Below are 51091 nucleotides of genomic sequence, written 5' to 3'. Positions count from 1 at the left end.
TTATATTTGTCTTTCTTATTGTTTGGGTGCACCTTGAAGATAATTATTTTTGAGGACAAACAATGAAAAAACCCCGCCTTTTTTAGACGGGGTTTTTGTTTTTTAGGCTTTTTAGACAGCCTCTTTTTATTCCCTTTCGTTTAACTAAGAAAAATACCTTATTTTTGCTCTGAATTTTATAGTTAATACAATACATATGAAAGCATACGTTTTCCCTGGTCAAGGTGCTCAATTCACTGGAATGGGTAAAGATTTATATGAAAGTTCAGCAGTTGCAAAAGAACTATTCGACAAAGCAAATAATATTCTTGGCTTCCCTATTACAGACATTATGTTTGAAGGAACGGCAGAGCAATTAAAAGAAACAAAAGTTACTCAACCTGCAGTATTTCTTCACTCTGTTATTTTAGCAAAAACAATTGAGAACTTCCATCCTGAAATGGTTGCTGGTCACTCACTAGGTGAATTCTCGGCTTTGGTTGCGAATGGCACCTTAGCTTTTGAAGACGCTTTAAAACTAGTATACCAAAGAGCAATGGCCATGCAAAAAGCTTGTGAAATCACCCCTTCTACTATGGCTGCTGTATTAGGTTTAGAAGACGCTATTGTTGAGCAAGTATGTAATGAAATTGATGGAGTTGTTGTAGCAGCCAACTATAACTGTCCAGGCCAACTGGTGATCTCTGGTGAAACAACTGCAGTAGAAAAAGCATGTGAAAAATTAAAAGAAGCTGGAGCCAAAAGAGCTTTACTACTTCCTGTAGGGGGCGGTTTTCACTCCCCTATGATGGAACCAGCCAGAACAGAATTGGCGGCTGCTATTGAAGCTACGACCTTCAATCCACCAACTTGTCCAGTATACCAAAACGTAACTGCAAGCGCAGTAAGCAATCCTGAAATCATCAAGAAAAACTTAATTGTACAATTAACAGCCCCAGTAAAATGGACACAATCCGTACAACAAATGGTTGCAGACGGCGCAACTTCTTTCACAGAAGTGGGGCCAGGAAAAGTCTTAACCGGACTAATCAAAAAAATTGATAAAGACGCAGAAACGTTTAATATCTAAAAATTTCAAACAATTATATATCCAAAAATCCTTGATTTCAAAAACATCAAGGATTTTCTATTTCATCTAAAACTGTGGAAAAATTATCACTTCAAGAGTGGGTATTAATCTTCACTTTAGCCAGCTTGACCGCCTTAGGTCCGTTAGCTATTGATATGTATTTACCCGCTTTTCCAAAAATAGCATCCGATTTACACACGGATGTTAGCTATGTCCAGGTTTCCCTCTCTACCTTTTTAGGAGGTTTAGCCGTAGGACAACTCTTTTGGGGACCAATATCTGATAAATACGGAGCAAAAAAACCCATCATATTCTCCTTGAGTATTTTTATCCTTACCTCCTTTGCGTGTATGTATGTGTCCGACATCAAAATGATGTGGGCCTATCGCTTCTTACAAGCTTTTGGTAGTAGTGGAGGATTGGTTATTGCGCGTTCTATTGTAAACAAGCGCTTTGATAAAGATAAAACCTTAAAAATATTTAGTATCCTAGCCCTTGTTGGAGGAGTTGCCCCTATTGTTGCTCCTATTCTAGGGAATGCCGTACTTAAATACTTCGATTGGCCTCATATTTTTACAGCCATGGGACTCTTTGCTATTTTTAGTATCGCCATGACATTTACCTTTTTAAAGGAGGATTTTTCCAATCGTTTACCTACATTGGAAGTAAAATCAATCTTACAAAATTACGTCAGGCTCTTTGAAAACAAGACCTTCATCACCTACACGTTCATTGGGAGTATTGCCTTCAGTTGTTTGATGCTGTATATTTCTAACTCACCTGTCTTAGTAATGGAAGTAGGAGGATTGAGCAGTACGGCTTTTAGCGTTGTTTTTATGGTCAATTCCTGTGGTTTAATGCTAGGATCTTTCCTTACCTCTTCTTTTTTGAGAAAACGCTTAGAACCAAAGAAAATCATTACCCTAGGAACCAGCATTCAGTTATTGTCTGCGCTTTGTTTATTTGGTTTGATTATCTTAGAAGCTTCTATATATTACCAATTGGTTCCCCTATTCTTTTTTGTACTGCCATTAGGGATGCTATTCCCTACATCAACAACCTTGGCTTTGTCGCCATTCAAAGCAGAATCAGGCATTGCCTCAGCGTTATTTGGCGCCTCTCAATTGGCCTTTACCTTTTTGACTTCTGTGTTATTAAATACACTAAACGACGGTTCCATGTATATTGTAGCCCTTTCATTAGCAGCTTGCGCCTTGTGTTCATTACTCATTAACACCTTGACTCAAAAAGCATAAAAATAAAAAAGCCTCGATTTCTCGAGGCTTTTTCTATACCTAATACTGAACGGACTATCCTAAAAAGGCTTTAATCTCGTCCGTTATAAATTGAATCTGATCTGCTTCTAATTCAGAATGCATCGGTAAAGACAACACCTCTTTAACCAATTGATTTGTAATTGGAAAATCTGCTTCTTTGTAACGAGGATCTAAATATGCTTTTTGGTTGTGTAAAGGAATTGGATAATAAATCGCACAAGGAATTCCTTTTGCTTGTAAATGCGCCATTAATGCATTTCGATCTGCATTGACAATACGCAACGTATACTGGTGGAATACGTGACTATCCTCATCTCCTTCTACTTTTGGTGTAATCACATTCGGATGATTAGCCAAAGCAGCGGAATATTGAGCAGCAGCTTCTCTCCTTGCTTTATTATACTGATCTAAACGCGGTAATTTTGCATTTAACACAGCCGCTTGTAAACTATCTAAACGCGAGTTAACCCCAACTACATCATGGTGGTAACGCTCATACATTCCGTGATTCACAATTCCGCGAATGATATGCGCCAATTGATCGTCATTCGTAAAAATAGCTCCACCATCACCATAGCAACCTAAGTTTTTAGATGGGAAGAAAGACGTAGCCCCAACATGAGCAATACCTCCTGTTTTTACTTTTTTCCCATTCGAGAAGGTATAACTTGCTCCTATTCCTTGAGCATTATCCTCGATTACAACTAAATTGTGTTCCGCAGCGATGTTCATAATCGCCTCCATATTCGCTACGTTTCCAAATAAATGTACAGGTACAATGGCTTTTGTTTTTGGGGTGATTGCTTTTTTAATCGCTTCCACATCAATGTTCATACTCGTTGGACAAACGTCCACCAATACTGGAGTCAACTGCAACAAAGCAATTACCTCAACCGTTGCTGCAAAGGTAAAATCAGCGGTGATTACCTCATCACCAGGCTGTAACCCTAGTCCCATCATTGCAATTTGCAACGCATCTGTTCCATTCGCACATGGAATTACATGCTTCACCCCTAAATACTTTTCTAAATTCGCCTGAAAAGTATGTACTTGAGGTCCGTTGATAAATGCAGAAGACTCTAAAACTTCTTGAAAAGATTGATTTACTTCTTCTTTAATTCCTTCATATTGACTTTTTAAGTCAACCATTTGAATTTGTTTCATCACTTTGGATTTTGTATCTCTAAGTCTTCGGCTCTTCCTTGTTTTTAGAGCAAAATAACTTGACTGTCGATATGTTTTACAGCTACAAAAATACTAATTTCTTTACGTTAAAAATCTTTTCTTTACTAAAAGAAACGTAATTTCGCTAGATAAACAATTCCCTATGTTATTTTTGTATAACCTACTTATTTATGTTGCTACGGCAATCTTGCACTTCGTTGCTTTATTCAACAACAAGATTCGCCTATTTGTTCAAGGCAGAAAAACATCTTTTGCTCTCTTACAACAACACATCCAACCTACCGATCGCGTTTTTTGGATTCACGTAGCTTCTTTAGGAGAATATGAACAAGGATTGCCATTGATGGAAGCCTTAAAAGAGCAATTCCCCAACCACAAAATTGTTTTAACTTTTTTCTCTCCTTCTGGTTATGAAGTAAAAAAGAATAATACTTTGGCAGATGCGACACTTTATTTACCGATGGATACCAAACGTAACGCCAAAAAATTTCTAACACTCGCTCATCCCGAGCAAGTGTTTTTTGTCAAATATGAATATTGGCCAAATTATTTGCACCAGTTGAAAAAACAAAAGATTGAAACCTACTTAATTTCGGGTATATTTAGACCCAATCAAGTGTTCTTTACATGGTATGGCGGTTTTTATAGAAGAGCCTTACAAGCATTTACCTATTTCTTTGTTCAAAACGAAGAATCGCGTACACTTCTTTCCTCTATTGGACAGAACAACAGTATTGTAGTGGGTGATACCCGCTTTGATCGCGTGAGTCAAATCCTAGAAAACGACAATACCTTATCTTTTCTAGAGGAACTCACTCACCAAAAAACCAAACAGACTCTTGTTGTGGGAAGTTCATGGCCACAAGATGAAAAAATAATTGTTGATTACATCAACCAAACCCAAGATGAAGAGATCAAATTTGTTCTAGCACCTCACAATATCAAAGCGGAGCAAATCAATCAATTGTTCGAATCCATCCAAAAGCCCAAACAATTACACTCTACCTATCAAGCGGGTGTTACAGATTTAAGTCAAACACAGGTGTATATCATTGATGCCTATAGCTTGTTAACCAAAGCCTATAGCTATGCTACTATTGCTTATATCGGTGGTGGTTTTGGTGCAGGCATTCACAACATTCTAGAAGCAGCCACTTTTGGTGTTCCCATTCTCATCGGTCCGAATTACAAAAAATTTCAAGAAGCCAAAGATTTGATAGCGCTCGGGAGCTGTATAGTTATCAACAATGAAATGGATTTTATCAACAATTTTGAAAAGTTATTAACAAATAATAAACTCTGTTGTGAACTAAATCAAATTAGCTCTTCCTTTATTTTAGCAAATAAAGCGGCAACAAAAAAGATAATACTACACATATTCAATTAGTTATAATAAAAATAAATAGATAAAGCTATTTTTATACTTATCAACATTTTCTAAAACAACGTATAGTTTATATTGTTGATAACTTAAAAAAAGATAAAGCGAAAAGGAAGTAAAACGAAAAAAAGGTAAGTAAACGCTTTTGTTTACTTACCTTTTATACTATGAATTAATAATTACACTATAGGTAACTTGTAGAAAGTTAGAGGTATATAGATATTCTATTAATACCGAACGAGCAATATAAGGCAAATTATTGAGTGACACAACCCCGTTAGGAGTATTTATGAAATTAACCTTCTTCTTTAAGAGTATATATTTTTATCCCTATCTCTCTCGCATCCTAGACGTAGACTTCCTTCACTTATCTTATAAAGCTTTACCAAAACTTCTTTTTTTTAACATCCTATTCTTTTTTGTCTTACAGGTATCTTTTTGTCGATAAAAAGAGCTTATAAGACTCAACCTTTACAGCTAAACAAAGCGATATCAATAGCTAAGCTCAGGATTTTTCATCCCTTGCAAGAAAATTAACAAAGTACGGTATTCCTTGTTTTTTTTCTACTAGGTTTTGCTAAAAACCACAAAAAACGGCACATCCTCCTTTAACAGCGTATTTATTTTTCTCAAAATAGACTTAAAATAAGGCTTCGTTCTGTAAATCCTAGGCCCTATTACCTGAATAGTTGTATCTTGGCTGAAATAAAATATAACGAACACTTTTATGAACTTAACACTTAAAAACGCATTTAAACTGCTCGTTGCACTACTTATTGTGCCTGTTTATGCACAACAAGGAGGTATGTGGATTCCTTCTTTGCTTGAAGGGATGAATGAAAAGGAAATGACGACCTTAGGAATGAAAATGTCCATTCAGGATATTTATGATGTAAATAACTCCAGTATGAAAGATGCAGTACCTCATTTCAATGGAGGCTGTACATCGGAGGTAATCTCTCCTCAAGGCTTGTTATTGACAAACCACCACTGTGGATATGGTCAAATTCAATCCCATTCTTCCGTAGCACACGATTATTTAGCCGATGGTTTCTGGGCGAAATCACAAGCAGAAGAGTTGCCAAACGAAAATTTAGACGTGACTTTTATCGTGCGCATTGAAGACGTAACAAGCGCAGTGATGAACGGTATCAAACCAAAGGATACAGAACTTCAAAAACAAGAAAAAATTAAAGCGAATATTTCGCGTACCGTTGCTACCTTCCCTAAAAAGGACTGGCAAGAGAATAAAATCAAATCATTTTACGAAGGGAATCAGTACATTTTATTTGTCACAGAAACCTTTAGCGATGTGCGTTTGGTTGGAGCTCCCCCTTCATCCATTGGTAAATTTGGATCAGATACAGACAACTGGGTGTGGCCACGTCATACAGGAGATTTCGCTTTGTTCCGTATTTATGCGGATAAAAACAATCGCCCAGCAGCTTACTCTAAAGACAACGTTCCTTATACACCGAAACACTTCTTCCCTATTTCCTTAGATGGAGTAGCACAAGATGATTTTACTATGGTATTCGGTTACCCTGGTCAAACCCAAGAGTATTTACCTTCTTATGCCATTGAACAAATCATCAACGATTTGAATCCGGCAAAAATTGGCGTTCGCGATGTAGCACTAAAAATTACAGATGAATACATGCGCAACGACCAAGCTATTAAAATTCAATATGCTTCTAAATACGCTGGGACAGCCAACTATTGGAAAAAGTGGATTGGAGAAAGTCAAGGATTGAAAAAAAGCAACGCTGTGGCCGCTAAAAAAACCTACGAACAAGATTTTATGGCTAGAGCGAAAAAAAGTAAAAATGCCAAGGAATACACGGCAATTTTGCCTCAATTTGAAAAATTATACCAAGAAATTGCTCCTTATGCTTTAAGTAGAGATTACTTTATGGAAGTTGCTCTACGCAACGGAGAACTATTGGCAGCTGCTTGGCGCGTTTATGGCGTTGAAAGTGCCTTAGATCATGAAGCTAAATTTCAAAGTAAAAAAGCAAACCTGTTGCAATCGCAAGAGCGCTTCTACAAAAACTACAACAAAAACGTGGATCAAGATGTATTCCAAGCTATTGTAACACTATATAAAGAGAAAGCGCCAAAAGCCTTTTTAGCACCAGCTTTGCAACAAGTGGATGTAGCGACGTTAACGAAAGAAATTTACGAATCGAGTAAATTAACTTCCTATGAAGGATTGAATGAACTATTAAGCGGTGATGCCAATCAAGTAAAAGCAGCATTAGCAGCTGATAAAGGCTATATGTTTGCTAAAAGCTTAATTGAAAACTACCAAACTAATATCTTGCCAAAATACGAAGCCTTAGATTTAGAGATCAAAGCCCTGCAACGCACCTATATGAAAGCGCAATTAGAACTTTATCCAGACGCTAGAATATTCCCTGATGCGAATAGTACCCTACGTGTTACCTATGGTAAAGTAGATGGTTACGCACCTAAAGATGCGGTTTACTATCAACCAGTGACGCATTTAGAAGGAATCATGGAAAAATATGTACCTGGAGATTACGAATTTGATGTTCCTGCCAAGTTGATTGAATTATATAATGCCAAAGATTATGGTGTGTATGCAGAAGATGGTTTACTACCTGTAAACTTCATTGCAACCAACCATACGACTGGTGGAAACTCTGGAAGCCCAGCTATTGATGCGCATGGAAACCTAATCGGGTTGAATTTTGACCGTGTATGGGAAGGCACCATGAGTGATATCTACTACGATCCTGCTATCTGTAGAAATATTATGGTAGATGCTCGCTATATTTTATTCCTTATTGACAAGTTTGCAGATGCAAAACACTTAATAAATGAAATGAAATTGGTAAATCCTAAAAAAGACAAAAAATAACATTCTGATTTACAGTGTTTTATAAATTATTTTTTTATATAAAAATATTTTACAAAAACAAATTAATGAATGATATATTTTCTATATTTGTATCGAATTAATAATTAACTTTTATAACTTTAGTAAAATGAAAAAAATCGCATTAAGCATTGCTTTAGTAGCTATGATGGGTGTATCTTTTGTTTCTTGTAAAGACACTGCAAAAGAACCAGCTCAAGAAGAAGTAACAACAGAAGAAGTAGCAGCTCCAGTTGAGGAAGTTGTAACTGAAGAAGTTGTAACTGAAGAGGCTCCAGCTACTGAAGAAGCTCCAGCTACAGAAGAAGCTCCAGCTACAGAAGAAGTTGCTAAATAATTTTAGCTAGCAATAAAAAAAGCTCCCACAAGGTGGGAGCTTTTCTTTTTTATATCTCTTTCACTACTTTATTTAAAACAAATAATTCTTCTATTAATTTTCTTTCATTGGATAAACGAGGAACTTTATGTTGCCCTCCTAATTTATCACTCTCTTTCAGCCAATCATAGAATAGTCCTTTACGCGCCTGATGTAACACTAAAGGATTCAATGTCATATTATTGTATCGCTTGGCTTCATAATCCGAATTGACCTCTTGGATACAACGATCCAATACTTCACCAAACTTCGCCAAATCTTGAGGGGCTTTCGTGAATTCAATCATCCATTCATGCGCTCCTTTTTCTTTTCCTACCATAAAGATAGGTGCTACGGTATACTCCGCAATTTCAACTTGAAACAATGCACACGCTTTGGCCAAGGCTCGATCTGTATTTTCAACCATTAATTCTTCCCCAAATACATTGATATGATGCTTGGTTCTTCCAGTAATCTTAATGCGATAAGGGAGTAAACTAGTAAATCGAACCGTATCTCCAATCAAATAGCGCACTAAGCCCGCATTTGTCGTAATTAACATGGCATAATTCTTTCCCAACTCTACATCGCGCAACGAAATAATGCGTTGAGTACTGGTTCCAAACGTATCCATAGGAATAAACTCATAGAAAATTCCATAGTCCAGCATCAATAACAACTCATTACATCCATTTTGATCTTGGATAGCGAAGAATCCTTCTGAAGCATTGTAAATTTCATAGTATTTAAAATCACCACTAGGCAATAATTTTTGGTACTGATCTCGGTACGGTTCAAAACTCACCCCACCGTGAAAATAAACTTCTGCATTTGGCCAAAGCTCGAGTAAACTTCCCTTTCCTGTTTCTTGTATGATTTTATTGAATAGAACCAACATCCAAGAAGGAACACCCATAAAACTCGTTACATTTTCGTGCTGTACTTCTTTGATGATGGCATTCATTTTGGTTTCCCATTCAGCCATTAAAGAGGTCTTATTAGAAGGAGTACTGCTAAACTCTGCCCAAAAAGGCATATTATCAATTAATATAGCTGATAAATCTCCAAAAACAGTATTATTGTCTTCGTATAGCTGTTTGCTTCCTCCTAAACGCAATCCCTTTCCTGTAAATAACTGTGAGTTTTCATTGTTGTTGAGATACAAGCAAAGTAAATCTTTTGCAGCTTTGTAATGGCAATTTTCTAGAGCCTCATTACTAACTGGTATGAACTTACTCTTCGCATTTGTAGTGCCACTTGACTTAGCAAACCAGCGAATCGGTTCAGACCAAAAAATATTATTTTCTCCTTTTCTCGCCCTTTCAATAAAAGGTTCAAACGCTTCATACGTATAAACAGGCACACGTTCTGCAAAGGTTTCATAACTTTTAATACTCGCATAATCGTACTGTTTTCCTAGCAATGTTTTTTCATTGGCTTTGATTAGGCTTAAAAAAACGTCATTTTGTACCTCATTCGGGTATTTTCGAAATAAATCTATTTGATGAATTCGCTTTTTCAGAATCCATGAAGCAATAGAATTAACAATTGTCAGCGCCATATATACATTATTAATAAAGTAATCACTCTTTCCTTGTATAAAGAGGATCCCAACAATAAAAATTGTTTTCGTACTTTTACTCCTTATCCAAAAATAACAATTTTATTTATGCTATACGAAGGAGTTTTAAACAAAATGCAAACGGAATGGAGTAGTCCTATTGAATACTACTTAGTGTTTCAAAATAACTTCATCAACTTAAATCAGGTTCTTGATCGCCAACTGAAAATATCTTTCGTTGACTACCAATGTTTGAATTGTGGTGCTCATAAAAAAATCTTCCGTCAAGGCTTTTGTTACGACTGTTTTTATGCGAGTCCAGCGGTTGGAGATTGGATTATGCGTCCCGAATTAAGTACAGCACATTTAGGGATTGCTGATCGAGATTTAGACTATGAAAGCAAGGTTCAATTGCAACCGCATATTGTGTATTTAGCCGCTTCTAGCGATGTCAAGGTTGGGGTAACTAGAAAAACACAAGTACCGACTCGTTGGATTGATCAGGGCGCTTCGAGCGCTATTCCCATTGTTGAAGTACCCAATCGCTATTTAGCAGGAATTACTGAAGTCTCACTTAAAAGTTTATTTACAGATAAGACCAATTGGCGCAAAATGTTGCAAAATGAAATTATTGAAACGGATTTGCTGGAGATCAGAAATACCCTTCGCTCTAAACTTCCTGAAGAAGTTCAACCGTATTTTGAATCTACCCCAACAGATAGCTATCAATTAGACTATCCTGTATTGGCTTACCCTACGAAAATAAAGAGCTTGAATTTAGATAAAACACCTACATACCAAGGCATACTCAAAGGAGTTAAAGGGCAGTATCTTCTTTTTGAGGATGGAACTGTATTTAATATTAGAACCTATGAAGGTTATGTGGTTCAACTTGATATTGATTAAAACGCAACAGAACTAAATTAACAAAAAAGAGAAGCAGTAACGCTTCTCTTTTTTGTTGTATGTATTACTCTTTTTTCTTCTTACCAAAAAGGTCTTTCAATCCTTGTCCGATTTTCTCTACCGTTTCTTCAGTTTCATTTTTCTTCTTTTCTCCTTCCTCACTCTTTTCTCCTTCTGTTTTATCTTTTTTTCCACCACTTAACAGATCTTTTAAGGCATCTTTTCCTTTGTCAATATATTTATTTGCTTGATCTTCTGCTATTTGCTTGGTTAGATTTGTTACCACCTCATTCATATTAGTTCCTACTTTCGGTGCGCTGAAATTACCCGTTAAATCAACTTTCACTGGAATAGCCTCATATTTTGCACTTTCTTGTGGGCTCAACTTTGTCAAGAGATTAGCAACATCAGACCCCAACATTTTGGCTGGAACTTTAAAGTCTAACGCATAATTCATCTGTTGATCAAACCCATGCTCTCCAGAAACTTGTACATTCATATCTTTTACTTTCAAGTCAAAAGGAGATACTTGTACTTTTCCATCTTTAAATTTTAAGTGAATACGTTTATTATTTAAATCGAGTTTACTCAAATCAATAAACTTCACAGCGGAGTCTAAAGAAGAAAGCAATTTTGAATTAGCAACATTCACCTGTGAGTTTAAGATATCACCTGTTAAATCTCCAGATAAGGTATTCAAGACAGGTGAAAAATCATTGCTTTCCAATTGTCCATCTAATTTGACATTGGCATTGATGTTTCCGGCAATGATTCCTGCAATAGGAGCGATTTTTTTCAAGAATTCAAATTGGGTAAATGTATCTTTGATATCCAAGGTTTTTAGTCCTAAATCCATAGTAAATTTCGGTTGTGTTCCCTTTGTTGATACATCCCCTGCAAACAACAATTTTCCTCCAAAAATATCCGTACTCATATTTTCCAATCGAGCGGTTTCATCTTTAACAATCAAACGTCCTTTCACATTTTTCAAGGTCAAATTATCATAGACTACTGTCTTCGCATCTGCCTGGATCGTACAATCTAAGAATCCTGGTATTTTCAATGCTTCTGCTTGTGGAGCAGGTTTCGCTTTTTCTTCTTTTGTTTTTTCAGCTGCCTGGGCAGTATCCTCTTTTAACAAATCAGCAAGAATAAAGTTTGTCGAACGCACATTAAAATTTCCTTTCAGCGTTTGCTTGTTGAACAAGAAACCATATAAGTTATCCAAACGACCATCTGCGGCTAGATCCGTTTGTCCTGTTTCCAAAGCAAACTTATTTAAGCTCACGTGATTGGTGTTAAACGAAATCGCTGCCTCTTTTATATCCAGTGGTTTAGCCATTGCAACTGAAGCAAAGTGGAAATTCGTTAAGCTGATATCTCCAGCATTCTTAATATTTTGATACTGACTTTTCTCTACGGAATTCATATCAAAATTCGTTGCTACATTGGCTTTTAATATTCCTGTTAATGGAACATCGAGTTTCACAGGATACGCTTTGGTTACATTAGCCAAATTAATCACTCCGTTTAACTTTGCATCTACCAAAGGGTTTTCAGTCAGATTTTTAATATTAGCGCTGGCATTGAATACATCTTGATCAATTTTAAACGACAGCTTGTTTAGGTCAACATACGTATCTTTCATCAAACCAGTCGTATTGTTGATTTGCATATCCAACATAATCTGCTCCACCGCTTTAGGTAAATCAGGATATTTGAATGAGGCCTTATTTGCTGCCATTTCAATCGCCAACGTAGGAATTGTCGTTTCCGTTAAATTTCCCTTCACTTTTCCTGCTACTTTAAATTCTCCAGTTGTCGTTACTCCTTTCAATCCACCTGCATATGCCTCTGGAATTAAACCTAAAAAGTTTTTAAAATCCGAATCTGGTGTTGCAAAAGATAGATCAAACGCTTGTCCATTTTCCAACAATTGTACTTGACCATCAAATTGAAGGGGCAATTGATTAATTAAGGCTTTATTTTCCTTAAACACATAGATCTGTTGCTCCATATCCATTCCAATCATTGCGTCTAAAGACAGCTGCACTTGATTTAAGAATGACGTTCCATCCATAACAAAAGAAACTTTTGCGGTTGACTTTGTATCCAAATCCAACACATTGGCGGTTAGGTTTCCTTTTCCTTCATGATTGAATTCATCAATAACGACTTGCATTTTAGCGCTTAAATCCGTGTACGTAAGCTTGGTATTTTCAATTTGATAGTGTTGTAAGGCCAACGAAAAAGGCTTATCTTCCTTATCCTCCTCTTCTTTTTCGTCCTCCTCCTTCAATGCAATATCGTAGTTGGCAATTCCTTGTTCGTTTACCAACACTTGAATAGCCGCATCTTTCAGTAGAATTTCTTCAATATTCATGGGTTTGTCAGCTCCATTAAACAATTCCATCACGGACATTTGCAATCCAATTGTTTGGGCATGCAAAAGCGTATCACCTTCAAAGGGAGCTGTATTAACAATCGTCAGTCCATCAATAGTTACGGTTGCTTTGGGGAAATTTTTAATTAAACTTAGGTTCACCTTGTCGAAGGACACGGTTGCCGTTAAGTTGTCATTAATGGTTTTAAGAACCAAATCTTGTATTTTTCCTTTAAACAAAAATGGAGCAGCAAGTAGTAAAAGGAAAATTCCCAATACTATTCCACCAATCCACCATACAACTTTTTTCTTCATAGCTTTATATTTTTATACAAAATAACAAAAAAAAGAGTCAACTCAAAGAAGATGAGTTGACTCTTTTATCTTATTCGATTAATTTTACCCTATTGAATTTTAATTTCGAATGGCATAATTGCTTGTGCACCTTTGAGTGAATTAAAATAATTTAATCGCTCCATCAGTTCAAAATTTTCTTGTCCAATTTTTTCTTTCAGTAATTCATCTTGTGTTTGCATAATGGACGCTCCTAGGAAATTGCGCAATAAATCATTGAATTTTAATTCATACTCGGGATAGCTTACCACCCTATAGTCTTCAATTTCTACTTTATCTGCGGCGTAAGCAATTGCATCACCTAAACCACCTAGTTCATCTACCAATCCTTTTTCCAAGGCATCAACACCTGTCCAAACGCGTCCTTGTGCAATTTCATCTACCTTTTCGAATGTCATATTACGCCCCGCAGCTACACGATTTACGAATGTTTCATAAATAAACTCAATGCTTTCCGTTACTTCAGATTTAAATGACTCATCTACTTTTCGGAAAGGACTATATGAAGATGCATTTTGATGTGTTTTCACTTGTTCTGCATTTACGCCATATTTGGTTGCCAACGTACTGAAGTTTGGCAACATACCAAATACACCAATCGACCCTGTAATCGTTGCTGGATCAGCAAAAATACGATCCGCACCACAAGAAATATAATACCCCCCTGAAGCAGCTAAATCTCCCATGGATACAATCACTGGCTTTACTTTTTTCGTCAATTCAACTTCTCTCCAAATTAACTCTGAGGTCAAGGCACTTCCACCCGGACTATTTACACGCAGTACAATAGCTTTTACTTTATCGTTTTCACGGGCTTTTTTCAACGCTCTATTTACAGAACCTTCTCCAATGAAGCTTACATTTCCTTCTCCACTTAAAATTTGTCCCTGTGCATAGATTACTGCTATTTGATCGGATGATGCTTTCTTGGTACTTGTAGCACCTGCTTTGATGTACTCTAAAACATCAATTTTGTTGTACTCTTTGCTTTGATCTACAGCTAATGCTTTTTTAATTCCCGCATGATACTCATCCTCATACGCTACTTTATCCACTAATTTCACCTGTAAAGCTCTTTCTGGTGTACGGGCAGCTAGATTAGTTGCGATGGCATTCAAACTATCCACAGAAATCGCTCTACTTTTCGAAATATCTTGAACTAATGTTCCCCAAATAGAATTCAAGAAAACCGTAATTTGTTCTCTATTGGCATCACTCATTTGTTTTTCTAAATACGGTTCAACCGCACTTTTGTATTTTCCATGGCGAATTACTTCCATATGTACGCCTGTTTGATCCTGTAATCCTTTTAAATACAAAATCTCAGTTGACAAACCGCGAAAATCTACCCCACCTACCGGGTTTACATAAACCGTATCAGCTACAGATCCCAGATAGTACTCTCCCTGCGTAAAAGCATTGGCATAAGAGACAACAAATTTACCACTCTGCTTAAAGTCGTTTAGTTTTTCTCTAATTTCTCTGCGTTGTACAAACCCCAGAGATGAAACATTATTTAGAATCGAAATTCCTTTAATTCGATCATCTTCTTTTGCTTGTTCAATAGCCGTTAATACATCGGATACTCCATCTGTACTTTCATCACTAAAATTAAAGTCTTTGTAGCTAAACTTTCCTCCGTAATCATATTGAACGGTGGATAAATCCAAAGTAAGAACGGAATTATTCTTAACCACTACTTTTTCTGAGCTTCCCGCTGCTGCTGCAATGGCAATAAAAATAAAAAACAGCAAACCAAAGAAGATAAATAATCCCACTAAGGTTGCTAATAAATTTCTTAAAAACTTCATAGTATTACGTTTTATTTTATTAGTCGTCCGTGTTGAGTAAACGTTACAAAACACTTATTTTATTTTCACTCAATATCTCCTACAAAGTTAGCATTAATTAAAATTTCTTTTACTTACTTTTGTCTCATGAATACGCAAAACAGACTTATTTTATCTCTTGGCACCAATCAAGGAGATAAAAAAGTAAATCTAACTAAAGCTATAGACCTCATCCACAAAGGAGTAGGGACAGTAATTTCGATTTCTTCCCTATATGAATTTCCCGCGTGGGGTTTTGAAAGTGAGCCTTTTTTTAACTGTGCTATACTTGTTCATACGCTTTTATCCCCCCAACAGGTGATTACTAACACCTTAGCGATAGAAAAAGAGTTGGGTCGAATTCGCACACAAGAAACAGGATACGCCGCTCGAATTATCGACATTGATATCCTCGCCTATAATGAGGATACTGTAAAGGAGGATAACTTAACAATTCCGCATCCGTTGATGCAGGAACGTCGTTTTGTTTTACAACCTTTAGCTGATTTACATCTGGATTGGGTCCATCCTGTATTGAAAAAAAACATTGCTCAGCTATTACGCGATTGTCCAGATGAAACCACGTTTCAACACGTGGGTACTCTAGCTAGTACGTTAGAAAATCATCCGTTAAAACGACTAAATTTCGTGGCTATTGAAGGGAATATCGGAGCAGGTAAAACCACCTTGACGCATCGCATTGCCGAAGATTTTAATGCTAAAAGTATCTTTGAGGGGTTTGCTGACAATCCTTTTTTACCCAAATTCTATCAAGATGCAAGTCGCTATGCTTTTCCTTTGGAAATGTCATTCTTAGCGGATCGCTATGCTCAACTATCCGATGATTTGGCGCAATTTGATTTGTTCAAAGAGTTTATTATTGCCGATTACTATATTTTCAAATCACTCATCTTCGCTCAAATTACCTTAGAAGAAGATGAATTTCGCTTGTACCAACAAGTATTTGATATTATGTACAAAGAGACACCTAAGCCAGACTTGTATGTTTTCTTATATCAAAACACCGATCGTTTGTTGGAAAACATTCATAAAAGAGGACGCTCATATGAAAGTGATATTTCAGGCCAGTATTTGGATCAAGTAACCAAAGGATACTTCAATTTTATGAAAACACTACCTACTGAAAAAGTACTCTTGATTGACATCTCCGATCTAGATTTTGTTGCCAATCAAGCGGACTATATCTACATTCTCGACCAAATTGAGGAGAAGTTGGGGAAGGTTGACAGTATACAGTTCACGGTTCACGGTTAACTGATTAACCGTGAACTGTATACTGTTAATCAATCCATCTGTTGAAATAAATCCCAAATCACAATCCCAGCACTAACAGCGATATTCAGGGAGTGTTTGGTTCCGATTTGTGGAATTTCGATGACCCCATCACTTAGATCCACTACGCCTTGAGAAACGCCTTTTACTTCATTTCCGAATACGAGGGCGTATTTTTTACCTGCTGTAACTTGAAAGTCGTTAAGCATCACGCTATTTTCTACTTGCTCAATGGCTTGAACAGAAACTCCTTCTTCATTTAGTTGCTTCACTACCGCTACTACATCCTTCCCATATTCCCAATCTACGGTTTCAGTTGCCCCTAAAGCAGTTTTGTGGATTTCTTTATTGGGCGGTGTGGCTGTAATTCCACATAAATATATTTTTTCAATCAAAAACGCATCACAAGTTCGAAAAACAGATCCAATATTATGTAAGCTTCTTATATCATCCAAGACGACTATAATAGGCGTTTTATCTGACGATTTAAATTCATCTATACTTTTTCGATCTAATTCACTATTTGCTAATTTTCGCATCACTTTTTACTCTATTTTCTTGCAAAAATATCGATAAAAGCTAAACTACACTAAATTTCACTTGTAAAAATTATGAGGCTCCTTCTGTCTATCATTTTCAATTTCAATCACTCCTCTTATTTTTAACTAATCTTTGATACCCCATAATTGTTAAACCTTTTCAAGTTCGATATTTTTGTAGGCTAAAAATTGAATATGATTCACGAATTAATAAAAAAAGTAATTACCTCTGCCGTTCTTATCTATACGGTTCGTTGTTTGATTGGTTTCAGTTTGGGGTATTATCTCTATATTCACTTTCAGGATCATGAAACCTTATGGACGATTATCTCCATTATTTTAGTCATTTCTCCTGAGGGGCAAAATTCAAAACGATTATCGATTGAACGGTTTAAATCGAACTTAGTAGGTTCTGTTGTAGGCTTAATTTGTTTAGAAATTCACACGCCGAACTTAGCGGTTATTTTGTTTGGAATTGTGCTGACCATTTTAATCTGTTACTTCTTTAAGATTCTCAATATGGCCCGAGTAGCCTTGGTTGCTTTGGTTATTATTTTGGTTCAACCGAGTACGGGATTAACGGAAATGACTCCCTTGTGGCGCTTTCTAGCTGTAACCATTGGCTGTTTAATTGGGTTATTAATTGTTATTCTTACTTCCATGCCCATTCGTCAATTAAAGCGTTATTATAATCTTCCGTTGTTGTAAAATAATTGTTCGTTTTAGCTATCTCGCCAATCTTACTGTATATTTGTGAAATCGTCTTAATACCAAAATAAATAAAGCTATGGCTGCTAAAGAAAAAGCATCTAAAGAAACTCCATTAATGAAACAATATAATGAAATAAAAGCCAAGTATCCTGATGCTTGTTTGTTATTTCGCGTAGGAGATTTTTATGAAACCTTTGGAGAAGATGCCATCCGAACCGCTCAGATTTTAGGAATTACCTTGACCAAGCGTGGGGCAGGATCATCTAGTGAAACGGAACTGGCTGGTTTTCCCCATCACTCCATCAATGTCTATTTACCTAAGCTGGTTAAGGCTGGACTTCGCGTGGCGATTTGCGATCAATTAGAAGATCCTAAAATGACGAAAACGATTGTAAAACGAGGCGTTACAGAATTAGTAACCCCTGGTGTTGCCATGAATGATGAAGTACTACAATCGAAATCCAACAACTTTTTGTGTGCCATACACTTTGCCAAAAAAAATATAGGGATTGCCTTTTTAGATGTTTCTACGGGAGAATTCTTCACTGCAGAAGGAGATGAAGAATACATGGATAAATTGTTACAAAATTTCAATCCCAGTGAGATACTAGTGCAGAAGAACAATAAAATGGCTTTTCAACAGCTATTTGGTTCAACGTATAACCTCTTCTTTTTGGATGATTGGGTATTCAAGCAAGATTTTGCTTTCGAATCCTTAATGAAACATTTCCAGACCAATTCCCTTAAGGGCTTTGGTATTGAGGATTTGACAGATGGAGTCATCGCTTGTGGAGCGGTACTTCACTATCTTTCAGAAACACAACACACTAGAATTCAACATATTTCCAACATCCAACGTATAGCCGAAGATGCTTATGTTTGGATGGATCGCTTTACAATTCGAAATTTAGAACTGTACCAAAGTAGTAATTTCAATGCGATTACGCTTTTGGATGTCATTGACAAGACCTTATCTCCTATGGGTGGACGATTACTCAAACGCTGGCTGGCGCTACCATTAAAAAAGAAGAATGCCATTGTAGAGCGTCATGAGATTGTGGAACTACTCACCCAAAAACAAGACCTTCTGGGTCATTTTCAAGGACAAATAAAAAAGATATCCGATTTAGAACGCTTAACCTCTAAAATCGCAACGGGTAAAGTATCACCACGAGAACTTTTATATTTGAAAGAATCGTTGGATGCTATTATTCCCTTAAAAGAACAAGCGTTAAAAAGCAAGAATGAGGCATTAAAAATCATTGGCGATCAGCTACACGATTGTGGCTTATTGCGTGAACGCATTGCCCAAACGATTCACCCTGATGCGCCTGTTGCCCTTAGCAAGGGAAATGCTATTGCCTATGGCATCAACGAAGAATTAGACGAATTGCGCAACATCTCCTCTACTGGGAAAAGTTATTTAGACGAAATGGAGCAACGTGAAAGTCAACAAACGGGAATTCCGTCTCTAAAAATTGCCTTTAACAACGTATTTGGATACTATATTGAAGTGCGTAACACCCATAAAGACAAAGTACCAACAACGTGGATTCGCAAGCAAACCTTAGTCAACGCTGAGCGCTATATTACAGAAGAATTAAAAGCATACGAAAATAAAATTTTAGGTGCTGAAGAAAAAATCAGCCAACTGGAAAGTCGTATATATGAGGAGTTTATTCAATGGTGTGGGCAATATATCCAACCCGTGCAATTGAATGCTCATTTAGTAGCTCAATTGGACTGTTTATCTTCGTTTGCTCAACTAGCCTTGGAAAACAACTACATTCGTCCTGTACTTGATGATAGTTATGATTTAGAAATCAAAGAAGGACGTCACCCGGTCATTGAAAAGCAGCTGCCTTTTGACAAGCCTTATATTACTAACGATGTTTTCTTAAACAATTCCACCCAACAAATTATCATGATTACGGGGCCTAATATGTCAGGTAAATCGGCCATTTTGCGTCAAACGGCTTTGATTGTATTACTCGCTCAAATGGGATGTTTTGTGCCTGCTGCTGCTGTTCGCATGGGGGTTGTGGATAAAATATTTACCCGCGTTGGTGCATCAGATAATATTTCGATGGGGGAATCGACTTTCATGGTCGAGATGAACGAAACGGCCTCTATTTTGAATAATATTTCCGATCGCAGTTTGGTTTTATTGGATGAGATTGGTCGTGGAACGAGTACATACGATGGAATCTCTATTGCATGGGCAATTGCGGAATTTTTGCATCAACATCCTGCGAAACCTAAAACCTTGTTTGCTACCCATTATCACGAGCTCAATGATATGCAGGAGCATTTTGAGGGAGTAAAAAATTACAACGTTTCTGTGAAAGAATTAAAAGACAATGTTTTATTTATTCGGAAATTGATTCCTGGCGGAAGTGCTCATAGTTTTGGGATTCACGTGGCTAAAATGGCAGGTATGCCACAACTTGTTATTAATCGCGCTCAGAAAATGCTCAAGCAGTTGGAAAAAACACACCACAAAGAAGGAGCTTCTCCACTAAAACCAGTAGAACAAGAGTTACAATTGAGTATTTTCAATATAGATGATCCTTTATTGAGCAATTTAAAGGATGAATTATCCGTCATTGACATCAATACCTTAACACCTGTAGAGGCTTTAATGAAATTACACGAGCTAAAAAAGATGATTCAATAAGTACGATTGTACACAAATAGATAGTAAAATCGGTTTATCCTACAGGATAAGCCGATTTGTTTTAAAAAAAATATCCTCTTTTATCCCCTGACTTCCAAACGCTTAAAAAAAACAGCGAAAAATAATATATTTACACATTTGTACAGGTAAAAAATTGTGCTACATTTGCACTCGCATTACAGCAATAATGTACGATCCTTAAACGCTTGCGAAAATAGCTCAGTTGGTAGAGCGCAACCTTGCCAAGGTTGAGGTCGCGGGTTCGAACCCCGTTTTTCGCTCGAGAGTTTTTTTATCACGCTCGAGTGGTGGAAGTGGTAGACACGCTGGACTTAAAATCCAGTGAACAGTAATGTTCGTGCGGGTTCAAGTCCCGCCTCGAGTACAAAAGTCCCAAGTTAACGCTTGGGACTTTTTTTGTTTACAAGTGTACAGTTTCGGTCGATCTTTTTCCCTCTCATAATCAGTAAACCACAAACCGTAAAACGCAAACTCCTCCCCTTTTTCTCCACCAAATAGTCAAATTTTCTTTTTTCGCTCATTCTCATTCCTTAGAACATATTTATATTCCTTAAAAAATAAAAATTAAAGTAATTTTATCCTTATTTCATAATGTATTGCAGATAAAAAAACCACTACTTACCTTTGCCCTGTTGTTTTCGTTCAAAAAAAGATAGTATGCAAGAAACAGGAACCCTTTATTTTCGTTCATCCTTTATGGTTATTTTTTCCATCCCCTCTACTATGGCTATGATGGCAGGCATGTGTATGCCTTAACGCAAAGAAAAGCTTTACTAATTTCTTGTTTTAAAAAACAGAAAAGGAGGCTTTCGTATAGCCTCCTTTTTTTGTATCGTTTTTTTTAGCAGCAAAAAAACGATAGTCATATGTGTGCTGCTAAAAATAATAAAAATTTTTAGTAAAATGAAAAGTATTAAACTTCGGCTACTCCTCAGTAGCTTACTTCTGCTATGCCATACGGCTTTTGCACAGCAGCAAACAATAACAGGAACCGTTATTGAAAGTAATGGCGCCTCCTTACCTGGTGTTCTAATTACGGTAAAGAACACGACCAAAGGAGTACAAACGGATTTAAATGGACATTATACCCTAGAAGCATCCCCAGAAGATATTTTACAGGTGGAGTATATTGGATTTACATCGCAATCCATTCCTGTACTTCAACAAAAAGTGATTAATATTACCTTAGAGGAAGAGATAGTCAGTTTAGATGATATTGTCATCGTTGCTTATGGTACCCAAAAACAAAAAGCAGTAGTGGGGGCCATTAGTCAAATTAAGAGTGATGTTCTAGGCAAGCAAGCAGCTACTTCGGTTGTCAGCGCATTACAAGGAACCGTAGCGGGGGTAAACCTCATCAATTCGAGTTCACAACCAGGAGAGAACCCAACCATTCGCGTACGTGGAATTGGCTCTATTAATGCCTCTGCTGATCCGTTAATTATCTTAGATGGTGCTCCTTATTCTGGCAACTTAAATTCAATCAGTTCAGATCAGATTGAGGCCATCAATGTATTGAAAGACGCAGCATCAACTGCCTTATATGGTTCTAGAGGAGCTAATGGGGTTATTTTAATTCAAACCAAAAAAGGCAAGCGAAACAGCGAGCCTGAAGTACAAATAAAACTAAGTTCTGGAGTGGCTTTTGATGCGGTACAAACACACAAAGTACTCGATACTCAAGGCTATACCTCCTACTTATGGGAAGGGCGAAAAAACAACTATCACTATGTACTCAAACAGGACGAAGCAACGGCTCGTAAAAATGCATCAGATGGTTTAGTTAGTCACTTAGGCTATAATCCCTTTGGGACTGATCAACCTGTGGATTATAACGGTAATTGGACAGTCAAAGATCCGTTGATTTGGGAAACAGATTGGAAAAGAGAACTCCAACGCAACCAAGCTTTTCGAAAAGAATACAACTTTAATGTTGCGGGAGGAAGTGATCGTACCACCTATTTCTTATCGGGTAATTACCTCAATCAAGATGGGATGATCAAAACGTCTAATTTTGAACGTACGACAGTGCGTTTAAACATAGAAAGTCAAATTGCCTCTTGGTTACAAGTTGGTGCCAACACAGCTTATGCGAGTTCCAATCAAAACTTTCCTACCCAAAGCGGAACAGACTTATACAGTCCGATGAACTGGATTTATGCCATGCCGAGTGTATTTCCTGTGTACAAGCGAGATGCTAAAGGGCAGCTAGTGGTTGATGCCGCTGGAGATCGAATCTACGATTACGGCAATGCCTCTAGTAAAGACATAAACAGCGTACGTCCTATTATGAGTGGTGAAAATGCTGTTGGTATTTTATTCAACAATAGTACTGTCAATCGACGTGCATCTTTGAGTTGGAATGGTTTTGCTAAAGTCGATTTAGCAGAAGGACTTTACTTCAAATCTACCTTATCGTATGAGAAATATGATTTTAACGTAAAAGAATACAACAATGCTCAATACGGTCAAGCCTCTAGTGTACAAGGTCGTGTACAGAAATCGAAAGACACCTCTGAGACGCTCAATTTTATCAATGCTCTACACTATGACAAAGGATTTGGTGACCACCATATTGCTGTAGATGGAATTGTAGAAGCCTATCAATTTAAACAGGATTTATTTCATGCTTCTTCAACAGGATATTTACCTGGGAATTCAGAAATTGGCAGTGGAACAGCTTTAGAAAGCATAGAAGGATATGAAGTGGAAGATCGTCTCACTAGTTATTTAGGACGATTAAGCTACGATTATAACAACAAGTATTTCATTGAAGGTTCCTTTAGACGCGATTCGAGCACGCGCTTTGACAAATCGGTACGTGCGGGAAATTTCTATGCTATTGGAGGATCGTGGATTCTTTCTGCTGAAGATTTCTTAGCCCATCAATCGTTTATTGATTTATTGAAAGTGAGAGCCTCTTATGGGGAATTGGGCAACAACAACCTCAAAGATAACTACTTTCCCTATTTGCGTTTATTTGAAACAGGGTACAATCAATTAGACAATCCGGGTGTTCTGTTTGGTAATATAACAGATTCGTATCTGACATGGGAGAAAACAGCATCCTTTAACGTAGGAGTAGACTTCAGTTTGTTTAACAACCGACTAGAAGGTTCGATTGATTACTATAAAAAACGTTCTATTGATTTGCTTTTTGCTATTCCACAAGCCCCTTCCACAGGAAATTTAGAAATCTTATCCAATGCTGGAACGATTGAAAACTATGGATTAGAAGTAAGTGTAACCTCTCACAACGTCCGTACGAAGAATTGGACTTGGGACACATCCTTTAATTTCTCGGTGGATCGAAACAAGATTATTTCCTTGACGCAAGATAGTTTCATCAGTGGTTTGAATCGCTGGGAAAAAGGCCGTTCACTCTATGATTTTTACATCCGAGAATGGGCCGGTGTTGACCCAGAAGATGGGTACGGAATGTGGTATAAAGATGTAGTAAATGAGCATGGGCAAGTTACAGGAAAAGAAACAACCAAAGAGTATGACGAAGCCACACGTTACTATAAACAATCTGCTTTGCCCAAAGTTGTAGGTGGATTCAATACCAGTGTGACTTATAAGAATTTTGATTTCAGTGCTTTTTTCAATTTTAGCGTGGGTGGTTACATTTATGACAATGATTATGCTAGTTTAATGGGCGGTATTTCGAAAGGGTATCAAAGTTCACCAGACATCCAAGATCGTTGGCAACAACCTGGAGATATCACGAATACGCCTCTGATTCTTAATGCATCAAACAATTTTGCGTCCACTTCTACTCGTTTTTTATACAAAAACGATTACCTCCGTTTAAAGGCCATTACCCTTGGGTATTCTCTTCCAGTAGAACGATTGAGTAAATTAAAACTCAAACAAGCTAGGGTATACCTTCAAGGAGAAAATTTACTGACGTTTCAATCACACAAGGGAATTGATCCCGAACAAGCGATTAATGGAGTAACAAACTATCGCGTGCCACTCTCGGCTACCATTTCTCTTGGTTTAACTATTAATTTTTAAAAAGTACAAACATGATACAATTTTTTATAAAAACTGTGGCGTTCCTTTTTTTAGGGAGTACTCTTATCGGTTGTTCCTCTGATTTTTTGGATGACCCTCAACCAAAAAATAGCATTTCACCAGATATCGTTTTCGGAAGTACAGAAGGAGCAACTTCCTTTCTATCGGGTATTTTGCGTCTCCAACGCATGTCCATGATTAATGATGAAGCCTCGGGTCTTCACAGTATTTTATTTGCTCGAAGCGTTAAAGGTTCGGATTTAATTCAAAAACAAATCTGGTTTGGCGATGATTACGATTACCAAATCTATACTAGCACCGGTACGCGAGGTGTATTTTCTTGGCGATTGCCTTATAAAATTATTGATCAGGTCAATAATTTTATCCAAGGCGTTGAAAACAGTAGTAAAATCAGTCCAGCAGACAAAGACCAGTTACTAGGACAAGCCCTTGCGTTACGAGGTTATTACTATTTTCAACTAGCGATTGAGTTTGGAGAGGCCTATTTAGCTCCAGAAAATAGTGTATTTCCACCTATTTATACCGCACCGACCACTACTCCAGCGCCTTTTTCTAATAAGGAGGAGTTCTTTAGTAGAATTGTAACTGACTTAGAGGAGGCCATTACGCGTTTAGGAACAGAAAGAATAAATAAATCCTACCTCAACAAAGCGGTAGCTCAGGCATTTTTAGCCCAGGTCTATCAATACATGGGAAAATGGGAACTCGCACAAAAAAATGCTGTTTCCGCTTATGGTGGTCAGCCACTAGAAGTTTTACATCCTGAAGAATACAACCAAGGTTTCGCTTCAATTCAGGCTGCTGAATGGCTATGGGCCTTACCTCAAAGTGCTGATCAAACAGTTTATTACCGTTCCCATCCACATGCGATGATGGATCACGTCGCTGTGGCTTATCACGGAACCTTTATTAATGATGCTTTTGTTCAGCAATTTAGCTCCACTGATGTGCGTAATTTATTCAGCAATTTCTACGAAAAACCAGCAGGAGATTGGCAAGAATATGTTACCTCTAAGTTTACCTTTACATTTGAGGTAGATATTCCAATTATACGTTATCCCGAACTGATTTTAATTGATGCAGAAGCAGCGTATCATTTACAAGATGAAAACAAAGCACTAACCTTACTGAATCTCATCCGTCAAAATAGAGATACTGAAGCCGCACCAGTAAACGTCCACGGAACCGATTTACTAGAAGCCCTTTTACTCGAGAGAAGAAAGGAGCTTTATGGAGAATGTGGCGTGGAGTGGTTTGATGCAAAGCGATTGCTAAGAGGAATTACCCGTACTGGTAATCACCGTACACTAGTAAGTCTTACACCGTTAGACAAACGTTTTCAACTACCTATTCCACAAGAAGAACTGGATGCGCGTAAATAACACCTATGTAACCTAGACTATCACATAAAAAAAGCCCCAAACAAATTGCTTGGGGCTTTTTCATTCACTGATTATAACCAAATATATAGTAACTAAGTCACTATTATTCTCTCACAATAAAAGGTACACTTTTTTGCACTCCATTTTCTTTAAGAACCAAAATATAAGATCCTACAGCGAAGGTGGAAGGAATCTCAATTTGATTTGCTTGATCTCCTGCGGCAAATTCACCTTGTTTGATCAACTGTCCTTTGATATTATAAATTACATAGCTCACCACTTGGTGGTGGTTATCAAAACGAACGTGAAGCATTTGGTTTCTCTGCACTGGATTTGGATAAACTCCAAAATTTTCCGCTTCTTTATTCTCAATTACAATTGGGCAAGTCACAATCTTCTTGCCATTATGTAATGTTAGTACTACATGATATTCTGCCCCCACTTCCAACACATCTCCGAAATTATTTCCTGCAGAATAGGCCTGTTGGTTGCCAATAGATTCTCCATTTTTAAACCATTCATATCCTTTGAACACATAGCCTCCATTGGTCTGTTTGTTATTATTAACCAACAACATATTGTTGTATTTTTGGTATACAATGTTTGTTGTACTAATGCGTTTGTCGATATAGATTGTATACGTTTCCTGCTCAGTTCCACGAGGAGAAGTAACTGTAATTACTTGCTTATAACTACCGTAATCTTTAACTGCTACGGTGATGTAATTCGATGGAGACACGACGATTCCCTCCATTACTTGAACCTCAATAACAACTTGATCTTGTGGATGATCACACCCAATAATCACATAAACTTCTTTCTCTGGTTTTCCATAGGAAATGCCGTCAATAATTAAGTTTTCAATTCCTACCGCTCGACTCGTTACTTCAATGGTTCGGTAAACAGGTATGGCTGGGTTGTAATTTTCGTTTCCAGGCTGATAAGCTGTTAGAGTAACAAATCCTGGGCGCAAGAAACGCACCATTCCTTGTGCATCCACAGTTGCCACCTCTTGATCGATTGGATCGTCAATGCGATAAGAAACAGGCAATCCTGAACTTGCTGTGGCGGTCAACTGTAACGTTGGAGTATCTTCAATCACTACAGTCGTTAGCGTATCAAAATCAATCGTTTGATCTGCTTTTACAATTTTCAACATGCCTTGTAAGGTAATAGTTTCAAATGCAGACCCATAATCTACTACAGCTGTCACGGCATAGTCTCCCACTTCCGTTTGATGGTTATTGGTATACGTAATGGTTACCTCAGAATGAATATTTCCTTCTACTTGAAGGGCTTTCACTTGTCCATCATAAACGAATACTCGATTTGGCAAGGACAACCCTGTAATTTGACCTTGTTTAATTTCAAAATCAGCCCCAGTAAATGAGATCAATTCATAGTTGTTATTCACAGCCAAAGTACCTTGATTGATAGCGTATAATCCTATTTCTTCTCCTGCATCACGAGTTAAACGCCCCGTAATCACTTGGACAGGATAATCTCCTCTTTGTAAACCTATCGTATTAAACGTCAAGATAGGATCGGCTGTACCGTACGTTTTAAATTGATTTTCGATAACCTCTATTTCCAAAGGTGCAGGGGTAATTTCAAACTTTTCAAGATCTGATACTGTTAGACTATAATTTTCATGTAGCGCTTGTAAATTACCTATAGCATAACCATATAGCCCAACATTTTCCCCCATTTGTCTGCCTAATGTTCCTATTAAAGCAGTTACCGCTGTATCATTCCATTTCAAACCAGTTACAGTATATTCAAAAGTTGGATCTGTCTGCCCATACACTTTTTGAATACCTTCATGCGCTACAACAACCAAGTTTGCAGGTGTAATACGCATTTCAGCTCCTTGAAAACTCAATTCATAATTGGAACCAAGCTGTTGTAGTTCACCTTGATTAATCGCATAGGTTCCTACATTTTCTCCGGCTTCACGCCCTAATGTTCCAGTTAGTACATCCTCAGCCGTATCACCATGTAGCAAGCCCGTTACACGATACGTGAATACAGGATCATCTTCTCCGTATTCTTTGGTTTGATTTTCCGCAATGATAAGTAACTCTGCAATTAAAATCTCAAAATCAGCGCTAGTAAAAGCAATTTCATAATTTCTTCCACCATCTAAGGTTCCTTGAGTAATTGGATACGTTCCTATTTCTTCTCCTGGTTCTCTATCCAATGTACCCGTTAAAACAGCAGCTGAATCCTCATATTTAAATCCTGTTACGGAATACGTAAACGTCGGGTCTTCACTTCCATATCTCTTTTCTTGTCCAGCATCTACTTGTACAGTAAGCATTGCCTTAGTAACAGTTAACGTAAAAGTTACATCCTCTGCAGGCAAATAAGCATTATTCCCTGCTTGACTAGCAGTAACTGTTGTTGTTCCAGCACCTTTAATCACTAATTTACCATTTTCAAATTGAGCCACGGTTTCATCCTCTACCATATAACTCAAAGCCAAACCGCTGTCTGATGTTCCCTGAACAAAAGGAAGATCCCCATATACTTTTTCCACATCTTCCGCTGTAATAATCTGATTTTCTGGAGGTAAACTAGTAAAAGGAACTGGTCCAAACCATGTACCACAAGGCAGTGCACGCACATAAACCTCGTATTCTCTACTGGTCAATAGACCCGTAAAGACATAAGGAGAAGTGATAGACTCTACAGTAGTTCCTGTTCCTCGTTCAAAGCCAGCAAATCCATATTCTATATCAAAGGTTGTTCCTTCAGAGGTAATAGTAAGCACCATTTCATTCGCTATCACCTCTACTTCTGCCGCAGTAACCTCCTCACAATCAACCCCTCCTGAAATATCAAAATCATCCAAAGCTACTTCAAATTCAGCAAAATAATCATCAATAACCGCTTTCACTCTAAACTTCACATACATCCCCGCATAATCTTCTAATTCATGTGTAAATGTTTGCCATCCACTGGTTCCATTACTATTTATTCTCGCTAGTGGTTCATAGGTCGTACCAAAATCGGTTGACATTTCTACCTCTAAATGGCCTAATCCAGCATAAGCCAAACCTCCATAAGCATCCGTGAATAAATAATCAAAAGACAACGTATCACCATAGTGTAAAGGGCCAACCGTAATGGTTGAAAAACGTGCCTCGGGTTCTGCTCCTAAAAAGGAAAAATCATACAAATATGCACTTATACTAGTTCCACGATCCGCTGTCATCTGAGAAAATTCCCAAGTTACACCATCCACCTGCTTCCATCCTAACGGATAAGTTAATCCGCCACTAAAATCTTCATGCCAAGGAGAAGGAGTCACAATAAAATCATCAAATACTAAAGGTCCCTTCCATTGACTTTCTTCTCCTTCTTCCGTACAAATTCTACGAACATAGAAGTCATAAGCCGTATCATTCACTAAATTAGTAAAGGTATATGAAGTCGTTGTAATATTTTGAATAACTGTTGCAGCTGCACTTCCTTGTGTAAAACCAGCAGGTCCATATTCAATTTCAAACAGATCTCCATCACTTGTCCAACTCAAGGTAAAACCTGTAGTTGTACTATTTGTTTTTGTCAACGTTGTCGGTGGCATACAACCTATTACACACCCATTAATCGGATAACTTTCAGTACGTTCCTCCATACAAGCGTCAAGCGTACCTGAAACATCAACTACTCCACCAACCGTCACCTCGTATTCCACTATATTATCACAAGACCAGTAGAACGAATCATCAATTTGAATTTGCAGTGAATACGGCGGATTTGCCCCTGTATAGGTGTTATGAATCTCAAAATCCTCATATATCAAATAATTATAAGGACCACCACTAAGAACAGCAGTCCCATCGGCATCCAGCAACTTCCAAATAGTTACATCGCCATACTCTGGGAACGTTAGATGAATTCCGATTTCACAACTTTCTCCTGGTTCAGGAGCTTCGTTATCCGAATCCACATTCAAGGTAAAATCAATCGCCTGACCATAAGAATCATCCTCCAAATCATAACCGATATAAATCCCACTAATCCAGCACGGATCCGGATTAGCCTCCAAGAATTCATCAAAAATCCACGTTTTGGTAATTCTTATTCGCGTTTCACCTGCTACCGCCGTCGTCGGCACCGTAATATCAATCGAAATACTTTGTCCATCAGCACCATTAGAATCATCCAAGACTCCAATTACATATACTTCCCCTGCATCATCTAAAACACCATTTTGATTCCAATCAATAAAAGCATAGAGTTTATTTTCTTCTCCATACGTATTTCCTTGAACGGTTAGCGTATAGGTTTGCCCTGCTGTTACTTCTGCTACATTTGCAGTGAAATCAACTAATAAATCGACGTCATTGGTATTGTTAATTTCAACCCCTACGAATTCAATTTTTGTAATTTCTTCCACGTCGCCCCCTTCCACGTCACAATAAGGTGATGGAAATTGAGCGAAGGCAAAAGAGCTGCTAAATAAGGTAAAAAAAAGAAGCCAGCCAGCCAGCCACCGGCTTCGTTTTGCTTTATTTTTTTCACAAACGGGTAAATGCGTAATTTTATTCATACTGGTTCATTTGGTTATACATCACTACTAACGGGGTTTCTGCACAAAGAGATTCATGTTTGTTAACTAATTAACAATACTATTTAGAACCATTCCGCTCAAAACCATTCTTCAATCAACAATATAAGGAAATAACAGTAAATATTTTTAATAATTAAACATAAAAAAAGGAAAATTAACAAATTAAAAATTCAAATTAAAAGTTAAGAAACAAAAAATGCATTAACATAAAAAAAGAAATAATCTCCTGATTAATTGAATCGCAAAATACAGTCTCATCAAGCCAAAGCAAACAGGGTAAAAAAATAAAAGCTTAATACTTTCATTATCAAGCAAAAGCAATAAAAACAGAATTATATCTATAAAAAAGCTTGGAAAACAACAATTTCTATTTTATATTTGCACTCGCAATACAGAAGTACTGCACGATCTTATAAGATATGCGAAAATAGCTCAGTTGGTAGAGCGCAACCTTGCCAAGGTTGAGGTCGCGGGTTCGAACCCCGTTTTTCGCTCAGTAATTTTATTACGCTCGAGTGGTGGAAGTGGTAGACACGCTGGACTTAAAATCCAGTGAACAGTAATGTTCGTGCGGGTTCAAGTCCCGCCTCGAGTACAAAAAGTCCCAAGTTAACGCTTGGGATTTTTTTTTGCTCTGTATTAGCGGATTGTCATTTGCTGATACACTCCCGATTTTTAGTTGACCGAAATTATATTGAATTTAGTACATTTTTATTATGAGCGCAATCGTTATTAGCCAGAAAGAAAATGAGACGTATAAGTTCACATTTGAACATCGAAGAGGACGAACTCTACTGACTAGCCAAGAACACACCACAAAAGAAGCAGTTTACCAAACCATAGATTATCTCAAAAGCAACTTCTCCGCCGTAGAAGCTATTCGCTTCAAAACCCCCAGTGGAAAATTTTACTTTAAAACCGTGATTGAAGGCAACACCTATGGTACAAGTCGCCGATTCAATACCGAATTGCGTTTTGAAAATGGCATTGAAGAGGTTATTCAGAATTTTGTAACAGCAGAAACCCTTGACTTATCTGTAGATATTTTTAGCGATTTTCCTGAAGATTAACAAGAAGAAGAAAAAAATAAAGAATAAAAACACTGATTATCAGCAAGTAAAAATTGAGAAAGAAAAAAACATTTCTTTTTATTAATTTTTTTCTTGCGAGACGCTATTATTATTCTATCTTTGCACTCGCAAAACAGTTCTAATACTGATGAGTAGAGGCTCGAGTGGTGGAAGTGGTAGACACGCTGGACTTAAAATCCAGTGAACAGTAATGTTCGTGCGGGTTCAAGTCCCGCCTCGAGTACAGAAAGTCCCAAGTGTATAACTTGGGACTTTTTTTGTTTATGACACACTATTTATATGCAAAAAAACAGTGTTGGACTTTCATCCAACACTGCTTCTCTTCTTGTATTTCATACTATAAACCGTCAACTGTAAACTAACTCGCTGCTTCTAATCGCTGCATTAAGTTTTTGTTCAACGCTTGTTCCGTATATACACGATCAACGACTAATTCTTTCACTTCTTCTTTACTCGGTAGCTCATACATCGCATCTGTCAAGATAGCCTCACAAAGTGAACGCAATCCTCTTGCGCCTAATTTGTACGCTAAGGCTTTATCTACAATATAATCTAGCGCATCATCCGTAATAGTAAAGGAGATTCCATCCATATCGAACAATTTCTCATACTGCTTGATTAACGCATTTTTAGGCTCTGTAAGAATCGCACGTAGCGTTTCTCTATCCAATGGATTCATATAGGTTAAAACAGGCAGACGACCAATAATTTCAGGGATTAATCCAAAGTCTTTTACATCTTTCGGAATAATATACTGCATCAAATTCGTGCGATCTACTTTATCCCCTTCTTTGATTGAACCATACCCCACGGATTGGAAATTCAATCGCTTAGAAATGATGCGTTCAATTCCGTCAAAAGCACCACCAGCAATGAAGAGAATATTTTTGGTATTTACTTCAATAAATTTTTGATCCGGGTGTTTTCTTCCCCCTTTAGGTGGCACGTTAACAATGCTTCCTTCTAGTAATTTCAACAAAGCTTGCTGAACTCCTTCGCCAGACACATCACGGGTAATAGAAGGATTATCACTTTTACGTGCAATTTTATCAATCTCGTCAATAAAAATAATTCCGCGTTCTGCCTTATCTACCTCGTAATCTGCAGCCTGTAGCAATTTCGTCAGAATACCTTCCACATCTTCTCCTACGTATCCCGCTTCAGTCAACACGGTTGCATCTACAATAGCCAAAGGTACATTTAGCATTTTGGCAATCGTTTTAGCAACCAACGTTTTTCCTGTTCCCGTTTGTCCTACCATTAAGATATTGCTCTTTTCGATTTCAATATCTTCCTCCTCACCATTCATTTCTTGTAATAAACGCTTGTAGTGATTATAAACCGCCACAGCCATTACTTTTTTTGTTTGATCTTGTCCGATTACGTATTCATCTAAGAAAGCGCGAATTTCCATTGGTTTTTTCAGCAATAGCTCATTCGACAACCCTTCTAAGTGTTTTGCATCTTCTTCTTCGAGAACGATTCCATACGCTTGGTCCACACAACGATCACAGATATGCGCATCAATTCCCGCAATGAGAATCGCTGTTTCTGATTTTGGACGCCCGCAAAAAGAACATCTCATTTCTTCTTTCGCCATATTTATTCTCTAATTAGAACCTCATCAATCATACCATAGGCTTTTGCCTCTTCCGCAATCATCCAGTAGTCTCTATCACTGTCATGATGTACTTTCTCCATGGTTTGCCCACTGTGTTTTGCTATGATTTGATATAGTTCATCTTTTAATTTTAAAATTTCTCTTGCTGTAATTTCAATATCTGAAGCTTGCCCTTGTGCTCCTCCTAACGGCTGGTGAATCATCACTCGAGAGTGAGGTAAAGCCGAACGTTTACCATCCGCTCCTGCGCATAGCAAAACAGCCCCCATAGAAGCAGCCATTCCTGTACAGATAGTCGCTACATCGGGTTTAATAAATTGCATCGTATCGTAAATTCCCAAACCAGCATACACTCCTCCACCTGGAGAATTCACGTAAATACTAATATCTTTTTCGTTATCTACACTAGACAAGAACAACAGTTGCGCTTGAATGATGTTCGCTACATAATCATCAATTGCCGTTCCCAAGAAAATAATGCGATCCATCATTAAGCGAGAGAAAACATCCATAGAAGCTACGTTCATTTGACGTTCTTCAATAATGTAAGGGGTCATGCTACTTACGATTTTATCGTAATACATGCTGTTTATTCCGTGATGCTTTGTTGCGTATTTTTGAAATTCTTTTCCGTAGTCCATAAATTATTTCTGTTTATGATTAAAAAAATGAGCGTCTATTCATTTAAAATAGACGCTCAAATATACTTATTTTTCAGGAAAGAATTATTCTCCGTACATTTCCTTAACGAAATCTTTGTAAGAAACTTCTTTCACTTCCGCTTTTACTTTATCTGTAAATAAAGCTAGCATTTTTTCGTTCATTGCTTGTTCAGAGATACGTCTAACCTCATCTTGGTTTGACATCACTCTAGCTACGATATCTTCAACCGTTTTATCATCTGGTTCTGTTTGACCAAACTGAGCCAATTGTTCTTTAATTAACTTTGTTGTGTACGCTTTAATATCTTCAAAAGATAATTGTAATTCATATTGCGTCATTACTTTACCTTCAATTAATTGGTAACGCAATCCTTTTTCCGATTTTTCGTACTCAGCAGCAGCTTCTTCTGCTGTCATTACTGTTTCTCCAGCTGTCATTAACCATTTTTTCAAAAATTCTGCTGGTAAATCAAATGACGTTGTTTCTAACAATGATTCAAAAACATCGTTTAAGTATTTTTGATCCGCTTGAGAAGCGAATTGTTTTTCTGCATCTTCTTTAATTTTTTCTTTCAATTGCTCTACTGAAGTTACTACACCAGCGCCGAACAATTTATCGAAAAGCTCTTGATTTAATTCTGCTTTTTCAGATTCGTTGATTTCATTGATTGTGAAAACAACATCCACTTCTAATCCGTGAACTTTATCGTGGTCAATTCCTAAAACATCCATTAGTTTATGATCATCTTCGAATAACCCTTTTGTGTTAACCGTAACTTGATCTCCAACTTTTTTGTTTAAGAATTTCTTTTGGTTTGTTTTTGTTCTGAAATCAGCAACCGCGATTGTCACCTCTTTGTTGATTCCTTCTTCTTCGTTTGTAACTGTAGCTACTAATTCAGAAGTTTCTTCAACTGCTTCTTTCGATACTAACTTTCCGTATTGTTTTTGGATATACTCTACTTGTTCGTCTAACATTGCCTCATCCGCAACGATAGTGAATTTAGTCACATTTGTTTTACCTTCCAAATCAACAGTAAACTCAGGAGCTAATCCTAATTCGAAATCAAATTTTAATACATCAGCATCCCAGTCAAAGTCTTCACTCATTACAGGAAGTGGATTTCCTAAAATATCTAATTTTTCTTCTACAAGATAATTATTCAATTTCTCTTGCAACATTTTGTTTACTTCTTCGAACAATACAGATTTTCCGTATTGTTTTTGAATCAAACTCATCGGTACAGCACCTTTTCTAAATCCAGGAACGTTAGCGTTCTTTTTATAGTTAGATAACACAGTATCTACATTACCTTGGTAATCTTCTTTTGCAAGTTCAATAGTAACAATTGCATTAAGAGCATCTACATTATTTCTTGTAATATTCATTTTTTGATGTATTTACATATAAAATTGGGTTGCAAAAATAAATTATTTTTACAACCCGTCCAACTTTTTAAGTGTTTGTCTTTCAACTATTAAATTTTTTATCCCTGTCTTCGTTCGTCATTTGGCAGTATCCCATTTACGATTGATTGGCAAAAAGCCAAGATTAAGCTAAATAATAATGCGTACCAAAATCCATTGACTTGAAAACCATCAACAAAATAAGCGCTCAGCATAATAATGATGGCGTTAATAACGAACAGGAATAGCCCCATGGTAACGATGGTCGCGGGCAAGGTCATAAAGACCAACACAGGACGCAAGAACACATTTAATATTCCCATTACTACAGCAACCCACAGCGCGGAGGTCCATCCTGTTACGTGTACACCTGGCAAGAGCCAACAAAGAAATACGACTAATGCCGTTGTAACTAATAATCGAATAATAAAACTCATTTACTTCATTTTTTAATTTTGTAAAACTAGGGTTGGTCCTGGATAAACGGCAGGATTTACGAGTGGAATATTCGCTTTGTAATGCTTGTTAATCACGCGTAAAATTTCAGCTGCGATAAACGCATATCCTCTCGGGTTCAAATGCACACCATCTAAGGAGAACATTACCGTATTTAAATTTCCTACGCCTTTAAAATAATCAGCAGTATAAATTTGTCCATCTTCTACTTTTAATCCACTCACAGCTTTACGCAATAAATCATTCATATCAGCAACCGCCAATCCTTTCTCATTGGCCACACTTTTTATAATTGTGTTAAATGCTGTTGTTGCCGCTTGCACTTTTTCTTGCTCTACCTCATTCAAGACAAATTTATCTTCGATAGGAAATGTAATTCCCTTAATCAACATCCCATCCATTGTTGCATTCCCTGTATTCAGAGCTGCTCCAATTTGAGCTCTACTTGTCAATAACATCAAATCTTTTGCTGTTGCATGTCTAGCTTGTCCAAAGCTACTAGCGATAAAGGAAATCTGTTGATCCGTCAATTCAAACGGGAACGTACCTGACGCCACCAAGAATTTGATCGTTCCATACAATTGAGGTTCTAAATTCTCCAGCGTTTTATCTTGAATCAACAGTGGGTTTGCTTTGTCTTTATCCAACAATTGTAAGCGATCACCTTGTCCAAATTGCGTCAGAATTTCTTTAAACATCCCCACCAACGTATTTAACTGACCAAAAACCTCATCTGGGTTTTGACCTGGTTTCACTACAGCTTCTGCTGTAATAGGATTATAGGGTACTGTAGTAAAAAATGGAATAGTCGTTACATCTGGTACCGTTGCTACCACTCCTTTTGCCCCTCCACTCGTCAACGTATTCACAATGCCTTCGTAGGCCATTTTAAACACTCCTACATGCGTAATATCATTGCTCCCATATTGAGTTAAATCTGTTCCGCTAGCTTGTTCATTTTGATCCAAACCTTCTCCACCTGAAGTAGCATAGGCCAATACGTCATTTGCTCCAATCCAGTTGGTAAAAAAGGTAGGTTTCAGCGTCATCACATCCGCCATGACTGTTGTTTCATCTGAAGTAGCCGTACGCACAAAATATGGATTTGCTTTTCCAAGTACCAAATTACTCATACTACCATAACCAGGTGCGATGAGATGAAATGTTTTTGCACCCGGCACCCCTGCATTGTGATACGCTTTTTGTGCTCTTTTGGCTACATCTAACGTCACAGTCCCCTTCTTATTTTCAGGGCTACTCGTTGACATATTCATCACTAATTTAGTATCAAATCCAGGTAGTGGACTACCGTTTATCAACATCCCTCCAACATCATTGCTATCATCCTCTAAAGGCGGTTGAGTAAATTCCCCTCCTCCAACAACTTTAAATTGTTGCGCTAAGATATTAGGGAAAGAGTTTTTCTGTCCAGAGCGATACAACGTTCCGTCCATATACCCTGCAGTCAAAGAGTTCCCTATCGCTACATAGGAAGAAAAATCAGCTTCTCCGGCATAGTAAGTTCCTGAGTTAATTTCATCTTTGATTGAAGGCTCACATCCAGCTGCTAAAAAAGCGAGAAGTGGTGCTATATATAAATATTTTCTTTTCATTTTAAATCGCTTTAATCATTAAAAACTATACGTAATTCCTATTCCTCCACTAGTAACCGCTGACTTATATGTTCCTCCGAAGGAAACATTTTGCCCATCTTCATCGTAATAATCATACGAACTATTAGTATCGCTAAAATGCAGATAAGAGAATACAAGATCCACTCCGATTCCATTTTTAAACTTATAGGTTAAACCACCAGTATAAGCACGGGAATCATTTCTAGGTGTTTCGGGAGCGAAATAGCCTTTTTGCACAGGACTTTCATCATAATACCATCCCGCGCGTAAAATTAGTTGTTCATTAACGCTGTATTGCGCCCCTACACGATAGGTACTTGAATCTTTATAATTTCTAGGATTGATTGATTTTGGCACAGTACTGTCAACAAAATCTATCACGAGTGCATCATATACTTTCCAGAAGGTTCTATTGTAATCAAAAGCAAATACCCATTTATCCCACGTATAAGAAGCACCAACAGTTAATTCTGCTGGTAGTGGCATTTCAGCCTTAATTTTACCATCTTGATAGATGTCTTTTCCAAAACCAGGAACATTAGAGAACTTCGCCTTACCACTCGTTTCTTTCATGATAATTTTAGAGCGATAATTCATCCCGAGTCTCAGGTGATCATCCACACTTAGTAAATAACCTGCAGTCCATCCCCAAGCCGTTACATTTTTAGCTTCAATTTCTACACTGGTACGTTTTCCCTCTTCATTGGTGGTGTTACGCGCTACATTTCGATCAAACGTCACTCCTCCATTTACAAAGATAGGTCCCCCACCAAAGCTGAAGTGTTTGCTCACTTTAATCGCAACAGTTGGCTGGAAATAAAAGGCTTTTAAGTCAATATTATTAACCAAATGAGACCCTTGCCAATCCCGATCCCAATCTACAGCGCTTCCATAAGGCGTATAAACCGCTAGACCAACTGTCATCCAATCCGTCGCTTTATAAGTCCCATAGAGATAAAAAGGCGTTCCCGGGTTTCGGGTATCATTTTCCCAATCGTAAGTCTTATTTTGAAATTTAGTATCGGCGACCAAATAATTCATCCCAGCAGAAAAGTTGAACTTGTCCTCTAGATAAACGGATGCCCCAGGGTTAAAAAAAAGTGATTCTGCACCACTACTAATAACCGCTACCCCTGCATGTCCCATTGCAAGCTGTCTATTTCCTTGCATACTAACACGATAACCACCCGCATACACAGAGGCAGTTAATAGTGTCAGTAGAGATACTGATATTACCTTTTTTATCATAATTAACACTTATTTTATTTCATTTCTAGTAAATATAAAAAGATATCTTAATTTGACAAATTTTTAATACCCACTTTAACACTAAAAAAGAAAAAATAGAAACAATACTTCTGTTTTTAAAAACAATTCAAACCCTTACCCTGCTTTTATTAAGAGATTTTCATTTTATTTCTTAATTCAACAATACAACAGCATTATTTTTGAGTACATTCTTAACAAAAAGTGATGTTTCATATAAAACAAAAAGCGCTGCCTCCACAAGAGAGACAACGCTTCAAAATATAAACTAAAAAACGTAAGAATTCTATTTTAATATTGGAGGTAAATCCACCCTGTATAGGTGTCCTTTAAGATATTCTGCATAACGTAGAAGTAGGTACCCACTGGTAATAGTTTATTCCCTGCATTAGATTGTCCATACCATTCTTTTTTGTAGGCTCCAGCACTATACACCATAACTCCCAATCGGTTATACACCTTCAGACTAATCACATTATACGCACTCAAATCCAAATAATCATTTATCCCATCAGCGTTTGGTGAAATTCCTCTCGGGATGAATACTTTCTGGTAATTGATATCTTTACACGTATCACATGCTTCTACAGGATCTTCATTCCCTTCTGCTTCAACAGTAACTACGTTAATAAACGCATTCGTATGATCTTGCGGAATAATCAAGGTAACCTTATACGTCACTTGATCACCAACATCCAACACAGATATAACATCCATCAAATCCCCTGCACCTGAAGTTCCCATCGAACTCGACCATTGCATCTGCTTCACTCCTTCAGGCATGATATCTGTAACCTCAACATCAACAGCCGTTCCGGGTCCTTTGTTTTCTACTACAATAGTATACGTTGTTTGTTGTCCTGGAATATAGTACTGTATTCCATCATCTTTTACCGCGTGTAAATCAGCTTGATACAAGATAGGCGCAATCGTTGGATCATTGCGTTGAGCTGTTGTGGGATCATCAGACAATTGCGCCATAGTCCCACCATGTGTAGTTGCGGTCAACGAAGCTTGATTCAATACTTGTTTTGCTCTAAAATCGGCTTCTGTAATAGTATGGTAAGCTTGTACGCGAACCTCTTCTTTTGGGTTTAAAATGGAAATTGTCGATGGACTTAATGATCCAGAATCTGCATTTTCATCCGTTAACACAATATCTTTAACGGCAATTTCACCAATATTTTTCACAACAATCTCATAAGCAATTCGCTGACCAATGCGATTGTAATCCTCTTCCACTACTTTTTTCGTAAACTCGAGTTTTCCCAATGCCACAATAGCTTCTGATTTATTATTATCGAGATCAGGATCAATATTATCACCAACAACAGTTGCTACGTTCAAATATTCTCCCTCCCCTTTAATTTTTACTTTAATTTCCAGACGAACCTCTTCTTGTGGTTCTAGCTCACCAATTGTCCATTCACCAGTTACTGCATCATAACTTCCTTGAGTTGCTGTAAAGCTGATAAATTCATAACCAGAAGGTAGTAAATCAGTAACTACTACCTCAAGATCTGTAAAAATTTCATCTAGATTTTTCACTACAATTTCAAATACAGCAACACCATCATCTTGTGATTTTACTTTTTTAGTAATAGACAAATCCGTACAAGGTTTTACTAACACATCTAGTGGTAAAGACATATTACTCCAACCACATTCCTTTTTAATTTTTACCGCATACATGCCGCTTACTGACACATCGATAAAGTTTTCTGTGGTAATCTCTAGGGATTCTCCATTCAAAAACCACTCATATTCTAGAGAATCTTCTTCCGATTCTAGTCGAACCGTACAATCGTCATTTTGCTTTATGTTAATAGGCGCTTTAGCAGCCTCTCCAAAAGAAGAGAAAAACGCAGACATGGAGAATCCATCCCCTTGCTGTACTAAACTAGCAGTAAGCGGTAAGTCAGAACGCAAGACAATATTTTCAGGATTGCCAATAGAAGTATGGGTAAAAGTAATCATATACAGCCCACTATCTCCGAGTGCCACACGCGTTCTTCCCGTTAGCGTCTCAATATTTTGGTTGTTGAGATAAACGATTTCTGTTGGGTGCTCAATAATCGCAAATCCCATATACGGTAAACCGCCATCGTTGTAATTTATAAATTTTTTTGTTTGAATATTAATAGAGCCCGCACAGCCTCCGATAGGCAATACCGTAGAAATATCCGTTTCACATTCAACAGCAGTTCCTGCATAGACAATAACTTCATTATCAGATATCACTAAACTTGAAGAGTTTGGATTTCGACCATCCCCATGATAAAACGAATAATAATCTCCTGCATTAGCTAAAACATGCGTAACCATTGTTCCTGTTTCCCCCCCTTGCGGTGTAAAACTTTTGATTGTAACCGTCGTATTATCTTTGGTTGCTACAATTAAACTTTGTTCTGATCCCAAAAACTGGTTACGTTGTGTATCATTGGGAATTGTACCCTCCCCACGCACAACCAAATAGCGATTACCTAGCATATGCACTGGAGCCACTTGATCAAAAGTTCCATCTTGTCCATTTATTCCCCCTGGTCCGCATAATCGAGGGGTATCCCCCCAGTTCCCGACATTGACTACCACCGACTTTGTTGCCGTTAACAGACTTCCTAAAGGGGCTTTAAACAGTCGACTTTGACCATTATTTAACGTAAAGGTCGTTGTGCCTGTTGCCTGTTGCACTTCTATCTCCGTTTCATCCTCTGTTGCCATTACGGAATAAACTGGAGCATCTTCATACAATCCTTGGGTACTTTGTCTGTAATATCCCAAACGAAACTCCACACCTAATCCTTCTTCGCCAAAACTTACTAAAGATGCATTACCTTTAATATTTTCAACCCCTAAAGAGGTCCATCCTACCGTGGCATCCGAAGCAATATTTCGCATATTTACTAATACAGGCGCTGTTGCTTCTACCAATAAGCCCCGATCGTTATAGGTAGTATTAACTACATTTCTATTCTGCGTATTCGCCGTTCCTACAAAGCGATAAGAAACCGGATTATTAGCTGTAACCGTTAACGTAGTCAAAAGCGTTCCATCACTTTTTTTCAATTGGACCTCAACAGGGTCTGTAGATAAAGTTCCTATTACAATCTGATTAGCGGTACTCCAATATTGCCACGGAGCAGGTGCTATATGGTGCATCTTATAATATTGAGCACTTGCAGCATGACTCAGCAAAAGTAAAATACAGAGAAGTAAAATGTTTTTTTGTTTCATAACTATCGTTCAATCTAAGGTTGGTTGATACTAAACCTGTGTTGGTTGGCCTCAGGTTTCTTTTATTCTAAAATAAAACTGGTCCAATTTAAGTTAAATTTAACTATACTGCAAATTCTTGAAAATAAAAAAATAATTAAAAAATATTATTTTTTTTATTTTAACATCCAAAAATTACATTTTTAAACAAAAAACACATTTTATTACACTTATCAAATACACCATACTTCACTTTCATTATTGCTAACAAAAAAAGGCTCCCGCAATTCTTGCGAGAGCCTTTATCTATAACTATTTGTTTGGTTTACTATTCTAAAAATCCCGAGACAATTTCAAAAAACAATTGGGGATTTTCTGCATGTAGCCAATGGCCAGCCTTGGGGATGGTTTTAATCACTGCTTGAGGGAAGTGTCTTTGAATGAGAACCTCGTCTTGTTCCTGAATATACTTAGAAGCACCACCGCGTACAAAAAGCGTTGGTTTATCAAACAAGGCGTTTTCAGCTATACCTTCTCCTACCACGTCTTCATCTTTATTAAAGACAGCTAAATTAAATCGGAAGGCCAATTGATCTGGTTCTTTCCAATACAAGCTTTTCAATAAAAATTGTTTAGTACCAAAATCAGTAATACGTGCACTTACCATTTCGTCCACTTCTTTTCGCGATGGTTTTGTTGTAAAATCAACGGCATTCAACGCATCTAGAATATCTTGGTGATGAGGTGCATAAGTACGAGGAGAAATATCAGCAACAATCAATTTTTCTACGCGGTTTGGGTATTTTGTAGCCAAATGCATCGCTACTTTCCCCCCCATTGAATGGCCTAATATTATAGCATCACCTAAAGCATAATGGTCCATATAACGAATAATATCTTCTACCATAACCGCATAAGACCACTCGTCTGAATGAAAACTACGTCCGTGATTTCTCAAATCAATTAAGTGCATTTCATACCCTTTTTCCACCATCTGTCTACCAAAGGTATTCCAGTTATCCGACATCCCGAAATAGCCGTGTAGTACCAACATCGGTATGCCTCCTTCTCCTTCAATTTTCGAATATAAAATCGTTTCCATACTTAACTCAATTTATTAATATACATATTAACTACATTTTCTAACCCCAAATAAAGCGATTCTGCAATTAAAGCGTGTCCGATAGACACTTCTAGTAAATGAGGAATATTCGCTTTAAAAAAGGCAATGTTATCCAAACTCAAATCGTGTCCCGCATTGATTCCTAAGTCTAACTCAACAGCTAATTCTGCCGCTTTTACATAAGGATCAATCCCCTTTTCATTTCCCAAACCATATTGTGTAGCAAATTCTTCTGTATACAGTTCAATACGGTCTGTCCCTACGAGTTTAGCTCCTTCAATCATCTCCAACACAGGATCCACAAAAATCGATGTGCGAATTCCCTGTTGTTTGCACTCCTGGATCACTTCAGTCAAGAAGTCTTTGTGTTTTACCGTGTCCCATCCAGCATTAGAAGTCAAAGCATCTACTGCATCAGGCACTAAAGTTACTTGTGTAGGCTTGCATTCAAAGACTAATTTTAAAAAGTTATCCATGGGATTCCCCTCAATATTATATTCTGTATGCACAACCTGAACCAAATCTCTAGCATCTTGATAGCGAATATGACGTTCATCTGGTCGAGGGTGAATCGTCACCCCTGCAGCACCAAACGTTTGAACATCTTCAGCAACTTTTAATAAATTAGGTACATTTCCTCCTCTTGAATTTCTTAAGGTAGCAATTTTATTGATATTTACCGATAGCTTTGTCATAATTAAGATATTAAAAAACAAAAATACAAAGTATAAGTAAGGCTTATTGGTTTATTTTTAATTATTTTGCAACAGCATTTCAATCGAACCTATTTTGATTACTCTAGAATCTTTACTTATCGACGTACCTGTACTAACTAGCAACATGCAAGTGAGTGAGGTTATTGACTTTTTAGATCAACATGACTATTCTCATTTGGCAGTTGTCGATTCCGACAACAAATGGCTGGGCACTCTTGCTACGGATTTCTTGTATGAGGTAGATGAAACAGAGCAGATAGGAAACTTAACCTATCAGGTACTGCCTTTTTTTGTGCGTTTAACGGACGATTTAGCCAGCATTACTGATACGTTCACGCGCCACGCAAGTAATCTTTTACCAGTGTTAGACGAAGCGATGCAAGTAAAAGGGATGCTTCCAAAAACAGCTGTATCAGCGAATTTACTAGAAAGTACCTTTTTAACGGAACCCGGAACAACCCTTATTATTGAGGCAAAATCAGAAGCTTATAGCCTTTCTACCGTGGTTCAACTTGTAGAAAGTAACAACACCAAGCTATTGGGGATTCTCGTGCTACAGACCAAGGACGACAAGACACAACTTCTTTTGCGTTTGAATCAAAAAAACATCGAGACAATTATTCAGGACTTTCGCCGTTTTGACTTTGACATCCTCTCTCATCATGAGGAAGATTTACATCAGAGCAAGTTGATTGAACACTCCAATTATCTAAACAAATTTTTAAACCTTTAGTATGAAATTTGCAATTTACGGGCAAACCAACAAAACCATTGTACAACAAATCGTTCATCGTCTTTTAGATGTGTTAGAGACCTATCATCCTACAATCATCTTTGAGAGCAATTTTTATCAGTTGTTGAACGAGATTCATTTACTTCCCAAGGAATATGAAACCTTTGACGATGAGAATGAGCTTCCAACAGACGTCAATTTCTTTATCAGTATTGGAGGAGATGGTACGATGTTGCGCGCGGCAAATTTTATTAAAAACAAAAATATCCCCATTGTAGGAATCAATGCAGGTCGATTGGGATTTTTAGCTAATATTCAAGAAGATACTCTTGAAGAGCATTTACCTCATCTCTTTCAGAACACCTACAAATTATCGAGAAGGGCTTTGTTAACAATCGCATGTGATCCCGTAGCTAATTCAAATTTTGACATTAATTTTGCCCTAAACGATATCACCGTTTCTCGAAAAAACACGACTTCTATGATTACCGTTGAGACCTATCTTGACGATGAGTACTTGGCAACCTATTGGGCAGATGGGTTAATCATCTCTACTCCTTCAGGATCAACGGGCTATTCGTTGAGTTGCGGAGGTCCCATTATTGAACCAGAAACTGGTTGTTTTGTCCTCACGCCTTTAGCTCCACACAATTTGAATGTTCGCCCCTTGGTGATTCGCGATAACCTTACCATTAAACTAAAAGTAAACGCCAGAGAAAGTCAATTTTTACTTTCTGTTGATAGCAATACGCAAGCAGTAAATAACGAAACAGAAGTAACCATTTCAAAAGCGCCCTTTACGATTAACCTGGTGGAGTTTCCTCAACAAAGCTTCATCAAAACCCTGCGCAATAAATTGTTGTGGGGGGAAGATAAACGCAATTAAAACGCAACAAAAACGCTATTTTTTTCGTTACATTTATTGTTTGGTTCAAGATTTTGTTCGTATTTGGTTCAACAAAATATTTTTTTTCAAACAAAGAGCGCTCATTATTACTATATTTGTGAATTATTTTAACAAAATGAAAAAGGCCTTAATTACATTTATCTTACTACTATCCATGCCTTTAGCCCATGCGCAAATTCATGAGGTAGGCTTTGGCTTAGGGGGTACAAACTATGTAGGAGACGTTGGTTCTACGCAGTTTATCAATCCAAAAAATATAGGCTATAATGTTTTTTATCGATGGAACAAAAGTCCACGACACTCCTATCGGTTGAATTTTAGTCAGCACAAATTAACGGGAAATGACGCCGATGCATCGAGTGAAAGTAGAAAAGAAAGAGGCTTGCGTTTTGACAATACGCTTCAACAGTTGAGTTTGGGTATCGAATTTAATTTTTTTGAATTTGATTTACATCAAGAAAACTTTGCTATGACTCCGTATCTCTATGCAGGTATATCAGGAATACGTTATTCCGACATTTACCACAGAAACAAAAAGATGATAAAAGGAGACAAGAAATACACTGCAGCAATTCCCTTTGCAGCAGGAATGAAAATTCGATTGAATCCTCAGATTAATATAAATGCAGAAGTAACCGCAACGTATACTTTTACGGATAATTTAGATGGCAGTCATCCTACCACAGCGAATACGAAACGCTATCGTTTTGGAAAGAATGGAAATGATTGGTTTTTCTTTTCGGGTATTACGATAAGCTATACTTTTGGACATAATCCTTGTTATTGCGCAGATTAAATGAAATTGAAAGAACAAATTAACATGAGCAATCTACCCAAGCACATTGCAATTATTATGGATGGCAATGGTAGATGGGCTAAACAAAGAGGTTTTCTACGAACAATTGGCCATGAAAATGGCGTACAATCCCTTAGAACAACCATTACCACATGCGGAGAATTGGGTGTTCAGTATTTAACACTATACGCTTTTTCTACAGAAAATTGGAATAGGCCCCAATATGAAGTAGACAAATTAATGGAATTACTAATTAAAGCGTTAACCAAAGAAATTCCTACTTTCATGAAAAATGACATCGCACTAAATGCGATAGGAAATCTTGATTTACTCCCCCAGAAGGTAAGAGAAAAATTAACCGACGCAATTGATAAAACGAAAGAAAACAAAAGGATGACTGTAACTTTAGCATTAAGTTATGGCTCCAGAGCAGAAATAATACACGCAATTAAGGAAATTTCTATTAAAGTTAAAAATAATATAATTTCAGAATACAATATTGACGAATCAATTATTAATGAGCATCTTTACACGCATAATGTGCCCGATGTTGATTTGTTAATTCGCACCAGTGGAGAGCAAAGAATAAGTAATTTCTTGCTTTGGCAAATCGCTTATGCAGAATTGTATTTTACGGAGGTATTATGGCCAGATTTCTCAGAGGAAGAACTATATCGTTCTATTCTATCTTATCAAAAGAGAGAGAGAAGATTTGGAAAAACTAGTGAACAAATTAAATAAAAACGAAAATAATGTTTCAAAAAGGCATCTCACTTTTTGCTCTGTTTATTGCAGGTCTAATTTGTAGTAGTGCACAAGCACAGCAAGGGGACAATATTCCTACTTTAGAAACCCCTAAAACCTACATTTTAGGAGATATAAAAGTTACTGGTAAAATTAATTACAACCCGCAAACGGTTGTAACTTTTACAGGTTTAAATAAAGGTCAAAAAATTTCTGTTCCTGGAGAAGAGATTTCAGATGCTTTAAAAAAGCTGTGGAAACTCGGGTTTTTTAAAGACATTAATATTTACGAAACATCGGTTGTCAACGATACCATCAATTTAGAGCTTACCTTAAATGAGTTACCTCGTTTGAATAGTGCCAAAGTAAAAGGGTTCAAGAAAACCAAATCTGAAACGGTGACAAAAGAGGCTAAATTGACAAAGGGTAAAATCGTCAATGAGAACTTGCTTTCTACTACAAAATACTTCCTTTTAAACAAGTACAAAAAAGACGGGTTCTACAATACGAAAGTTACCCTCAATACCGTACCTACAGATTCCACAGGAAAATATGTGGATTTAGTGGTTGGTATTGACAAAGGGAAAAAGGTGCGTATTTCAGATATTACTTTTGATGGAAACGAGCAATTGACCAACAAACAGTTGCGTAAAGCCTTAAAAGACACGAAAAAACGCAGTCCCTTCAACCCAATGCGTATCTTCAAACCTTCGAAATTCATCCAATCGAAATACGAGGAGGATTTAATGCGTTTGGTAGACAAATACAAAGAGAAAGGATACCGCGATGCACGTATTATCACAGATACAACCGCATATAATCCAAAAACGAATCGCATGGCGATTAACATTGATGTAGAGGAAGGAAACAAATACTACATCGGAGACATTCGCTTCATTGGAAATACGGTTTATACGAACAATCAACTTCGAAGTATTTTAGGGATTGAAAAAGGGGAAGTTTACAACGGTGTTTTATTAAATAAACGCATAGACGAACCATCAAATCCAGATGGTTACAACTTAACCAATCAGTATCAAAACAATGGGTATTTATTCTCTAATATTACGCCTGTAGAGGTAAAAACAGCGAATGACACCATTGATTTTGAAATTCGAATTACAGAAGGACCCATTGCGCGTTTCAATAATATTACAGTTCGTGGAAACGAGTATACACATGACCACGTGATTCACCGTACGCTAAAAACTAGACCTGGAGAAATCTGGAGTAAGGCTATGGTAATGGAAAGTATGCGACGTTTAGGAGCCTTGAATATTTTTGATGCGCAAGCCATCGTACCGGACATTTTAAATCCAGATCCAACCTCAGGGACTGTAGATGTGGAATGGTCAGTAGCAGAAAAAGGATCGAGTCAGATTGAACTACAAGGAGGATATGGTGGAGGAGGGTTCATCGGAACCTTAGGATTGTCGTTCAACAACTTCTCTTTGCGTAATATTTTCAATAAAAAAGCGTATCATCCGTTCCCTATGGGTGACGGTCAGTCGTTAGCCTTGAGATTACAGGGAAGTTCATACTACCAAACCTACAGCTTGAGTTTTTCTGAACCTTGGCTAGGTAGAAAAAAACCCGTGAATTTGTTTGGTACCGTTGCTTACAGTACACAACATTTATACGATTACTACAACAGAAGAACAGACCGCAGTAGAGGTTTTAACATTACCACCTTACAGTTTGGAGTTGCGAAGCAATTAAGTGTACCAGATGATTATTTTGTATTATCACACACAATTAGCTTCCAATACTATGACATGAAGAACTACAACACGGGATTATTTACCTTTGGAGACGGATCTTCTAGAAACTTAGCATATCAAATCGAATTAACGAGAGACAGTAGAGGAATGGATCCAAACTTCCCAACTATGGGTTCGTTCTTTAGTATTAGTGGAAAATTTACCCCACCATACTCGCTATTCAATAATGTGGATTACAAAAATTTAGCTGATCAACAAGACTATAAATACCGATCTAAACCTGGACAAACTGACCCGAATACTGGTTTAGTTATTCCAGAAGGCACCTACTTAAATGCTGCAGGACAACCAGTGAGCAACTGGCAAGATGCCACTGCAGATGCGAGTAAAGTCGATCAAAAACGTTTTAATTGGTTAGAATACTACAAATTAAAATTCAAAGGGGATTGGTATACCACAATTTTTGATAAATTAGTATTCAGAACTGTAGGAGAATTCGGATATATGGGGGCATACAATAACAACCGCGGGGTTGTTCCATTTGAGCGTTTCTATGTAGGAGGAGATGGATTAGTAAACTTTTCATTGGATGGCCGTGAGGTTGTTCAGTTAAGAGGGTACAAAAACCAAGCCTTAACACCAATTAATCAATATGGTGAACAAATTGGAGGTACGATATACAATAAATTCACCCTAGAATTACGTTATCCTATTACATTAAAACCAAGTGCCTCTGTATATGTATTATCATTTGCAGAAGCTGGAGCAGCCTATGATTCATTCAAAGACTATAATCCTTTTGACGTAAAACGCTCGGCTGGATTAGGAGTACGTGTGATTATGCCAATGTTTGGTTTACTAGGAATTGACTTCGGTTATGGATTTGATGCACCTCCAGGAACAACACAGAAAAATGGTTGGGAGACACACTTTATCCTTGGGCAACAGTTTTAGTAACACAATTTGCTAAAATTTAACAACTTATGAGGTATCTTTTTATTTTTTTAATCAGTATTTTTGGATATTCCTTTTCTCATGCACAAGGAGGATCTGCACGAGTTGCTTATATTGATATGGAACTAATATTACAATACGTTCCAGAATATACAGAAGCTAGTGCACAGTTAGCCTCCCGTGCAGAAGGCTGGAAGCAAGAAATTGACAAGAAAAAGGGAGAGATAAAGAAACTCAAAACCGATTTGGCCAATGAACGAGTTTTATTAACCCGAGATTTGATTAACGAAAAGGAAGAGGATATCAGTTCTTTGGAAGACGATCTTTTAAAATATCAACAAAAGTATTTTGGTACAGATGGTGAATATTTTTCGCAAAAAATAAGTTTAGCGAAACCGATTCAAGATCAGGTGTTTGCCATGGTTCAAGATATTGCTGAAGCAAGAAAGTACGATTATGTATTAGACAAGAATACAGAAAATACAATGTTAATAGCGGATAAACGATATGATATTAGTAATTTAGTCATTCGTCGCATGACTTCAGCTCGAAGAAAGCAGAACATGACCGCTGAACAAGTAGAGGCAGTAGAAAAAGAGGAGAAAGAAGAAGACGCTATTTCGCTTAGACAAAGCAGACGTGAAGAGCAACAACGCAGACGCGAAGAAGCAGAACGTCAAATGCGTCAGGAGCAGAAAGAAGAAAAGCAGAAACAACAGCAAGACAAGGAGCAAAAAGAACAATCTAACAGAGAAGATGACCTTAGAAAGCAACAAGAGCAGAAGCTGAAAGAATTAGAAGAAAAACGCGAAGAAGCTGAACGTCTCAGACAAGAAAAAATTGAGGCACAGAAACAGTTGTTGCAACAGAAACAAGAAGAGATTGAAAAGAAGAAGCAAGAAGATAAAGAAAAGCGAGAGCAACTTCAACGCGATAGAGAGGAGCAAATCAAACAACAACAAGAGGAATCTCAGCGTATAAAAGAAGAGCGAGAGCGCAAAGAGGAAGAAGAGCGACAAAGACGACGTGAAGATGCGGAAAAACAGCAGAAAAACGAAAAAAATGAAGAGTTTGAAAAGTTAATTGCTGACAGAAAGGCTGCTGAAGAAAGACGCAGACAAGAAATAGAACAAAAGAAAAAAGAAGCGCTAGAACAACGTCAAAAACAGATTGAAGAGACACAGCGCAAGCAGGACGAGATTAGAAAACGCGTTCAACAAGAACAAGAAGAAAAAAGACAACGTATGCTTCAAGAACAAGAAGAATTGAAAAAACAAATTGAAGCCGCCAAGAGTAACAAGTAAAATAATATAAAAAACGAATACAATGAAAAAAATGAAATCCTTATTGATTGCAGCAGTAATGTTTTTTGGCGTTAGCTTAACGACAGCAACAGCGCAAACTAAAGTTGCACACATCGACGTACAAGCGTTGATTACTGAAATGCCTGCTATGAAATCAGCTGAGGCAGAATTAAAAACATTAAGCGAAAAATATCAAAAAGAATACGGTACAATGGTTTCTGAGTACCAAACAAAAGCGCAAAAATACCAAACAGAAGCGCCTACTGTAGGAGACAAGGTTAACGAAGACAGACAAAAA

At 37.3% G+C, this 51091-nt stretch carries 34 protein-coding genes and 5 tRNA genes (1 of these 39 running past the window's edge); 24 read left to right on the top strand and 15 right to left on the bottom strand.

From position 1 onward, the window contains the following. The first annotated feature begins 196 nt into the window (after nucleotides 1-196). Entirely contained in the window at nucleotides 197-1069 is an 873-nt protein-coding gene (gene fabD, locus ACLJX0_RS04170) for an ACP S-malonyltransferase (protein WP_410878719.1), read from the top strand. Nucleotides 1070-1143: 74 nt separating this feature from the next. Next, on the top strand, nucleotides 1144-2325 hold the full coding sequence (locus ACLJX0_RS04165; RefSeq protein WP_410878718.1) for a multidrug effflux MFS transporter: 1182 nt from the start codon (nucleotides 1144-1146) through the stop codon (nucleotides 2323-2325). A 54-nt stretch (nucleotides 2326-2379) separates the two neighbouring features. Here ACLJX0_RS04165 and ACLJX0_RS04160 read toward each other — a convergent pair whose 3' ends face one another. Then, nucleotides 2380-3510: a DegT/DnrJ/EryC1/StrS family aminotransferase gene (locus ACLJX0_RS04160; RefSeq protein WP_410878716.1), complete on the bottom strand. Its 1131-nt coding sequence runs from the start codon at nucleotides 3508-3510 to the stop codon at nucleotides 2380-2382. Between the two features lie 163 nt (nucleotides 3511-3673). Here ACLJX0_RS04160 and ACLJX0_RS04155 point away from each other — a divergent pair, with 163 nt between their 5' ends. The 3 genes from ACLJX0_RS04155 to ACLJX0_RS04145 all read left to right on the top strand — a co-directional run bounded on the left by ACLJX0_RS04155 (nucleotide 3674) and on the right by ACLJX0_RS04145 (nucleotide 8151). Further along, a complete protein-coding gene (locus ACLJX0_RS04155; protein ID WP_410878714.1) occupies nucleotides 3674-4918 on the top strand; it encodes a 3-deoxy-D-manno-octulosonic acid transferase in 1245 nt (414 codons plus the stop codon). A 721-nt stretch (nucleotides 4919-5639) separates the two neighbouring features. Continuing rightward, nucleotides 5640-7796, top strand: coding sequence for a S46 family peptidase (locus ACLJX0_RS04150; RefSeq protein WP_410878712.1), 2157 nt, complete (start codon nucleotides 5640-5642; stop codon nucleotides 7794-7796). Between the two features lie 127 nt (nucleotides 7797-7923). Then, complete coding sequence (locus ACLJX0_RS04145; protein WP_410878710.1) at nucleotides 7924-8151, top strand: hypothetical protein; 228 nt, start codon at nucleotides 7924-7926, stop codon at nucleotides 8149-8151. 49 nt (nucleotides 8152-8200) lie between these two features. Here the strand turns inward: ACLJX0_RS04145 and ACLJX0_RS04140 are convergent, their stop codons facing one another. Beyond that, a complete protein-coding gene (locus ACLJX0_RS04140; protein WP_410878708.1) occupies nucleotides 8201-9730 on the bottom strand; it encodes a GH3 auxin-responsive promoter family protein in 1530 nt (509 codons plus the stop codon). Nucleotides 9731-9838: 108 nt separating this feature from the next. On the opposite strand from ACLJX0_RS04140, the gene ACLJX0_RS04135 reads away from it, so the two are divergent. Beyond that, nucleotides 9839-10636 (top strand): DUF2797 domain-containing protein, encoded by a 798-nt coding sequence (locus tag ACLJX0_RS04135; protein WP_410878706.1) that lies wholly within the window; start codon nucleotides 9839-9841, stop codon nucleotides 10634-10636. A gap of 64 nt (nucleotides 10637-10700) precedes the next feature. Here the strand turns inward: ACLJX0_RS04135 and ACLJX0_RS04130 are convergent, their stop codons facing one another. Together ACLJX0_RS04130 and sppA are read right to left on the bottom strand one after the other, a co-directional pair. Then, nucleotides 10701-13334 (bottom strand): AsmA-like C-terminal region-containing protein, encoded by a 2634-nt coding sequence (locus ACLJX0_RS04130; protein WP_410878704.1) that lies wholly within the window; start codon nucleotides 13332-13334, stop codon nucleotides 10701-10703. Between the two features lie 89 nt (nucleotides 13335-13423). Beyond that, the gene (gene sppA / locus ACLJX0_RS04125; RefSeq protein ID WP_410878702.1) at nucleotides 13424-15184 is read right to left on the bottom strand and encodes a signal peptide peptidase SppA; all 1761 of its coding nucleotides are present in this window, start codon (nucleotides 15182-15184) and stop codon (nucleotides 13424-13426) included. A 126-nt stretch (nucleotides 15185-15310) separates the two neighbouring features. On the opposite strand from sppA, the gene folK reads away from it, so the two are divergent. Continuing rightward, nucleotides 15311-16477 carry a 2-amino-4-hydroxy-6-hydroxymethyldihydropteridine diphosphokinase gene (gene folK / locus ACLJX0_RS04120; protein ID WP_410878700.1) on the top strand — a complete coding sequence of 389 codons (1167 nt, stop codon included), beginning with the start codon at nucleotides 15311-15313 and terminating at the stop codon, nucleotides 16475-16477. A 29-nt stretch (nucleotides 16478-16506) separates the two neighbouring features. Here folK and ACLJX0_RS04115 read toward each other — a convergent pair whose 3' ends face one another. Further along, entirely contained in the window at nucleotides 16507-17034 is a 528-nt protein-coding gene (locus tag ACLJX0_RS04115) for an RNA methyltransferase (protein WP_410878698.1), read from the bottom strand. Between the two features lie 195 nt (nucleotides 17035-17229). Here ACLJX0_RS04115 and ACLJX0_RS04110 point away from each other — a divergent pair, with 195 nt between their 5' ends. The 6 genes from ACLJX0_RS04110 to ACLJX0_RS04085 all read left to right on the top strand — a co-directional run bounded on the left by ACLJX0_RS04110 (nucleotide 17230) and on the right by ACLJX0_RS04085 (nucleotide 25866). Beyond that, the gene (locus tag ACLJX0_RS04110; RefSeq protein WP_410878696.1) at nucleotides 17230-17742 is read left to right on the top strand and encodes an FUSC family protein; all 513 of its coding nucleotides are present in this window, start codon (nucleotides 17230-17232) and stop codon (nucleotides 17740-17742) included. 79 nt (nucleotides 17743-17821) lie between these two features. Then, nucleotides 17822-20422 (top strand): DNA mismatch repair protein MutS, encoded by a 2601-nt coding sequence (gene mutS, locus ACLJX0_RS04105; RefSeq protein ID WP_410878694.1) that lies wholly within the window; start codon nucleotides 17822-17824, stop codon nucleotides 20420-20422. Between the two features lie 208 nt (nucleotides 20423-20630). Beyond that, nucleotides 20631-20703, top strand: a tRNA-Gly gene (locus tag ACLJX0_RS04100). 18 nt (nucleotides 20704-20721) lie between these two features. Continuing rightward, nucleotides 20722-20807: transfer RNA gene (locus tag ACLJX0_RS04095), tRNA-Leu, on the top strand. Between the two features lie 539 nt (nucleotides 20808-21346). Beyond that, nucleotides 21347-24463 carry a SusC/RagA family TonB-linked outer membrane protein gene (locus ACLJX0_RS04090; protein WP_410878692.1) on the top strand — a complete coding sequence of 1039 codons (3117 nt, stop codon included), beginning with the start codon at nucleotides 21347-21349 and terminating at the stop codon, nucleotides 24461-24463. A gap of 11 nt (nucleotides 24464-24474) precedes the next feature. Continuing rightward, on the top strand, nucleotides 24475-25866 hold the full coding sequence (locus ACLJX0_RS04085; protein ID WP_410878690.1) for a RagB/SusD family nutrient uptake outer membrane protein: 1392 nt from the start codon (nucleotides 24475-24477) through the stop codon (nucleotides 25864-25866). A gap of 103 nt (nucleotides 25867-25969) precedes the next feature. Here ACLJX0_RS04085 and ACLJX0_RS04080 read toward each other — a convergent pair whose 3' ends face one another. After that, nucleotides 25970-30424, bottom strand: a complete 4455-nt coding sequence (locus tag ACLJX0_RS04080) for an MBG domain-containing protein (protein ID WP_410878688.1) — start codon at nucleotides 30422-30424, stop codon at nucleotides 25970-25972. A 442-nt stretch (nucleotides 30425-30866) separates the two neighbouring features. Here ACLJX0_RS04080 and ACLJX0_RS04075 point away from each other — a divergent pair. The 4 genes from ACLJX0_RS04075 to ACLJX0_RS04060 all read left to right on the top strand — a co-directional run bounded on the left by ACLJX0_RS04075 (nucleotide 30867) and on the right by ACLJX0_RS04060 (nucleotide 31759). Next, nucleotides 30867-30939 (top strand) — tRNA-Gly (locus tag ACLJX0_RS04075). 15 nt (nucleotides 30940-30954) lie between these two features. After that, nucleotides 30955-31040 (top strand) — tRNA-Leu (locus tag ACLJX0_RS04070). 121 nt (nucleotides 31041-31161) lie between these two features. Further along, nucleotides 31162-31515, top strand: coding sequence for a hypothetical protein (locus tag ACLJX0_RS04065; RefSeq protein WP_410878686.1), 354 nt, complete (start codon nucleotides 31162-31164; stop codon nucleotides 31513-31515). Nucleotides 31516-31673: 158 nt separating this feature from the next. Next, a tRNA-Leu gene (locus tag ACLJX0_RS04060) sits at nucleotides 31674-31759 on the top strand. A 135-nt stretch (nucleotides 31760-31894) separates the two neighbouring features. Here ACLJX0_RS04060 and clpX read toward each other — a convergent pair. From clpX to ACLJX0_RS04015, 9 genes are all read right to left on the bottom strand, one after another. Then, complete coding sequence (gene clpX, locus ACLJX0_RS04055) at nucleotides 31895-33136, bottom strand: ATP-dependent Clp protease ATP-binding subunit ClpX (protein ID WP_410878684.1); 1242 nt, start codon at nucleotides 33134-33136, stop codon at nucleotides 31895-31897. A 2-nt stretch (nucleotides 33137-33138) separates the two neighbouring features. Continuing rightward, nucleotides 33139-33798, bottom strand: coding sequence for an ATP-dependent Clp endopeptidase proteolytic subunit ClpP (gene clpP / locus ACLJX0_RS04050; protein WP_410878682.1), 660 nt, complete (start codon nucleotides 33796-33798; stop codon nucleotides 33139-33141). A gap of 84 nt (nucleotides 33799-33882) precedes the next feature. Further along, nucleotides 33883-35208 carry a trigger factor gene (gene tig, locus ACLJX0_RS04045; RefSeq protein WP_410878680.1) on the bottom strand — a complete coding sequence of 442 codons (1326 nt, stop codon included), beginning with the start codon at nucleotides 35206-35208 and terminating at the stop codon, nucleotides 33883-33885. Between the two features lie 98 nt (nucleotides 35209-35306). Further along, a complete protein-coding gene (locus ACLJX0_RS04040; RefSeq protein ID WP_410878678.1) occupies nucleotides 35307-35663 on the bottom strand; it encodes a phage holin family protein in 357 nt (118 codons plus the stop codon). A 12-nt stretch (nucleotides 35664-35675) separates the two neighbouring features. Then, nucleotides 35676-37295, bottom strand: a complete 1620-nt coding sequence (locus tag ACLJX0_RS04035; RefSeq protein WP_410878676.1) for a hypothetical protein — start codon at nucleotides 37293-37295, stop codon at nucleotides 35676-35678. 18 nt (nucleotides 37296-37313) lie between these two features. Continuing rightward, on the bottom strand, nucleotides 37314-38564 hold the full coding sequence (locus ACLJX0_RS04030; RefSeq protein WP_410878674.1) for an OmpP1/FadL family transporter: 1251 nt from the start codon (nucleotides 38562-38564) through the stop codon (nucleotides 37314-37316). A 309-nt stretch (nucleotides 38565-38873) separates the two neighbouring features. Continuing rightward, entirely contained in the window at nucleotides 38874-41816 is a 2943-nt protein-coding gene (locus tag ACLJX0_RS04025; RefSeq protein WP_410878672.1) for a gliding motility-associated C-terminal domain-containing protein, read from the bottom strand. A gap of 307 nt (nucleotides 41817-42123) precedes the next feature. Continuing rightward, the gene (locus ACLJX0_RS04020; protein ID WP_410878670.1) at nucleotides 42124-42897 is read right to left on the bottom strand and encodes an alpha/beta fold hydrolase; all 774 of its coding nucleotides are present in this window, start codon (nucleotides 42895-42897) and stop codon (nucleotides 42124-42126) included. Between the two features lie 2 nt (nucleotides 42898-42899). Then, nucleotides 42900-43613: a pyridoxine 5'-phosphate synthase gene (locus ACLJX0_RS04015; RefSeq protein ID WP_410878668.1), complete on the bottom strand. Its 714-nt coding sequence runs from the start codon at nucleotides 43611-43613 to the stop codon at nucleotides 42900-42902. A 94-nt stretch (nucleotides 43614-43707) separates the two neighbouring features. Between ACLJX0_RS04015 and ACLJX0_RS04010 the strand changes: the two genes are divergently transcribed. The 7 genes from ACLJX0_RS04010 to ACLJX0_RS03980 form a co-directional block, all read left to right on the top strand. After that, the gene (locus ACLJX0_RS04010) at nucleotides 43708-44367 is read left to right on the top strand and encodes a CBS domain-containing protein (RefSeq protein ID WP_410878666.1); all 660 of its coding nucleotides are present in this window, start codon (nucleotides 43708-43710) and stop codon (nucleotides 44365-44367) included. 1 nt (nucleotide 44368) lies between these two features. Then, on the top strand, nucleotides 44369-45253 hold the full coding sequence (locus tag ACLJX0_RS04005; protein WP_410878664.1) for an NAD kinase: 885 nt from the start codon (nucleotides 44369-44371) through the stop codon (nucleotides 45251-45253). 136 nt (nucleotides 45254-45389) lie between these two features. Next, the gene (locus tag ACLJX0_RS04000; protein ID WP_410878662.1) at nucleotides 45390-46070 is read left to right on the top strand and encodes a DUF6089 family protein; all 681 of its coding nucleotides are present in this window, start codon (nucleotides 45390-45392) and stop codon (nucleotides 46068-46070) included. Beyond that, the gene (locus tag ACLJX0_RS03995) at nucleotides 46071-46811 is read left to right on the top strand and encodes an isoprenyl transferase (protein WP_410878660.1); all 741 of its coding nucleotides are present in this window, start codon (nucleotides 46071-46073) and stop codon (nucleotides 46809-46811) included. It abuts the gene before it with no gap. An 11-nt stretch (nucleotides 46812-46822) separates the two neighbouring features. Next, entirely contained in the window at nucleotides 46823-49489 is a 2667-nt protein-coding gene (locus ACLJX0_RS03990; protein ID WP_410878658.1) for an outer membrane protein assembly factor, read from the top strand. A 29-nt stretch (nucleotides 49490-49518) separates the two neighbouring features. Next, on the top strand, nucleotides 49519-50793 hold the full coding sequence (locus ACLJX0_RS03985; RefSeq protein ID WP_410878656.1) for an OmpH family outer membrane protein: 1275 nt from the start codon (nucleotides 49519-49521) through the stop codon (nucleotides 50791-50793). 22 nt (nucleotides 50794-50815) lie between these two features. Then, on the top strand, nucleotides 50816-51091 hold the 5' portion of the coding sequence (locus tag ACLJX0_RS03980; protein ID WP_410878654.1) for an OmpH family outer membrane protein. It continues 240 nt past the right edge of the window; the window shows 276 of its 516 coding nt (coding positions 1-276); it begins with the start codon at nucleotides 50816-50818; its stop codon lies beyond the right edge, outside the window.

Origin of the sequence: Myroides sp. DW712 (assembly GCF_046557355.1) — a bacterium.
Taxonomy (GTDB): Bacteria; Bacteroidota; Bacteroidia; order Flavobacteriales; family Flavobacteriaceae; genus Flavobacterium.
This window is presented reverse-complemented; position numbering and strand designations above follow the sequence as displayed.

Bases quoted from the DNA above. Each gene is read 5' to 3' on its own strand.
- fabD (WP_410878719.1), top strand. From the start codon at position 197: ATGAAAGCATACGTTTTCCCTGGTCAAGGTGCTCAATTCACTGGAATG.
- ACLJX0_RS04160 (WP_410878716.1), bottom strand. From the start codon at position 3,510: ATGAAACAAATTCAAATGGTTGACTTAAAAAGTCAATATGAAGGAATT.
- ACLJX0_RS04155 (WP_410878714.1), top strand. From the start codon at position 3,674: ATGTTATTTTTGTATAACCTACTTATTTATGTTGCTACGGCAATCTTG.
- ACLJX0_RS04150 (WP_410878712.1), top strand. From the start codon at position 5,640: ATGAACTTAACACTTAAAAACGCATTTAAACTGCTCGTTGCACTACTT.
- ACLJX0_RS04145 (WP_410878710.1), top strand. From the start codon at position 7,924: ATGAAAAAAATCGCATTAAGCATTGCTTTAGTAGCTATGATGGGTGTA.
- ACLJX0_RS04140 (WP_410878708.1), bottom strand. From the start codon at position 9,730: ATGGCGCTGACAATTGTTAATTCTATTGCTTCATGGATTCTGAAAAAG.
- ACLJX0_RS04135 (WP_410878706.1), top strand. From the start codon at position 9,839: ATGCTATACGAAGGAGTTTTAAACAAAATGCAAACGGAATGGAGTAGT.
- ACLJX0_RS04130 (WP_410878704.1), bottom strand. From the start codon at position 13,334: ATGAAGAAAAAAGTTGTATGGTGGATTGGTGGAATAGTATTGGGAATT.
- sppA (WP_410878702.1), bottom strand. From the start codon at position 15,184: ATGAAGTTTTTAAGAAATTTATTAGCAACCTTAGTGGGATTATTTATC.
- folK (WP_410878700.1), top strand. From the start codon at position 15,311: ATGAATACGCAAAACAGACTTATTTTATCTCTTGGCACCAATCAAGGA.
- ACLJX0_RS04115 (WP_410878698.1), bottom strand. From the start codon at position 17,034: ATGCGAAAATTAGCAAATAGTGAATTAGATCGAAAAAGTATAGATGAA.
- ACLJX0_RS04110 (WP_410878696.1), top strand. From the start codon at position 17,230: ATGATTCACGAATTAATAAAAAAAGTAATTACCTCTGCCGTTCTTATC.
- mutS (WP_410878694.1), top strand. From the start codon at position 17,822: ATGGCTGCTAAAGAAAAAGCATCTAAAGAAACTCCATTAATGAAACAA.
- ACLJX0_RS04090 (WP_410878692.1), top strand. From the start codon at position 21,347: ATGAAAAGTATTAAACTTCGGCTACTCCTCAGTAGCTTACTTCTGCTA.
- ACLJX0_RS04085 (WP_410878690.1), top strand. From the start codon at position 24,475: ATGATACAATTTTTTATAAAAACTGTGGCGTTCCTTTTTTTAGGGAGT.
- ACLJX0_RS04080 (WP_410878688.1), bottom strand. From the start codon at position 30,424: ATGAATAAAATTACGCATTTACCCGTTTGTGAAAAAAATAAAGCAAAA.
- ACLJX0_RS04065 (WP_410878686.1), top strand. From the start codon at position 31,162: ATGAGCGCAATCGTTATTAGCCAGAAAGAAAATGAGACGTATAAGTTC.
- clpX (WP_410878684.1), bottom strand. From the start codon at position 33,136: ATGGCGAAAGAAGAAATGAGATGTTCTTTTTGCGGGCGTCCAAAATCA.
- clpP (WP_410878682.1), bottom strand. From the start codon at position 33,798: ATGGACTACGGAAAAGAATTTCAAAAATACGCAACAAAGCATCACGGA.
- tig (WP_410878680.1), bottom strand. From the start codon at position 35,208: ATGAATATTACAAGAAATAATGTAGATGCTCTTAATGCAATTGTTACT.
- ACLJX0_RS04040 (WP_410878678.1), bottom strand. From the start codon at position 35,663: ATGAGTTTTATTATTCGATTATTAGTTACAACGGCATTAGTCGTATTT.
- ACLJX0_RS04035 (WP_410878676.1), bottom strand. From the start codon at position 37,295: ATGAAAAGAAAATATTTATATATAGCACCACTTCTCGCTTTTTTAGCA.
- ACLJX0_RS04030 (WP_410878674.1), bottom strand. From the start codon at position 38,564: ATGATAAAAAAGGTAATATCAGTATCTCTACTGACACTATTAACTGCC.
- ACLJX0_RS04025 (WP_410878672.1), bottom strand. From the start codon at position 41,816: ATGAAACAAAAAAACATTTTACTTCTCTGTATTTTACTTTTGCTGAGT.
- ACLJX0_RS04020 (WP_410878670.1), bottom strand. From the start codon at position 42,897: ATGGAAACGATTTTATATTCGAAAATTGAAGGAGAAGGAGGCATACCG.
- ACLJX0_RS04015 (WP_410878668.1), bottom strand. From the start codon at position 43,613: ATGACAAAGCTATCGGTAAATATCAATAAAATTGCTACCTTAAGAAAT.
- ACLJX0_RS04005 (WP_410878664.1), top strand. From the start codon at position 44,369: ATGAAATTTGCAATTTACGGGCAAACCAACAAAACCATTGTACAACAA.
- ACLJX0_RS04000 (WP_410878662.1), top strand. From the start codon at position 45,390: ATGAAAAAGGCCTTAATTACATTTATCTTACTACTATCCATGCCTTTA.
- ACLJX0_RS03995 (WP_410878660.1), top strand. From the start codon at position 46,071: ATGAAATTGAAAGAACAAATTAACATGAGCAATCTACCCAAGCACATT.
- ACLJX0_RS03990 (WP_410878658.1), top strand. From the start codon at position 46,823: ATGTTTCAAAAAGGCATCTCACTTTTTGCTCTGTTTATTGCAGGTCTA.
- ACLJX0_RS03985 (WP_410878656.1), top strand. From the start codon at position 49,519: ATGAGGTATCTTTTTATTTTTTTAATCAGTATTTTTGGATATTCCTTT.